Source organism: Aeromonas sp. 6P, assembly GCF_051919525.1.
Classification (GTDB): domain Bacteria; phylum Pseudomonadota; class Gammaproteobacteria; order Enterobacterales; family Aeromonadaceae; genus Aeromonas; species Aeromonas veronii.
The window spans coordinates 2,487,277-2,543,766 of record NZ_JBQBEO010000002.1 but is presented as its reverse complement, the minus strand read 5'-3'; the positions used below and the strand labels follow the sequence as shown (position 1 = coordinate 2,543,766).

At 57.3% G+C, this 56,490-nt stretch carries 53 protein-coding genes, 1 tRNA gene and 1 pseudogene (2 of these 55 cut by a window edge); 32 read left to right on the top strand and 23 right to left on the bottom strand.

Annotated features, from left to right (window positions below; all coding sequences use genetic code 11):
* The 4 genes from ACTG2J_RS11880 to ACTG2J_RS11865 all read left to right on the top strand — a co-directional run.
* Positions 1-922, top strand: the 3' portion of a protein-coding gene (locus ACTG2J_RS11880; RefSeq protein WP_021230256.1) for a GumC family protein. 494 nt of this gene lie to the left of the window's left edge; only the last 922 of its 1,416 coding nucleotides appear in the window; its start codon lies beyond the left edge, outside the window; its stop codon occupies positions 920-922.
* A 357-nt stretch (positions 923-1,279) separates the two neighbouring features.
* The gene (locus ACTG2J_RS11875; RefSeq protein WP_113739422.1) at positions 1,280-1,846 is read left to right on the top strand and encodes a hypothetical protein; all 567 of its coding nucleotides are present in this window, start codon (positions 1,280-1,282) and stop codon (positions 1,844-1,846) included.
* 244 nt (positions 1,847-2,090) lie between these two features.
* Positions 2,091-2,465, top strand: coding sequence for a hypothetical protein (locus ACTG2J_RS11870; protein WP_113739423.1), 375 nt, complete (start codon positions 2,091-2,093; stop codon positions 2,463-2,465).
* A gap of 71 nt (positions 2,466-2,536) precedes the next feature.
* Positions 2,537-3,616 (top strand): hypothetical protein, encoded by a 1,080-nt coding sequence (locus ACTG2J_RS11865; protein WP_113739424.1) that lies wholly within the window; start codon positions 2,537-2,539, stop codon positions 3,614-3,616.
* Positions 3,617-3,710: 94 nt separating this feature from the next.
* On the opposite strand, the gene ACTG2J_RS11860 is transcribed toward ACTG2J_RS11865, so the two are convergent.
* On the bottom strand, positions 3,711-4,556 hold the full coding sequence (locus ACTG2J_RS11860) for a DUF1194 domain-containing protein (protein ID WP_113739425.1): 846 nt from the start codon (positions 4,554-4,556) through the stop codon (positions 3,711-3,713).
* 157 nt (positions 4,557-4,713) lie between these two features.
* On the opposite strand from ACTG2J_RS11860, the gene ACTG2J_RS11855 reads away from it, so the two are divergent.
* Positions 4,714-5,481, top strand: coding sequence for a hypothetical protein (locus ACTG2J_RS11855; RefSeq protein ID WP_439997519.1), 768 nt, complete (start codon positions 4,714-4,716; stop codon positions 5,479-5,481).
* Positions 5,468-5,914 carry a hypothetical protein gene (locus ACTG2J_RS11850; protein ID WP_113739427.1) on the top strand — a complete coding sequence of 149 codons (447 nt, stop codon included), beginning with the start codon at positions 5,468-5,470 and terminating at the stop codon, positions 5,912-5,914. The genes ACTG2J_RS11855 and ACTG2J_RS11850 overlap by 14 nt, the downstream gene beginning before the upstream one ends.
* Here ACTG2J_RS11850 and ACTG2J_RS11845 read toward each other — a convergent pair.
* Genes ACTG2J_RS11845 through ACTG2J_RS11830 form a run of 4 tightly spaced genes read right to left on the bottom strand, consistent with a single transcriptional unit; the run spans position 5,892 to position 10,862 of the window.
* On the bottom strand, positions 5,892-6,368 hold the full coding sequence (locus ACTG2J_RS11845) for a hypothetical protein (protein ID WP_113739428.1): 477 nt from the start codon (positions 6,366-6,368) through the stop codon (positions 5,892-5,894). The two genes, ACTG2J_RS11850 and ACTG2J_RS11845, sit on opposite strands and share 23 nt — an antisense overlap.
* An 11-nt stretch (positions 6,369-6,379) precedes the next feature.
* A complete protein-coding gene (locus ACTG2J_RS11840; RefSeq protein ID WP_439997518.1) occupies positions 6,380-8,914 on the bottom strand; it encodes a hypothetical protein in 2,535 nt (844 codons plus the stop codon).
* Positions 8,911-10,110, bottom strand: coding sequence for a glycosyltransferase (locus tag ACTG2J_RS11835; protein WP_439997517.1), 1,200 nt, complete (start codon positions 10,108-10,110; stop codon positions 8,911-8,913). The genes ACTG2J_RS11840 and ACTG2J_RS11835 overlap by 4 nt, the downstream gene beginning before the upstream one ends.
* Positions 10,107-10,862: an acyltransferase gene (locus ACTG2J_RS11830; RefSeq protein WP_108588154.1), complete on the bottom strand. Its 756-nt coding sequence runs from the start codon at positions 10,860-10,862 to the stop codon at positions 10,107-10,109. The genes ACTG2J_RS11835 and ACTG2J_RS11830 overlap by 4 nt, the downstream gene beginning before the upstream one ends.
* Before the next feature lie 299 nt (positions 10,863-11,161).
* Here ACTG2J_RS11830 and ACTG2J_RS11825 point away from each other — a divergent pair, with 299 nt between their 5' ends.
* Genes ACTG2J_RS11825 through ACTG2J_RS11810 form a run of 4 tightly spaced genes read left to right on the top strand, consistent with a single transcriptional unit; the run spans position 11,162 to position 16,295 of the window.
* Positions 11,162-12,484, top strand: coding sequence for a lipopolysaccharide biosynthesis protein (locus tag ACTG2J_RS11825; protein WP_439997516.1), 1,323 nt, complete (start codon positions 11,162-11,164; stop codon positions 12,482-12,484).
* A complete protein-coding gene (locus ACTG2J_RS11820) occupies positions 12,472-13,878 on the top strand; it encodes an O-antigen ligase family protein (RefSeq protein ID WP_421332456.1) in 1,407 nt (468 codons plus the stop codon). The genes ACTG2J_RS11825 and ACTG2J_RS11820 overlap by 13 nt, the downstream gene beginning before the upstream one ends.
* On the top strand, positions 13,875-15,146 hold the full coding sequence (locus tag ACTG2J_RS11815; RefSeq protein ID WP_421332454.1) for a glycosyltransferase family 4 protein: 1,272 nt from the start codon (positions 13,875-13,877) through the stop codon (positions 15,144-15,146). The genes ACTG2J_RS11820 and ACTG2J_RS11815 overlap by 4 nt, the downstream gene beginning before the upstream one ends.
* Positions 15,147-15,158: 12 nt before the next feature.
* Positions 15,159-16,295 (top strand): glycosyltransferase family 4 protein, encoded by a 1,137-nt coding sequence (locus ACTG2J_RS11810; RefSeq protein WP_439988587.1) that lies wholly within the window; start codon positions 15,159-15,161, stop codon positions 16,293-16,295.
* 44 nt (positions 16,296-16,339) lie between these two features.
* On the opposite strand, the gene ACTG2J_RS11805 is transcribed toward ACTG2J_RS11810, so the two are convergent.
* Positions 16,340-17,386, bottom strand: a complete 1,047-nt coding sequence (locus ACTG2J_RS11805) for a diguanylate cyclase domain-containing protein (RefSeq protein ID WP_213389574.1) — start codon at positions 17,384-17,386, stop codon at positions 16,340-16,342.
* Between the two features lie 1,249 nt (positions 17,387-18,635).
* Between ACTG2J_RS11805 and hybO the strand changes: the two genes are divergently transcribed.
* From hybO to ACTG2J_RS11750, 11 genes and pseudogenes are all read left to right on the top strand, one after another.
* Positions 18,636-19,769: a hydrogenase 2 small subunit gene (hybO, locus tag ACTG2J_RS11800; protein WP_439988588.1), complete on the top strand. Its 1,134-nt coding sequence runs from the start codon at positions 18,636-18,638 to the stop codon at positions 19,767-19,769.
* A gap of 2 nt (positions 19,770-19,771) precedes the next feature.
* Complete coding sequence (gene hybA / locus ACTG2J_RS11795) at positions 19,772-20,818, top strand: hydrogenase 2 operon protein HybA (protein WP_113739437.1); 1,047 nt, start codon at positions 19,772-19,774, stop codon at positions 20,816-20,818.
* Complete coding sequence (gene hybB / locus ACTG2J_RS11790) at positions 20,811-21,998, top strand: Ni/Fe-hydrogenase cytochrome b subunit (protein WP_005351459.1); 1,188 nt, start codon at positions 20,811-20,813, stop codon at positions 21,996-21,998. The genes hybA and hybB overlap by 8 nt, the downstream gene beginning before the upstream one ends.
* The gene (hybC, locus tag ACTG2J_RS11785) at positions 21,995-23,698 is read left to right on the top strand and encodes a hydrogenase 2 large subunit (protein ID WP_113739438.1); all 1,704 of its coding nucleotides are present in this window, start codon (positions 21,995-21,997) and stop codon (positions 23,696-23,698) included. Before hybB ends, hybC begins: the two co-directional genes overlap by 4 nt.
* Positions 23,698-24,228: a HyaD/HybD family hydrogenase maturation endopeptidase gene (locus ACTG2J_RS11780; protein WP_113739439.1), complete on the top strand. Its 531-nt coding sequence runs from the start codon at positions 23,698-23,700 to the stop codon at positions 24,226-24,228. Before hybC ends, ACTG2J_RS11780 begins: the two co-directional genes overlap by 1 nt.
* Positions 24,210-24,725: a hydrogenase-2 assembly chaperone gene (hybE, locus tag ACTG2J_RS11775; RefSeq protein WP_113739440.1), complete on the top strand. Its 516-nt coding sequence runs from the start codon at positions 24,210-24,212 to the stop codon at positions 24,723-24,725. Before ACTG2J_RS11780 ends, hybE begins: the two co-directional genes overlap by 19 nt.
* Before the next feature lie 131 nt (positions 24,726-24,856).
* Positions 24,857-26,467, top strand: a complete 1,611-nt coding sequence (locus tag ACTG2J_RS11770; RefSeq protein ID WP_439988589.1) for an ABC transporter substrate-binding protein — start codon at positions 24,857-24,859, stop codon at positions 26,465-26,467.
* Complete coding sequence (locus ACTG2J_RS11765) at positions 26,452-27,462, top strand: ABC transporter permease (protein ID WP_439988590.1); 1,011 nt, start codon at positions 26,452-26,454, stop codon at positions 27,460-27,462. Before ACTG2J_RS11770 ends, ACTG2J_RS11765 begins: the two co-directional genes overlap by 16 nt.
* Positions 27,452-28,267, top strand: a complete 816-nt coding sequence (locus ACTG2J_RS11760) for an ABC transporter permease (protein ID WP_439988591.1) — start codon at positions 27,452-27,454, stop codon at positions 28,265-28,267. The genes ACTG2J_RS11765 and ACTG2J_RS11760 overlap by 11 nt, the downstream gene beginning before the upstream one ends.
* Positions 28,261-29,048, top strand: a pseudogene (locus tag ACTG2J_RS11755) (ATP-binding cassette domain-containing protein). The gene ACTG2J_RS11760 and the pseudogene ACTG2J_RS11755 overlap by 7 nt, the downstream one beginning before the upstream one ends.
* Entirely contained in the window at positions 29,048-29,689 is a 642-nt protein-coding gene (locus ACTG2J_RS11750; protein ID WP_439988592.1) for an ATP-binding cassette domain-containing protein, read from the top strand. The pseudogene ACTG2J_RS11755 and the gene ACTG2J_RS11750 overlap by 1 nt, the downstream one beginning before the upstream one ends.
* A 221-nt stretch (positions 29,690-29,910) precedes the next feature.
* On the opposite strand, the gene hypB is transcribed toward ACTG2J_RS11750, so the two are convergent.
* Positions 29,911-30,753, bottom strand: a complete 843-nt coding sequence (gene hypB / locus ACTG2J_RS11745; RefSeq protein ID WP_439997911.1) for a hydrogenase nickel incorporation protein HypB — start codon at positions 30,751-30,753, stop codon at positions 29,911-29,913.
* Here hypB and ACTG2J_RS11740 point away from each other — a divergent pair.
* Positions 30,634-31,014: a hypothetical protein gene (locus ACTG2J_RS11740; RefSeq protein ID WP_439988593.1), complete on the top strand. Its 381-nt coding sequence runs from the start codon at positions 30,634-30,636 to the stop codon at positions 31,012-31,014. The two genes, hypB and ACTG2J_RS11740, sit on opposite strands and share 120 nt — an antisense overlap.
* On the opposite strand, the gene hypA is transcribed toward ACTG2J_RS11740, so the two are convergent.
* From hypA to ACTG2J_RS11660, 16 genes are all read right to left on the bottom strand, one after another.
* Positions 30,992-31,333, bottom strand: a complete 342-nt coding sequence (gene hypA, locus ACTG2J_RS11735) for a hydrogenase maturation nickel metallochaperone HypA (protein WP_439988594.1) — start codon at positions 31,331-31,333, stop codon at positions 30,992-30,994. The genes ACTG2J_RS11740 and hypA overlap by 23 nt on opposite strands.
* 69 nt (positions 31,334-31,402) lie before the next feature.
* Positions 31,403-32,407: a hydrogenase expression/formation protein HypE gene (hypE, locus tag ACTG2J_RS11730; protein WP_439988595.1), complete on the bottom strand. Its 1,005-nt coding sequence runs from the start codon at positions 32,405-32,407 to the stop codon at positions 31,403-31,405.
* Positions 32,404-33,516 (bottom strand): hydrogenase formation protein HypD, encoded by a 1,113-nt coding sequence (gene hypD / locus ACTG2J_RS11725; protein ID WP_439997515.1) that lies wholly within the window; start codon positions 33,514-33,516, stop codon positions 32,404-32,406. The genes hypE and hypD overlap by 4 nt, the downstream gene beginning before the upstream one ends.
* A complete protein-coding gene (locus tag ACTG2J_RS11720; protein WP_040065728.1) occupies positions 33,510-33,761 on the bottom strand; it encodes a HypC/HybG/HupF family hydrogenase formation chaperone in 252 nt (83 codons plus the stop codon). Before ACTG2J_RS11720 ends, hypD begins: the two co-directional genes overlap by 7 nt.
* Positions 33,762-33,766: 5 nt before the next feature.
* Positions 33,767-36,193 (bottom strand): carbamoyltransferase HypF, encoded by a 2,427-nt coding sequence (gene hypF, locus ACTG2J_RS11715; RefSeq protein ID WP_439988597.1) that lies wholly within the window; start codon positions 36,191-36,193, stop codon positions 33,767-33,769.
* The gene (selB, locus tag ACTG2J_RS11710) at positions 36,190-38,085 is read right to left on the bottom strand and encodes a selenocysteine-specific translation elongation factor (protein ID WP_439997514.1); all 1,896 of its coding nucleotides are present in this window, start codon (positions 38,083-38,085) and stop codon (positions 36,190-36,192) included. Before selB ends, hypF begins: the two co-directional genes overlap by 4 nt.
* Before the next feature lie 4 nt (positions 38,086-38,089).
* Positions 38,090-39,556, bottom strand: a complete 1,467-nt coding sequence (gene selA / locus ACTG2J_RS11705; RefSeq protein WP_439997513.1) for an L-seryl-tRNA(Sec) selenium transferase — start codon at positions 39,554-39,556, stop codon at positions 38,090-38,092.
* A gap of 314 nt (positions 39,557-39,870) precedes the next feature.
* A tRNA-Sec gene (locus ACTG2J_RS11700) sits at positions 39,871-39,962 on the bottom strand.
* Between the two features lie 213 nt (positions 39,963-40,175).
* Complete coding sequence (hycI, locus tag ACTG2J_RS11695; protein WP_439997512.1) at positions 40,176-40,667, bottom strand: hydrogenase maturation peptidase HycI; 492 nt, start codon at positions 40,665-40,667, stop codon at positions 40,176-40,178.
* Positions 40,667-41,080 carry a formate hydrogenlyase maturation HycH family protein gene (locus ACTG2J_RS11690; RefSeq protein ID WP_338774820.1) on the bottom strand — a complete coding sequence of 138 codons (414 nt, stop codon included), beginning with the start codon at positions 41,078-41,080 and terminating at the stop codon, positions 40,667-40,669. Before ACTG2J_RS11690 ends, hycI begins: the two co-directional genes overlap by 1 nt.
* Complete coding sequence (locus ACTG2J_RS11685; RefSeq protein ID WP_005333324.1) at positions 41,073-41,888, bottom strand: NADH-quinone oxidoreductase subunit B family protein; 816 nt, start codon at positions 41,886-41,888, stop codon at positions 41,073-41,075. Before ACTG2J_RS11685 ends, ACTG2J_RS11690 begins: the two co-directional genes overlap by 8 nt.
* Positions 41,888-42,445 (bottom strand): formate hydrogenlyase complex iron-sulfur subunit, encoded by a 558-nt coding sequence (locus tag ACTG2J_RS11680; protein ID WP_202002669.1) that lies wholly within the window; start codon positions 42,443-42,445, stop codon positions 41,888-41,890. Before ACTG2J_RS11680 ends, ACTG2J_RS11685 begins: the two co-directional genes overlap by 1 nt.
* A 9-nt stretch (positions 42,446-42,454) precedes the next feature.
* Positions 42,455-44,173 carry a hydrogenase large subunit gene (locus ACTG2J_RS11675; RefSeq protein WP_439997511.1) on the bottom strand — a complete coding sequence of 573 codons (1,719 nt, stop codon included), beginning with the start codon at positions 44,171-44,173 and terminating at the stop codon, positions 42,455-42,457.
* Between the two features lie 80 nt (positions 44,174-44,253).
* Positions 44,254-45,207: a respiratory chain complex I subunit 1 family protein gene (locus tag ACTG2J_RS11670; RefSeq protein WP_064337846.1), complete on the bottom strand. Its 954-nt coding sequence runs from the start codon at positions 45,205-45,207 to the stop codon at positions 44,254-44,256.
* 1 nt (position 45,208) lies between these two features.
* The gene (hyfB, locus tag ACTG2J_RS11665) at positions 45,209-47,080 is read right to left on the bottom strand and encodes a hydrogenase 4 subunit B (RefSeq protein ID WP_439988602.1); all 1,872 of its coding nucleotides are present in this window, start codon (positions 47,078-47,080) and stop codon (positions 45,209-45,211) included.
* A complete protein-coding gene (locus tag ACTG2J_RS11660) occupies positions 47,080-47,745 on the bottom strand; it encodes a 4Fe-4S dicluster domain-containing protein (RefSeq protein ID WP_439988603.1) in 666 nt (221 codons plus the stop codon). The genes hyfB and ACTG2J_RS11660 overlap by 1 nt, the downstream gene beginning before the upstream one ends.
* 579 nt (positions 47,746-48,324) lie before the next feature.
* Here ACTG2J_RS11660 and ACTG2J_RS11655 point away from each other — a divergent pair.
* The 10 genes from ACTG2J_RS11655 to kduI all read left to right on the top strand — a co-directional run.
* On the top strand, positions 48,325-49,071 hold the full coding sequence (locus ACTG2J_RS11655) for a GntR family transcriptional regulator (protein ID WP_439988604.1): 747 nt from the start codon (positions 48,325-48,327) through the stop codon (positions 49,069-49,071).
* On the top strand, positions 49,046-49,480 hold the full coding sequence (locus tag ACTG2J_RS11650) for a PTS sugar transporter subunit IIA (protein ID WP_074045201.1): 435 nt from the start codon (positions 49,046-49,048) through the stop codon (positions 49,478-49,480). Before ACTG2J_RS11655 ends, ACTG2J_RS11650 begins: the two co-directional genes overlap by 26 nt.
* A gap of 1 nt (position 49,481) precedes the next feature.
* A complete protein-coding gene (locus ACTG2J_RS11645) occupies positions 49,482-50,267 on the top strand; it encodes a PTS mannose/fructose/sorbose/N-acetylgalactosamine transporter subunit IIC (RefSeq protein ID WP_005351531.1) in 786 nt (261 codons plus the stop codon).
* Positions 50,260-51,036 carry a PTS system mannose/fructose/sorbose family transporter subunit IID gene (locus ACTG2J_RS11640; RefSeq protein WP_224970192.1) on the top strand — a complete coding sequence of 259 codons (777 nt, stop codon included), beginning with the start codon at positions 50,260-50,262 and terminating at the stop codon, positions 51,034-51,036. Before ACTG2J_RS11645 ends, ACTG2J_RS11640 begins: the two co-directional genes overlap by 8 nt.
* Before the next feature lie 18 nt (positions 51,037-51,054).
* Positions 51,055-51,552 carry a PTS sugar transporter subunit IIB gene (locus ACTG2J_RS11635; RefSeq protein ID WP_224969990.1) on the top strand — a complete coding sequence of 166 codons (498 nt, stop codon included), beginning with the start codon at positions 51,055-51,057 and terminating at the stop codon, positions 51,550-51,552.
* Entirely contained in the window at positions 51,549-52,265 is a 717-nt protein-coding gene (locus ACTG2J_RS11630; protein ID WP_005345238.1) for a sugar isomerase domain-containing protein, read from the top strand. The genes ACTG2J_RS11635 and ACTG2J_RS11630 overlap by 4 nt, the downstream gene beginning before the upstream one ends.
* 11 nt (positions 52,266-52,276) lie before the next feature.
* Positions 52,277-53,434 (top strand): glycoside hydrolase family 88 protein, encoded by a 1,158-nt coding sequence (locus ACTG2J_RS11625; protein WP_439997510.1) that lies wholly within the window; start codon positions 52,277-52,279, stop codon positions 53,432-53,434.
* Positions 53,434-54,180 (top strand): SIS domain-containing protein, encoded by a 747-nt coding sequence (locus ACTG2J_RS11620; RefSeq protein ID WP_421276791.1) that lies wholly within the window; start codon positions 53,434-53,436, stop codon positions 54,178-54,180. Before ACTG2J_RS11625 ends, ACTG2J_RS11620 begins: the two co-directional genes overlap by 1 nt.
* A 24-nt stretch (positions 54,181-54,204) precedes the next feature.
* Entirely contained in the window at positions 54,205-55,599 is a 1,395-nt protein-coding gene (locus tag ACTG2J_RS11615; protein WP_439997509.1) for an OprD family outer membrane porin, read from the top strand.
* Between the two features lie 120 nt (positions 55,600-55,719).
* A protein-coding gene (gene kduI / locus ACTG2J_RS11610; RefSeq protein ID WP_224969994.1) for a 5-dehydro-4-deoxy-D-glucuronate isomerase crosses the window boundary here: on the top strand, positions 55,720-56,490 show its 5' portion. It continues 66 nt past the right edge of the window; 771 of the gene's 837 nt are visible here — the first part of the coding sequence; it begins with the start codon at positions 55,720-55,722; its stop codon lies beyond the right edge, outside the window.

Here is a 56,490-nt window from a genome sequence, read left to right as displayed (position 1 = left end):
ATCGTCCGAACGTTTCCTGCAAAGCCAGCTCGACAGCCGCCGCAGCGAACTGCAAGCGGCTGAGCAGCTGCTCGCCGATTTTAAACGGGAGCATGCCAGCGCCTTGCCCCAGCAGCAGAGTACCAACGTCGCCCGTCTCTATGGTTTGCAGGAGCGTTACGCCGAGAGCCTGATCACCTTGCAGCAGGCTAAGGCCCGGGTCGATCAGCTATCACTGGGGCAGGAGAGCCAGCTGGCCCGCCAACTGGATGAGAAGCTCCAGCTGATGCGCACCGAGCTGGTGTTGCTGCGGGCCCGCTACAGCGACGAGCACAGCAAGGTGCAGAGTTTGCGCTATCAGATTGACCAGTTGCAGCAGGAGTTCGAGCAGCTCAAATCCCAACCGGATATGGCCCGTGGGCCCGAGTGGCAGCTGGCCCAGACGCAGCTGACGGAGGCGGAGCAAAACGCCGCCGGCTTGAAGAGTCAGCTGGATGGGCTGGACAAGGTGGTCGACTCCCAGGGAGATACCGAGCGCCAGCTCGCCGAGCTGGAGCGGGATCTGGCGGTCAAGCGCACCCTCTATCAGGATTTGCTGCTGCGCTATGAGAAGGCCAAGGTGACCGGCGATCTGGGCAACTTCGAGCAGGGGGAGCGGATCAAGGTGATCGACAAACCCTTTGCCCCCAGCAAGCCGAGCAACTACCCGCTCTGGCTGTTTTTGCTGGCGGGCATTGTTGGCGGGTTGGGGCTGGGCTGCGGTCTGGCGCTGGTGGCCGAACTGGCGGATGCCAGCCTGCGCCGCTCCGATCAGCTGGCCGCCCTGGTCAAGGCGCCGGTGCTAAGCCGCATTCCCTACTGCGAGCCGGTGCCGGACTATCCATCCAATAGTGATCATGCGCTGGATGGGCAGGTGTTGCCCTTGTCACCAGAACCGGGGTGATTGCCGTAAAAGCGGGCTGCCAGCAGGAACCGGAATATGTCTGATTAGGCCTCGTAATGAGGCCTTTTTTATATCATGCAAATAGCGGAGTAAACATCGCGGCATGTCCATAAAAGAGGAGATAGACTTCATTTTCAAATTCCGTTTGTTGACTGTGGTTTTATCCAGTGGTACAAGTGGAGCTGACTTAAGAAGTTGATAATACACTGATAAATCATAAGTTGGTTGGTAATTCAGAAATTTTTAAATGATTAAATTGGTTGTGATGACGAGTGGTAGGGCGGAGTTATATAGAAGGCGATATTAAAGTGTTAGTTACGTTTTTCAACTAATTAATGTTGGCTTTCAAGGAGAGGTATGGAGAATTATAAATATTTCGTAGATGCATTATCTTCTACAGCAGCATTAATTGCAATTATTACTGTCTTGTGGAGTTGGTTTAAAAATTCTCAAAAGCCTTTAACAATTGAACGATTAGTTGTCCACAATAAAACAGCTGAGAGCACATATATTCTTGTTATAAAGAATAGGAAGTCATACCCTGTAATCATAAAGTCGACATTTTGTCATGTTAAGGCTTTATACATAGTTGAGAAAAAGAACAATCAGAAGCCAGAATATATGGAGACATTATCCCTTTCGGATAGTTTATTTATGAACAATGATACCTTTGAAATAGGAGCAAATGGTCATACCGACATTCGTATTTCCGGGAAGAATTTACCAAAGGGCATAAGAAAACTGTTTTTTTCTATCCAAACTTCGCACGGCTATCATCAAGCTTGGTGTAAAAATATTAAAACAGTGGATATGACTGGTAAAACACAAGTTTTTGGTATGGAGGAAATGTATGATTTCGACTCAAAATTTAAGGCTAAAAGAAAGTTCTATTGGTTAATAGTTGTTAACTTATTTCAGCAGTGAGAGATTATAAGTTCGATTAGCCGATAGGTGTAATCGGACACTCACAATGAAATCAATAACTAATGTGGTAACTATGCTCTGTTTAGTTATTTTGGTTGCATGTTAGAGGAAAGATTTCGGGGGCGAAGTAGGTGGATTATGGTTAGTTAGATGTATGTTTTATACAAATATCGAAAATGTTCATTCAAGCTTCGCCAATCGAAGCTGCTACCCTAATTTTCACGCATAAAACTAAAGGAAAGTCATGAGAAAAAGTCTCAGGAAGGGATATTTTCACTTAGAGCTAAACCATGAATACGGTGCTGATACGATCGGTGCCGAAGCGGCAGAAGTAGAACTTAAAGAGGGGGTGGCTATTTTTAGAGCTAAGCTAAAGCCTGCAAGTGAAAATCAGATTTTGGATGCTGTTCATTGTAAGGAGCAAAGTTTTAAGAATGTAGAATCCTTTTCCTTTATAGATGAACACATTCGGAAAGGCATGTCATCTTTCGTAAAGATTAATAAGGCAAAAATTAAAAGCTGGCGCATAGAAATTGACTATGAACAAAAGTATGATTTCTGTTGTGAGATTCAGTCTATGAATCCTGACGGGCTATTATTCCGTGTTGTAAGTTCGTAGGTTAGATTACGGCTTCGCTAGTCAGTCGATCTGTGGCCTTTGGGATTATTTGACTAAATGGATAGTTTGGAATGGAAGTTTTATATACTTTTCCTGAATATTTAGAAAGCATTATCAAGAAATTGATTGGTAGAGACTGGATTGTTCATAATTTCAACTTGGTTGATGATTTAGAGGTATATAATGTCTCTAACTATATATATAATAAACAAATAAATGCCGTTACTTACACTATACATCTTGATTTAAATGTCTATCAGTTCATTTTGAATGCATTTAAGAAAAATAAACCTAAGCAAGAGTTTCGTGACGCAATTGCACTTGTTGCTTTTTGTCAATTTGCAGAGATTGAGTTAGACCCAACTTATGCAGTATATGAAAAAATAAACTATAGAAATGATGCTGAAGTTCTTGATGAAGTTTTGTCTGACTTGGAATTATTTCATCGTATTAACAATATAAATAACTCGTCAATAATAGATTTTGCATTGGGTGAGATAGACACGATTACTCCTGCAGATTCTTATGTTATGGATATACCTTTTATCAGGAGCAATCTCACTAAATATAGGCGCCTACGTGAGTGGGATTCACTATATTTAATTGTTTTGTATATTATCTATGTGTCTCACATTCCAAATATTAGCCGACTGGATAAGCTGAAAAAAGTGGTTGAGTGGATGATTACTGAGTTTATGTTATCTCTAGTGGGTATTACTTTTGCCTCTATTTATTTCAGTGAAACGCCCATGAAGAGAATGATGAAATATAAAGTGTCAGATGATCCATGTTCAAAACAACGTAGTGCATTTAATATGACATGGGACTTATATAACTTGAATCGTTACTTCAGAATGTGGACTGAACGTGAGTCCGAGCAAGAGAGTATGTTCGCTAGTGGAGACAAAGTATTCAATTTGGTGCTGAGAAAGTCAATTCAGGTACAACAAACGGGTTGCTTAGATAGCTTTAGAGATTTCCTCCCACAAGATATAGTTCTCTATTTAGAGGAAATCACTGCTCAGCCAGATAAATATTTTGAAAGAGCGTATAATTCAGGAGGATGGTCCCCTTCATATAGAGATGAATTAATCAGGAAATATGAATCACTAACTGGCATAAAACACAGTGGAGAAATACAAGTCAATTAAACGATAAAATCTGATGTTGTATGCAAAATATACGTACATACAGATAGAAATCAGGGAGCCATAGCTCCCTAATCGCGACACACGGGGTGATAAATCAGCCAATGGCGGGTGCCAGTTGCCCGTTGGCGGGCTGCAGGCGTCCTTGGTTACGGCGCTGATAGCGCCAGGCCAGCAGTAGCGGCATACCGAGCAGCAGCTGGGCGGCCAGCGGGATCTCCTCGATGGGGGCGGCCAGTGCACCTTCCGGAATAATGCCTCCCTCAATTTCGGCCGCCAGTTTGAGCTCCAGCGCATTGCCAAAGTCGGCGAAGGTGGTGGCATTGATAACAAACGCATCCTGACCGCCCGCCACGTTCTCCACATACCACTCTTGTAGCACCCCATCGGCATAGTCCTGACCTATGGTGATGCCGTTGATGGTATCAATGCCGGAGGCGAGCAGTTGATCCCGCACGGTAGAGGTATCCAGCCCGTTGTTCTGGATACCGTCACCCGACACATCCATCACCTGGCGGGCGGCGGTGTAGTTGTTGGTATCAAACTGCTGGGCACCAAAGGCCATGGCCGAACCGGGGGCCGTCATCCCCGCATAGGGGCGTACCAGGGCATCCAGGGTGGCGGCGAAGTTGTTGATGGAGGTCATGTCGTAGAGGTGGAACCAGTCAGTCATCACGCTCTGCTGGTTGCTACTGCTCCACATGATCATCTGTACGGCGATGGACCCGAGTTTGCCGCCACTGGTGTCGAGGATGGCGCTTTGTACATCCTGACTGTAAAAGGCGTCCACATAGCCCTGTAATTGCAGATTGAATTCCGATGAACTGACACTGCCCGACACATCCATCAGCAGCTGCAGTTCGGTATCGACTTCGGTCAAGGCGTATGCGGGGGAGGTTACCAACAACATCCCCAGCAGCCCTGCCAACGGTTTGAGTTTCATTGCTCACTCCTTCTCCCTGGCGCTAGTGCCAGCAGGGGGAATGAATAAAGCGTGCCAGCTTTGTTGCATCCTCTGACTTGGCTTGGTCCGGGTGAGAGCGGGCAGGCATGGAACTTGCGACAGCGGTCAAAAGCGCTGATAACCGGCAGGAGTTGCGATGGAGATCCGTCCCTGGCAGTGGGCACCTAACTGGCTGCTACTTGGTTTGGCCAATCAGTGGGGCATGGTGTGGCTCAATATGGGTCACTTCAACCTGCTGGTGGTGTTGCTGATTGCTATCTGGTGGCAAATTGCATCGCGGGTTGCACCGAGCTGGCGCCCGCATCCACTGGCGCTCTCCCTCTTTATCCTGCTGATCCTGATCCCCAGCGCCAGCTGCAAGGCGCTGGCCTGTCTGTTGCTGGTGGCCTCGCTATGGCGCCGTCATCAGAGTGGCGATGAGCGGGCGGTATTGCAGATTGTGCTCGCCTTTACCGTGGCGGTGTTGTGGGGGCAGCAGGTGTTTGCGTTGCTCTCCGGCCCTGTGCTGGCGCTTGACGCCTGGGGTGTGGGCCAGTGGTTGCAGCTGCTGGGCTGGGAGACTCGCCTTGATGGCAATCGCATCGAGCGGCTGGGAGGCCATGCCCTGATTGTGCTCAAGGGGTGCTCCTCGTTTTCTCAGCTCTATCTGGTGATGCTCTCCTGGCTGGTCTCCTGCTCCTGGCTGGCGCCGGATCGGCCCCTCTACCGGCAGTGGCCCATGTTGCTGCTGGTTTGTCTGCTCTATATCGGGGCCAATCAGCTGCGGTTGGTGCTGATAAGTCTGGATCTGCGCTGGTACGGCTGGCTGCATACCGGCTCGCTGGCCCAGCTCTACCAGTGGGCCATCATGTTGTTGGTGATGACCATCCTCTTTATCCGGGGACGCCGTGATGCATCTATCTAGGGGATATCTGTTGCTGTTGCTGGTGGCGCTGCTCAGTGCTGCCGCCATGGGCTGGCGTTATCAGAACCGGGCAGTTAACGAGGGAGCCAAGCCCATGCTGCTGGAGCTGGTCCAGATGGGCTGGCGCTTGAGGGTGGCTACGCCGGTATTGGGCGGCACCTATGTCAGCTATCAGCTGGCCCATCCCCGCTGTGACGGCCTGCTGCAGGCCATGCTGGTGACGCCTGATCGGGAGGCGATGTCAGTGACGCTGGCGAGTGAAGGGATGAGTCAGGGGGTGATGTTTTTAGGCGAGCTGCACCAGAGCCCGCCGCTGCTCTCTTACCGTCTGACCCAGGGTTGGCGCAAATTGTGGGGGCTGGCCCCTTATCCCCTCTATCGGGTGGCCTTTCCGACTTCTTGCATTGACCTTATTGCGCCGCCGATGGGGTGACAGCCCCCGGTTCACCGTTTGGCAGGATGCGGATCAGCAAGGTATTGGGGGCCAGCATGGGGTCATAGCGGGGCTCCAGCTCAATGGCGCGAGAGCCCAGCAAGCGGGTGAGTGCGGTCAGCCGCACGCTCGCCATCCGCGCACTCTCCAGCATGTCGGTTTGCAGCCCGGGGCCGCTTACCAGCGCAATCCGGGCCGGATTCTTGCGTCCCAAAAACTGATGCAACTGCTGCTCCTGATCCGCTGGCAGTTGCGTCTCCGCTTGCTGGTACTGCAGTTGCAGTTGGGGCTGTTCGGCCAGCTGTTGTTCCCGCAACTGGTTGAGGATCGGCAGGGTCTCATTGACCGGCTCCTGACGGGCGCAACCGGTGAGGAACAGCAGCGGCAGCATCAGAGGCAACAGGCGGCGCAGGGCGCTGTCTTTGGCTGTGGAGCGGGGAGTCTGGTTGGCCATACGCAGTCACTTCAGGAGGATGAGTTGGCACCAGTTTGCAATGTTTTCAATCCCTTGGCCAGTTGTTCAATCTCGCGGCGCCACTGGATCCAGGCGGCAGAGGGCTGTTGCTCTGCCACCTGCCAGCGGGTCGGCAGCTGATCCCGCAGACGCTCCAGCAGCAGGGCGGCTTCCACCTGATAGCGGGCCTCCTGCTCCAGCCAGGCGAGCCAGCGCAGATCTTCGATGGCTTGCTGCAACAGCAACAGATCGTGAGAGAGGCGGTGCGCCTCGCAGGCTTGCGGGCCGAGCAGCATAAAGTCGCTCTCCCGCCCATCGGTGGGGTCATAGGGCAGGGCGGTGGGCATGCGGCCATGCCACTGCAAATAGCCCTCGGCGCCGCTTTGCCACAGATAGAACCCGGCGGCTCTCGGGGTGCCCAGATTGTAAAACCAGGTGGTGACCTTGTGTTGGCGCACCCGGGCCACATCGGCCTTGTCGGCGCCAAAACCTGCGTTGATCAGGGCAATCTCCACCTCTGCCAGCAGACCAACTTGACCCGGATGATTGAAGTGGCCTGCGCGGATCACCGCCGGATCCCGCCGTTTCATCTCCCGCGCCAGGCTGGTGATGGCGGGCAGGGTGGCGAGATCCGGCTGATCAAACAGGCTCCATGCCAGCGGGGGCAAGCCGCTGGCGGTCAGCCCCTGTTGCCGCGTCTGCCACTGATCAAGCTGGCTGGCAGGGTCGTTCCCCCAGCGTTTGAGCGGGGTATAGGCCAGCAGGGGGGGAACAAAACCGAGCCCCACCGCCTCTCCCATGATCTCCCGCATCCCCGCTTCATCCTGTGGCAGGGCGGGCGAGAGGCCGCTGATCCCGAGTTTGGCGAGCCGCTGCAGGTCGCAGCGACTGGCCGCGGCGATCTGCTCTTTTAACGCCTTGGGATTGGGGTTCAGCCAGTTCAGATAGGGGGGCGCTTCGACATAGATGCCGACCGGCTTGCTGGCCGCGGGCAGGGTCAGCGGCAGCACCTCGATAGTCAGTGGCAGCTGCACCAGTTGCTGTTGGCTGAGCAGCTGAATATTGCCCAGATAGTGACCCGCCGGCGCATCGCGGGGGACGGTGATCTGCAGCACCAGACGCCGAGGTACGCCTGCCAGCAGGGTGAGCCCGGCGACCCCCTCGACCAGCTCCTGATCCGAGGGGGCCAGCAGGGTGCCACTCGCCTGCGGGCGAACCAGATGCCACTTGCCGTAATAGGGGGTCAGCGCCAGCGGGGATCCTGCCTGCTCGGGGGGCTGGATCACCAGCAAGGGGGCCGGATCGTCGGTGGCGGCGTGGATGGCAAACTCCAGCAACAGCTGGCTGCCACGGGCGGCCAGCACCGGTTGTGAAGCCTGCTGCAACGCATCGGCCGCAGATAGCGGGGCGATCTGCAGGGTTGGGGCGGCATCCGTAATCGGCGTGAGGCTCAGTTGCTGTGAAGCTGGGGCTGGGGAATAGGGGGCCAGAGTCCACTTTTCCAAAAACAGCTGGCGCTGCTTGGTCAACACGCTTGCGGTAGCGTCAGCCAATACGGTGCGATCTTTTCCACTATTCGGGAGAGCCTCTTTGCTGGTGGGGGCCGGATAGGGGGCAAGCAGTAGCCCTGCCAGGTATTTGGCATCCGGTGAGTGGCCCACCAATGTGATAGTGAGCGGGCCGCCGGGGTGGTTCAGGGTGGCATGAACGGGGCCGCCCTGTCGTGCCCCGAACAGCTGCCAGGGATCCGGATTTGGCAGTGCCTCGCGAGATTGTCCCGCCAGATAGCGCTGCGTTAGCCACTCCTGCGGTTGCCACTGCTCGGCCCAGATGGGTTCGCCATTGACCAGCACGCTGCGCTCGAAGGGGTGGGGGAGGTACTCCCATTCACCGGGGTCATCCAGCCAGAGGGTGAGCTGGTAGCGCCCTTTGGCTAGGTCCAGTCGCACTCCGTCGAGATTGCGCAGCCCATCGCGAACCAGGGCATCGCCGGAGGGACGCAAGATGGGGGTGGGATGGCCAATCAGCCGGGGATCCCCCGGGCTCAGGGGCTCAAAGCCGGTAAAGCGGGGCGCAGCCGCCGCCCCCAGATCCAGCGCAATGGTGCCCGCAGGCAGAGTCAGACCGGGCTCCCAGTACCAGCGGTGAATGGTCAGCGAGGGGGCGTTATCGGCCATAAAGAGATAGAGCTTGGTGAGTTTGTCCAACGCCAGCGCTCTGGGTTGGCTGGTGCGCCACTCACTCAAGGCCAAGCGCTGGGTGAAGGGGCCGGGAGCGACAATTCGCTCCAGATTGACCCGGCTACGGTAGTTGACCGAGGCGTTATCGTCGATACGCAGGATCAGGGTTTGCGGGCGGGCGCTGGGGTTATGGCCCTCGATCACCAGTTCATCATCGCTGCCCACCGGCCAACTGTGGGGGCTCAGATCGAGCCGCTGGGGTGTCTGGTTACCCGTCAGGGGCAGCGGGGTCAGCCCTTCCAGCCGGGTGGTGGCCATTGCTGCATTGGCGCAGAGCAGGATAACCAGCCAGAGCCCCCTGCTCATCCGGCCAGCCCCTTCAACCAGTTGTTCAGCTCGGCAGCCTTGTGATCCCAGCTTTGCAGGGCCACCTGCTGCTGGCGCGTGTGGCGCCCTTCGCTGCGGGTCAGCCCCTCCCAGCCACTCTCCTGAAACCAGCCCGGATTGGATTGATCAAAGGCGGCCCGGTTAATGGCCTGGGCCAGGCTCTCCCCATCGTGGGGCAGCTGGATCTGATCCCGATAGCCATCGAGGGCCGGAAAATCGGTGCTGACGATGGGTCGCCCTGCGGCCAGATACTCGCGCAATTTCAATGGATTGCAGGCACGGATCTGGGCGTTGTCGACAAAGGGCAGCAGACTCACCTGCCAGTGCTGGGCATAGGCCGCCAGCGTGTGGTGGGGACGGGGCCCCAGCAGATGGATATTGGGGAGCCCCTTGAGGGGGGAGATATCGGTCTGGACCGGGCCAATCAGCACCAGATCCCAGTGGGGCAGGGCGGCCGCCGTCTCTGCCAGCAGGGGGATATCAATCCAGTCGCTCAGGCTGCCGTAAAATCCGGCAATGGGACGGCCGGAAGGGAGATCCGCCGGGCGTTCTCTGGGGGGCATAAACAGCTCGAGATCCACCCCGTGGCTGAGCAGCCGGGTTTTATGGGGGGGAAAGCGGCTGGCCAGCGCGGGGCTGGCGGCCAGAATGAGATCCGCTTTTTCCACCAGTCGGGCTTCGCTGTGGGCAATGGCCTGATGATCCACCCCTGCCAGCGCCGAGAAGTCATCGCCGCAGTAGTAGATCACCGCCCGCTCTTCGAGCTTGCCAATCAGATCGACGGCGCTGGGCAGGGAGATCCAGAGCAGGGGGCGATCCAGCTCGGGCAGCTGACGCCGGATCTGCGCCGCCAGCCAGTGGCCATTGATCTTGCCCGCCAGACGACTGCCCGGCAGCGGCAAGGCGAGCGGCGGCAGTACCTGGGGGCTGCTGACCTCTGATGGCGCAACCGACTGGCCGCCAGCATGGCGCGCGCCGCGCAGCACCGCCCCCAGTTTGCGGACGATACGGGTGAGATCATGAAGGGTAAAGCGGGGACAGCGCATGCCGATGGAGTTGACCCAGAGCACTTGATAATCAGGCAACAGACGCTTGATCAAGTGCTGGGTGCTGGAGGGGTGCTGGCCCCAATCCTCTCCCAATACCACCAGCTGCGGCAGTGAGTGTGGTTTCATGCAAAGGTCTCCGAAGCGTGTGCGGGGTCGCTGTGATCCTGTGGTTGCAAGGGGCGCAGTACTGTGGCCGGTACCCCTGCCGCCAGCACACCTGCGGGCAGATCCCGGGTGACGACGCTGCCTGCGGCGACAATGGTGCCGGCACCTATGGTGACACCGGCCATCACCATCACCCCTGTGCCGAGCCAGACATCCTGCTCCAGCACGATGGCTCCCACCTGCTCATCGCGATCCGGTTTGCCAAGGGCGCGATCGCGGGCGTTGACCGGGTGCCCCGGGTAGCCCGCCAGAAAGGCGCGCCCTGCAATTCTGACGTTATCCCCCAGCACTATCTTGCTGCCCACCGCCAGGGTGGTTTGCCAGCCAATCCCGACATTGCGGCCAATCACCAGCCTTGGTGTCTGGCTCGATGCCCGGCCGCTGATGGTCATGGCGGCGCTGAGGCGGCAGTCGGCGCCGATCTCGATGGTGACCGGACCGCTGATATAGGGGATGCCGCCATAGAGGTAGAGGCGCGGGGCGGGGGCCGTCAGGCGAGATTGAAACAAGGGGGTCCACCAAAGGGTGCGGGTCAGGGTCGCCAGCGCGTTGCTGCCGAGCAGATAGAGCCGATAAAGCAGCCGATGCAGGGGAGGGATCACGGGGAATGACCAGTGGCGGGCACTTTTGGCCAGGCGCCATACCCGGCGGGCCAGTGGCGTCTCCCCCTGTTTGGCCCAGCTTTTCATCCGGTGCAGGTTGATGGTGTTCATGGCGACCTCTCCCTTTGGTGCAGTCCGTTGCTCGCTAAGCAGAAAGCAGGGATCGGGCCAACAGGACGACCCCAGTGTGATCGGGCCAAATGGGGCTAAGAGGAGGGGCAGATTGTGTCGGTCGGTGCAATTTGCAGCCCGCGTTGTGCAAAACGCAAATGCCAGTCTCATTCTGGGCTTGTTCAGGCCGGTTAAGCCGCGCAGAGGAGCTATCGTCTCTGGGCGGGAGTGAGTGGCGTGGGCTTTGCATTAGCGGTAGCTGACCCGAAGCGGGATGCTTCGGGAGGCTGGGAGGCCCTATGAAACTTGGTGTGAACCAGATTGCCATGCTCTATTACGCCGGCGGCTTGCTCCTGATGAAGGGGATCTCCCTGCTGATGCTGCCGGTGTTGACTTATCATCAGCTGCTGCCTCGTGAATACGGCCAGCTGGAGGTGCTGCTCACCCTCATCAATCTGGGCTCCCTCATTCTCGGCTTCGGGTTGGTGGATGCCCTCTACCGTTTTGCCGGATTGGCGAAAGATGAGCAGGAGCGCCAGCAGGTGGTGGCCCGCATGTTTGGGCTGGTCTGGCTGATCGCCCTGGCCAGTCTGGTGCTGCTCTGGCTGCTGGCACCTGTGGTACAAGCCTGGCTGCCGGTGGAAACCCGTCTTGCGGATGTGCGCTGGGTGCTTTGCGCCCTGCCGTTTGAAGGGGTGATCGGCGTGCCACTGGCATGGCTGCGGATGCGCAATCAGGCCCGGCTCTTTTTCGTGGCGACCGCAGGCAAGGCGGTGATCCAGTCGGTGCTGACCGGCTGGTGGCTTTGGCTCGGCTGGGGCGTGAGCGGGGTGCTGGCTTCCGGCACCCTGACCTGCGTTGCACTGGCGCTGCTGCTGAGCCTCTGGCAATGGCGAGATAGCGGGATCCGCTTTGACTGGCAGCACTATCGGCCGCTGCTGCGCTATGGATTGCCCCTGGTGGTGAGCGGGCTGGCAGGCTTTGCCCTGAGCGGACTGGATCGCTGGCTGCTGGCCGATGTGGTGGGTGAGGCGCTGCTCGCCTACTACGCGGTGGCGGGCAAGCTGGCGCTGGCGGTGGGACTTCTGCTGCAACCCTTTGCTCTCTGGTGGTATCCCCGCCGTTTCATGCTGCTGCGCGAGCCGGATGGACTGCGACTCAATGCTCACTACAGCGTGATGGGGTCGGTACTGGGGTTTGTTACCGCGGGGATTGTCGGGCTCACTGCCCCCTTGCTCATTCGCTGGCTGACCCCGGAGAGCTATCACGGGGCGATTGCCTATATTCCGCTGCTGGTGCTGGGTATGGCGGTGCGCAATGTTTCGGACTTGCTCAATGTCGGCTGCTTTAGCGGCGAGAAGAGCAATGCCCAGATGGTGATCAATCTGAGCTGCAGCGCCCTTGGGGTCGCAGGCTTTCTGCTTGCCATCCCCCCCTTCGGGGTTGCCGGGGTGATCTGGACTCTGCTGCTGGTCTATCTGGTACGGGCGCTGGCCTTTTATCTGGTGAGCCAGCGGTTGCTGCCGCTGCCGTATCGCCTCTCGACCCTCTGGGCCAGTTCCCTCGGGGCGCTGGCGATGGTCTGGCTCGGCCAATGGTGGGCAGGATCATGGCTCGTCTAGCGCCAGCCATCTGGGCAAGCGTCATCTGTCTGGTGCTGGCTCTACTCTGGTGGCGGCTGCCCCATCCCTTGCTGCTGCCGGTGCTCGGCCTTGCCATTCCCGCCATCTGGTTTGCCTTGCGCTGGCCCTTCTTGATGGTGCTGGGGTTTGTCACCTTCTCCTTCTTTCGGCTGCATGAGGTGTTCCCCCAGCTCTATCCCCTCAAGATCCCGCTGCTCTTCTCGCTGGCCGCCATCGGCGCACTGGTCTGGCACATTTTGCTGACCGGCCGGATCAAGCCCTACTGGAGTCCTGCCCTGAGCTGGCTGACGGCCTTCTTTGTGATGGTCTCCATCGGTGTGCTGTTTGCCAGCAACCGGGGCGAGGCGATCGCCACCTGGACCGGCAGCTACAGCAAGATCTATCTGATGACCCTGGCAACAGCCTGGCTGGTACGCACCCCGGGGGATTTTGCGCTGGCGGTGCGCACCTTTGTGGTGGCGGGTTGTCTGGTGGCAATGGTGGCCCTCTACAACAAGGCGAGCGGGATCGGGCTGGTGGAGGGGACCCGGGTGACCATAGGGCGCGAGCTGGGCTCTGTGCTGGGTGATCCCAACGATCTGGCGCTGGTGCTGCTCTTTCCTGCCGGTTTTTCGCTGAGCTTGCTGCTCAATCAGGGTAATGGGGTGGGGGGGCGTTTACTGGGTGGGCTCGGCTTTGCGCTGACTGCGGCTGCCATTATCGCCACCCAGAGCCGGGGTGGTTTGCTGGGTATCTGCGCCGTTGGTGGCCTGTTTGCCTGGCAGCGGGTGAAGTCGAAAACCCTGTTGATCTCGCTGGGGATGGTCGCGCTGGTGGTGCTGTTTGCCGCTGCCGGGATCAGCGACCGGGCATCTGGCGGCGCCGCCGAGAGCGGGGTCGATGCCTCGGCCATGGGGCGGATCTACGCCTGGCAAGCAGCCTGGGGGATGGCGCTGGGCCATCCGCTGGTGGGGGTGGGCTTGTCCAATTTCTATTACAACTATTTCTTCTACAGCCCCCATTGGGATGGACTGAATCATGCGGTGCACTCCACCTGGTTCGGGGTGTTGGCTGAAACCGGCTTTGTCGGGTTGGCGCTGTTTATCGGCATGGTGACGGTGACCCTGCGCAGTTGCTGGCGTTGCCAGCTCGCTGGCATGCCTCCTGCAGTGATCACGGCAATGCAGGGGGTGATGGCCAGCATGGTGGGGTTTGTGATTTCGGGATCCTTCCTGACCCAGGGCTTTACCTGGCCCATCTATCTGGAGTTGGCGCTGGCCGTCGCCGCCATCAAGTACGTGCAGCAGGCGGCCACAGAGGTGAAGGCCACCGCTGAGGAGCATCAGGAGGCAACCCGGTTGCCGGCAGTGCCACCAAAGGGAGCAAGAGGATGAACGCAACCCCTGTTTTGTTGGTTCACTACGGAGAGGACTGGATCCGCGGCAGCGAACGCTGCCTGCTGGATCTGCTGGCCCACCTCGATCGCAGCCGGTTTACGCCGTTGCTCTGGTGCAATAGCCCGACGCTGGCGGCAGAGGCGGCCACCCTCGGGGTCGAAACCATGGTCGAGCCGTTCAGCCTGCTGCTGGGATGGCAGGCGCCCCGCTTTGATCTTGCTGCCCATCGGCGCCTCTCCCGGCAAGCCAGAGAGCTCATCACCGAGCGGCAGATTGGGCTGGTGCACGCCAACAGCGCGGCTCCTTGTCAGTGGCTGGTGGGTGTCTGTCGGGCGTTGCAGGTACCGCTGGTGTGCCACCTCCATGCCCGTTATCAGCCCAGAGACAGGTTCAGCCTGCGGGTTCATCAGGCAAGCGTGCTGATCGGGGTGAGCGAGCCGGTGTTGACCGGTTGGCGCCAGGATGGCTGCGCGGCCGATCGATTGATCCGGGTACCCAACGGGGTCGATGCCGCTCGCCTGAATGGCGGTGCTCACTGGCCGGTCGTCGGCATGCTGGGCTTGCCACCGGGGGATATGATCATCGCAACCGTCGGCTCATTGATCAAACGCAAGGGGATTGATCTGCTGATCCGCTCGCTGGCTGCCCTGATGGCATCGGGGGAGGAGGCCCAGTTGCTGATTATTGGCAGCGGCCCGGAGCGGGAAGCATTGATGGCGTTGGCTGTCGAGCTCGGGGTGGCCGAGCGGGTCCACTTTCTCGGCGAGCGGCCGGACAGTGCCGCTATCTTGCGGGGCGGGGTGGATCTGCTGGTCTCCGGAGCCCGTGAGGAGGTGTTTGGTCTGACGTTGGCGGAGGCGGGCATGTTGGGGCTCCCGGTCAGTGCCTATCGGGTGGGCGGCATCCCCGAAGTGGTGGAGGAGGGGGTGACCGGCTTGCTGGCAACCCCGGGGGATTGGGCCGAGATGGCTGATCACTGGCGGCAATTGAGCAATCCGCAGCGCCGATGTGAAATGGGGCGGGCCGCTCAGCTGCGTGCCGCACAGCTGTTCACGGTGGCGCGCTATGTTGACGGGGTCACGGCGGTGTGGGACGCCGCGCTGGCTGGTCGTTGGCACTTAACGGCCCCCGCGCCCTATCGCACACTCATTCATTGGGCGGGGCAACGACTCCTTGCCAGAGGGCGCAATATGCTGGCGAGTGGGATGGCAAAAGTGGCGCAAAAAGTGCAGTTGGGGTTTGGCCGCCGCAAGGTGCCAGAGTAAGGGAGCAGCAAGATGAGCATGCAAACTGAGCCGGTGTTTGGAAAGATCATCGTCGTGGATCCCATCCCGTTTCGCGGTGGCTCCAAGGTTGCGACCGAAGTGCTGCTCGATGAGTTGGCCAAGCGGATGCCCGGGCTCACATGCCATGTGCTGACCCAGGATCCTGACTCCTGGCCCCGTTGCCAACATCATCCCCTTTGGCTGCCCCACATATTGAAGGGGCGGGAGTCCGGCATCGGCTATCTGCTCAAACAGGGGTGGCAGACCCTGCTGATCCTCTGGCTGGTGTTGCGTCTGGGGCAGGTGAAGTGCCTGGTGGCGGCGTCCGGGCCGGGGGTGGATCTCTGCTGTTACTGGGCGGCCCGCTGGTTGCGGTGCCGGGTGGTTCAGCTGATCCATGGCCCTGTGGGGGGGTCGGGGCTCTCTGCCAGAGCCCTGCAGCGGGCGAGTTTTGTATTTTATCTCGAATCGACGCGCAGCTCCCTGGCGGCATTGCTGGCCCGGCTTGGCGAGACCGAGTTCCCGTCACACTGGCAGCCATTTACCAATGGCTTGAGCGAGATTGATTGGCCCAAAGCGACCCTGGGGGGGCCTCGTATTTTGTGGGCGGCCTCGTTGCTGCGCTGGAAGGGACTGGAGACCATGCTGGCCGCCCATCAGATGATCCCTGATGCTCGCCCCGAGCTGATGGTGTGCTATCTGCAACCCAAGGGCACGCTGCAGCCCTGCAGCCAGCCTCAGCCACAGCTGCCAGACACGCACTGGTATGCCAACCCCGCCAATCTTGACGAGATCCGATCTCAATGCGGCATTTTTGTCTCCACCAGTCATCAGGAGCCCTTTGGCCTCTCCATTCTGGAGGCCATGGCGGCAGGATTATGCGTAGTGATCCCGGCCGATGGGGCCTGGTGGGATCGACACCTCACCGATGACGTGAATTGCCGCAAATATCAGCCAAACGATCCCGGCGATCTGGCGCGGGTGCTGGCCAGCCTCAATGCCATGCCCGACGTGGTCAAGCGACTTGGCCATCATGCCCGCCTGCATGCCATGGCCCATTACAACGCGGCGGATACCTATCAAAGCACACTGGATCAGTGGGAAGGCATGTTGCGATGGGATGTGTTGAGCCTTGCCGTGCATGGTTAGCGCGCAGTGATTCCCCACGGGGAGGATGGGGGTGTATGAGGGACTTATGGGCAGACTGGTTGCGGGAGGCTGGGTGACTCCGCCACTCTGATGCAGTTACGGCCGGATGATTTGGCGGTGTAGAGCGCAGCATCAGCCAGTTTTACCAGTTCAGATGGCTGCCAGTGACTCGATGGTCTGAGGCAGGCAACACCCATGCTAACTGTCACCAGACCGGTGGCATTTTGTGCGTGTGGCTGCGCGAGTGCAAAAATCAGCCGCTGGATATGTTGGGCAATTTCATAGGCGGATTGACGCTCGACATGTGGCAACAGGATGACAAATTCCTCTCCGCCGTAGCGAGCCACCAACTCCCCCGAGCGGCGCCCGGATTGCGCCAGGGTATGGGCCAGCAATCGAAGGCACTCGTCACCGGCAACGTGGCCATAGAGGTCGTTGAACTGCTTGAAATGATCGATGTCGAGCATGATGAGCGCAATCGGCATCTCTGTCTGAATACAGTGTTCCCAGGCCTGGTTCAATGAGTTGTCGAACAGACGACGGTTGCCGATGTTGGTGAGCCCGTCGGTATTGCTGAGCGCTTCCAGTTTCCGGTTCGCTTCCGCCAGCTCCTTGGTTCTGAGCTCGATAATGAGCTCCAGCTCATGTTGGCGCTCCTCCAGACTGGTCATCGGGTAAATTTCGCTTTCCCGAGCAGCACTGTAAGGGATGGAGATACTGCTGTGAGCAATTTTCCACGCCATGGCTTCGTGTCGAAAAATCAGCACCAACCTGGCGGTTCTGCGGGAGAGGATGGGTTCTGATTTCGGTAGATGGATATGGAAGAAGGCGGTGACCGCCACCACATCAGCGGCCAGATCTTGCAGGGTTACATCGAGTATTTCCAGGCGGATCCTGCCCGGGATCTGGGCAAAATCGCGGCGGGTTATCCGGATCCACTCATCTTTATCGGTAACCAGAACATCACTGCTGCCGGCAAAACCGCTGAAATTGTCGCTAAACCGCGTGGTGAGCCGATCATCCCGTGATGAATACAGCTCGATGTACTCATCAAACAGTGAGCGGATCAACTGTTCCCGTTCAGTGGTCATTGCGCTGGGCCCATATGAAGTGGTCACGTTTTTAAAACGTTCGATTGAACTATAGTCAATTATGTCATTTTAATTGGCTATCTATCTTGATTTTTATCGTTTTTTTGTTCAATTCTCGCACTTGGCAAGTGTCCGTAGGGCCAGCCAGAAACAAGGCTCCATGGCGTGGTTATCAGAGGCAGTCAGGGGGAGGTTTCTCTCTGAAACTGCGGCCGGCTGAATTTCACGAGCTGAGTAGGGCTGTCAATGAGTTCGATCAGGCAAGGTAGTGGCTGGCACCACTGCTTGGGTGATGGTTAACACCCTTATCGCTTGTCATGTTCATCGTCATCCCAACTCATTTTTTAGGGTTGCCATTGAACAAGAACAATTATCATCTATATCGATGGAGATGGATATTTACGCTCTGGTTAATTACGCAGGGTGACGTGAAGGTAAATAGTGTGAAGGTGGGCGGTAACATCTGTAACCGGATGAGCGAATGCATCGCGAGTTAAATATGATCACTATGTTGCAGGCAGCCTTCCACCTTGCCTTTTCTCTTACCATTAATTTGAATGCAGATTCACGATGATGCGTAAACATATCCGTGAGCGCGATATTTTTACTCACCAGCACCCAAGACAATAAAGAGTGGGGGGAGGCCATACTGATATGCATACCTCGGCGGCATCTTTTCATTAAGCTGTGTTAAACGGCAGGGAGGCCAAGCGGGGTTGTGCTGTGTGGGCTAGCAGGAGCAATCATCGCCCTGCAGCGCAGGCAAGATGCAAGCAGATATCAAGCGACAGCAGGTAAATCGTGCCGTGCAGGCCGTGCTTGCTACCGGTGACAGCTGGCCGTGAGGCAGTTCTGGTGTGGGGAGGCAAGTCAGGAGGTTGCCCGTAGATGACAGCATGAAATATGCAATGAGATGAGTAAAGATATATTCAATGGATCATTTATTGGTGGGCATCAGTATTGTTAAATGAGCGGTATAGCCAAGATTTCAGTCATGTTAATTTGGTTCACAGTGAAAGAGAGGACATGCGGTGATTAATTATTTAATATCCAATTAAGTTCATAAAATTTACGGAGGTGCTAAATATCTCTTTGGGGGTAATTAATTTCATTTGTGATGTGGCTCGCTATGAAAATAGGGGTAAGCCGGTCGAAATTGATAGAGATCAATACTGCAGGGTGGGTGAGTCCTTAGCATTTCCGCTATTAAGCATTTATCAAACAAGTGCTCACTACGGGAATAAGAAGAATGGTCGAGGATAATTTTTTATCGGCTCATGGGATTAATCGCCGTGATTTTATGAAATTGTGTGCCGGGATGGCCGCAACCCTGGGATTAAGTCAGCATGCCGTCGCCAAGATGGCCACTGCGCTCACCAGCCCCGAACGGCCGCCGGTGATCTGGATTGGGGCGCAGGAGTGCACCGGTTGTACCGAATCGCTGCTGCGGGCCACCCACCCCACCATCGAGAACCTGATCCTCAACACCATTTCGCTGGAGTACCACGAGGTGCTCTCGGCGGCCTTCGGTCATCAGGCCGAAGAGAACAAGCACAATGCCATCGAACGCTACAAGGGCAAGTATGTGCTGGTGGTGGATGGCTCCATTCCGCTCAAAGATGGTGGCGTCTACTGCATGGTGGCCGGTGAGCCCATCGTCGACCATATTCGCCGTGCTGCCAGTGACGCGGCTGCGGTCATCGCCATAGGCTCCTGCGCCGCCTGGGGCGGTGTGCCTGCCAGCGGCGGCAACCCGACCGGCGCCGTCAGTCTCGAAGAGGCCCTCGGCAATATCGGCACCCCGATCATCAATATCCCGGGCTGCCCGCCCAATCCCCACAACTTCCTCACCACGGTTGCCTACTACATCACCTACGGCAAGCTGCCGGCGCTGGATAGCAAGAAGCGCCCGCTGTTTGCCTATGAGCGGCTGATCCACGAGAACTGCGAGCGTCGTCCGCACTTCGACGCAGGGCGTTTTGCCAAGGAGTTTGGTGATGAGGGTCACCGGCAGGGTTGGTGTCTCTACCATCTTGGCTGCAAGGGGCCGGAGACCTACGGCAACTGCTCGACCCTGGAGTTCTGCGATGTGGGCGGCGGCATCTGGCCGGTCGGCATCGGTCACCCCTGTTATGGCTGCAACGAGCAGGGGGTCGGTTTTAGCAAGGGGATCTTCCAGCTTGCCAAGGTAGAGAACCCGACTCCGCGGGTGGATAAACCCGATGTGAAAATTCAGGAGGGGGGCTATACCTCGCCCACCGCGACCGGCCTTATCGGTGGCGCCCTCGGGGTGCTGGTGGGGGTGAGTCTGATGACGGTGCGTGAACTCGGTCGCCAGCAAAAACGCCACGAAGCCGGGCAGTCCCCATCACGGGAGGAGTAACCGTGAACAGACGCAACTTCCTCAAATTTGCCTCCGTCGGTGCGCTGGCGGCGGGCACAGCCGTACCCGGCACCGCACTGGCGGCGGCCAAGAACAAGCCGCCCATTCCCGGGTCACTCGGCATGCTCTACGACTCCACCCTCTGCGTTGGCTGTCAGGCCTGTGTAGCGGAGTGTCAGCGCCTCAACGGCAACCCGGCCAATCCAGCCGGGGCGCAAACCTGGTCCAACAACGACAAGCTGACCCCCTACACCAACAACATCATTCAGGTGTGGAAGAGCGGCACTGGCGAGCACAAGGATCAGCTGGTGGATGGCTACGCCTACATCAAGAAGCAGTGCATGCACTGTGTCGATCCCAACTGCGTCTCTGTTTGTCCGGTGCAGGCTCTTAAAAAAGATCCCAAGACCGGCATCGTTCACTACGACCCGAGCGTCTGCACCGGCTGTCGCTACTGCATGGTGGGTTGCCCGTTCGATGTGCCCAAATATGACTATGACAACCCGCTGGGGGCGATCCACAAGTGCGAGCTCTGCAACCAGAAAGGGCTGGAGCGGATTGATCAGGGCAAGTTGCCCGGCTGCGTTGAGGTGTGCCCCACCGGCGCCGTGATCTTCGGCACCCGCGAGGAGCTGATGGCCGAGGCCAAGCGTCGTCTGCTGGCGACTCCGGGCAGCGAATATGCCTATCCGCGCCAGACCCTCTCTGCCAACGACCCCTACCTGCACGAAGTGCCCAACTACCAGCCTTACGTCTATGGCGAGAAGGAGGGGGGCGGCACCCAGGTGCTGGTGCTGGCCGGGGTGCCCTATACCAAGCTCGACATGCCCGATCTGCCGGAGCTCTCCTCCGGTGCCCGCTCTGAGCATATCCAGCACACCCTCTACAAGGGGATGGTGCTGCCCATGGTGGTGCTGACCGGCCTCTCGGTGCTCATTCGCCGCAACACCAAGAATGGTCACGATCACCATCACGATGATGGCCATGATCAGGGGAGTGTGCAGATCAAGGATCAGGGCACTACAAAGGGAGGCAAGGATCATGAGTAACCACAAGGCACATCCCCTCGGCGGCAAGCTGGTCAGCTGGCCTGTGCTGGTGCTGGCCCCCTTTGCCGTGCTGTGCGGCATGTTGATTTTAAAACGCCTCGTCTTCGGGCTGGGTTCGGTCACCGATCTGAATGGCGGTTATCCCTGGGGACTCTGGATCTCGTTCGATCTGCTGATAGGCACCGGTTTCGCCTGCGGCGGCTGGGCACTGGCCTGGGCTGTCTATGTGTTCAACCGGGGCGAGTATCACCCGCTGGTGCGACCGGCCCTGTTGGCGAGCCTGTTTGGCTACTCGCTGGGCGGCCTCTCCATCACCATCGACGTGGGGCGTTACTGGAACCTGCCGTACTTCTACCTGCCCGGTCACTTCAACACCTCCTCGGTGCTGTTCGAAACTGCGGTCTGCATGACCATCTATATCGGGGTGATGGCGCTGGAGTTCGCTCCCGTGCTGCTGGAGAAGTTCGGCTGGAAGGCGTCACTTATTCGCCTCAACAAGATCATGTTCTTCGTGCTGGCGCTGGGGGCTCTGTTGCCCACCATGCACCAATCCTCGATGGGCTCGTTGATGATAGTGGCGGGGGAGAAGATCCATCCGCTCTGGCAAAGCTACGAGCTGCTGCCGGTCTTTTCGCTGCTGACCGCCTTCATCATGGGTTTTTCCATCGTGGTGTTTGAAGGATCCCTGGTGCAGGCGGGACTGGCGGGGCGGGGCCCCAACGAGAAGTCGCTCTTCTACAAACTGACTCAGGTGATCGACATCTTCCTGATCCTGTTTGTGGCGCTGCGCTTTGCCGAGATCGTCATCCACGACAAGTCGGAGTATCTCTCCGAGTTCAATCGCTTCTCCATCATGTTCTGGAGCGAGATTGCGCTGATGATCTTCCCGCTGCTGGTGTTCCACTGGGACAAGAGCCGCCGGGATTCGCGCATGTTGTTCCTGGGGGCCCTCAGCATGCTGCTGGGCGCCGCCCTCTGGCGACTGGATTACTCCCTGCTCGCCTTCAACCCCGGCAATGGCTACCACTACTTCCCCTCTGCGGAGGAGGTGCTGATCTCTCTGGGCTTTGTTGCCATCGAGGTGTGTGCCTATTTGCTGTTGATCCGGCTCTTGCCGGTACTGCCATCACTTGAACGTGTTCACCAAGATTATCAGGCCCGAGGGAAAGCCAACGTATGAGCCAACGTATCACCATAGACCCCATCACCCGCATTGAGGGGCACCTGCGTATCGACTGCGAAATCGAAGGCGGAAAAGTGACCAAAGCCTGGTCGTCCGGCACCATGTGGCGCGGCATGGAGGAGATTGTCAAGGGCAACGACCCGCGCGATGCCTGGATGATAGTGCAGCGCATCTGCGGGGTGTGCACTTCCATTCACGCCATCGCCTCGGTGCGGGCGGTGGAGAACGCCATCGGCGCCAAGGTGCCGGTCAATGCCCAGTTCATCCGCAACCTCATCATCGCGGCCCACAACATCCACGATCACATCGTCCACTTCTACCAGCTCTCCGCGCTGGACTGGGTGGATATCACCGCGGCCCTTGAGGCCAATCCGCAAAAAGCGGCGGACATGCTCAAGGGGGTATCGACCTGGTCCCTCAACAGTGCCGATGAACTGACCAAGGTGCAGGACAAGATCCGCGCGCTGGTGGCGAGCGGCCAGCTCGGCATCTTTGCCAACGGTTACTGGGGTCACAAGGAGATGAAGCTGAGCCCGGAGGTAAACCTCATCGCCGTGGCCCACTACCTGCAGGCGCTGGAGTGCCAGCGCGATGCCAACCGCATTGTCGCCATCCTCGGTGGCAAGAGCCCGCACATCCAGAATCTGGCGGTGGGCGGCGTGGCCAACCCCATCAATCTGGATGCACCAAGCGTGCTCAACCTCGAGCGGCTGCTCTATGTGAAGAGCTTTATCGACCGGCTCGGCGAGTTTATCGAGCAGGTCTACAAGGTAGATGCCGCCATCATCGCTGCCCACTATCCCGAGTGGCTGAGTCTGGGGCAGGGGGCCAAACACTACCTGAGCGTGCCGGAACTGCCCACCGATGCCAACGGCGGCAGCTTCCTGATGCCGGGCGGCTATATCGAGAATGGCAATCTGACGGGTTATCGCCCCATCGAGAGCCATCAGGATGGCTGGCTGATGGATGGCATCGCGGAGAGCAACAAGCACGCCTGGTACAAGGATGACGCTCCCCTCAAGCCTTGGGAGGGCAAGACTGAGCCTAATTACACCGGCTGGCAGGATGATGGCAAATACTCCTGGGTCAAGTCTCCCACCTTCTACGGCAAGGTGGTGGAGGTAGGGCCGCTCGCAGACTTGCTGGTGAAACTCGCCGCCAAGCACCCGGAGACGGTGGCGCATTTCGATCAGCTGAACGGCATCTACAAGGCGCTCACCGGCTCTGCCATCAAGACTGAACAGCTGCACTCCACCATGGGCCGCATCATCGGTCGCGCGGTGCGCTGCTGCGTGCTGAAAGATACCCTGGCGCACCAGTGGAAGGCGCTGGTGGACAACATCGGCAAGGGGGACACCACCGCCTACATCAAGGCGGAGATCCCGGCGGATAAAGAGTTTCGCGGGGTGGGCTTTGAAGAGGCGCCGCGCGGCATGCTCTCCCACTGGATCGTCATCAAGGGCGGCAAGATCGAGAACTATCAGGCGGTGGTGCCATCGACCTGGAACTCGGGCCCGCGCAACTTCAACGACGAACCCGGCCCCTACGAGCAATCTCTGGTAGGCACCCCGGTGGCGGATCCCGCCAAACCGCTGGAAGTGGTGCGCACCGTCCACTCGTTCGACCCCTGCATGTCCTGTGCGGTGCATGTGGTGGATACCCAAAATGGCGAAACGACTCAGGTGAAGGTGCTGTGATGAACACCCTGATCCTGGGCGTCGGCAACCTGCTCTTGAGTGACGAGGCCGTCGGCGTGCGCATCGTTGAGGGGCTGGGGCGCGAATACCGTTTCGCCCCCGGCATCGAGCTGCTCGACGGCGGTACCGCCGGCATGGAGTTGCTCGACGCGATGGCCAGTCGCGATCACATCATTCTGGTGGATGCGGTGCGCAGCGGTAATCCGCCGGGCACAGTGGTGACTCTGAAGGATGAGGAGATCCCGACCCTGTTTGGCCGCAAGATCTCCCCGCACCAACTGGGACTGGCGGACGTGCTCTCGGCGCTGCACATGACGGGGGAGTCGCCCAAGCGGCTCACCCTGATCGGGGTCGAGCCCGAATCCCTTGAGCCCCGTATCGGCCTCACCCCTGTGGTGGCGGCTGCCATGGGGGAGGCGACGGATCGGATTTTGACCCTGCTGGCCGCCGTTGGTGCGCCCGCCATTGCGCTCTCTGAGCAGGAGAAAGCTGAACAAGCACGGGAGGGCCTATGGCGCAGTCCCATTTAAGCGAGCTTGATGCTGTGCAGGAGTTTGCCGGTTTTGCCCGCGACCCCGCACCTCTGCTGGTAGCCCAGTACGAGCGGATCGCTCGCGAAGAGATGCAGGCGTTGCCCTTCTATCACGCCTCCATGCCCATTGTGGCGGAGTGCACGTTGTTTGAAGGTCAGTGGCTCGGCTGCGTGCTCACCCCCTGGATGCTGAGCGTGGTGGTGCTGCCGGGGCCGGATCAGCTTTGGCCGATTCGCAGCAGCAGCGATCGACTCGCCCTGCAGCTCCCCTGCGGCAACATGACCTTTATGGTGGGTGAATTGCCCGAGACGGGACAGCTGCTGGCCTGCTCTCTGATGTCGCCGCTCGATCCCCATCTCGGTGCCGGGGAGGGGCGCTCACTGGTGAGCAGCACCCTCAAGATGCTGCTCTCCTTGCCGGTGCAGCAAGGGGCTGGCGGTGTGGATCTGGGTCGCAGACGGCTATTCGGTGCCCGGCGCGGTCAACCGGCATAGTCGCTAGGTTTCACGCGAAATCAAGTTTAGAATAGGGGGCCATTTTGGCCCCTCACTCCCATGTTAAGACACGCATTCCACCTCTTTTTTGAGTGATGATCCGTGAGTGGTACAAAACAAGAAGGATCCCCATGACTGTTTCTCGCAATTCCCTTCGCCATTACTGTGGCACCAGTGCTGCCGCCCTGTTGACTCTGCTGCTGGGCACTGCCTCTCACGCGGCGCTGGCCGCAGCCCAACCTGTGCCTGCCGAGCTCAAGCTCGCCATCGGCGCCGAACCCACCGAAGGGTTTGACCCTTTGCTTGGCTGGAGCCACGGCAGCTACCTGCTGTTGCATAGCCCGCTGCTCAAGCAGAACGCCGATCTCAGCTGGCAGAATGTGCTCACCCAGTCGGTGACCCCGAGCAAGGATGGCAAGGGGTGGCTCATTACCCTCAAGCCTGAACTGAAATTCTCCAACGGTGCGCCGCTCACCGCCGAAGATGTGGCCTTCACTTACAACAGCGCGGCCAAGGGTGGCGGCAAGATCGACATGGGCAACTTTGTCTCGGCCAAGGTGCTCTCGCCTACCGAAGTTGCCATTACCCTGAGTGCTCCCCAGAGCACCTTCGTCAACGTGCTGGGATCTTTGGGGATAGTGTCGAAGCGGGATTACGACGCAAAAGCATATGCCCAAAAGCCGGTCGGTGCCGGCCCTTACCGGTTGGTGAGCTTCCTGCCCGGTCAACAGCTGGTGGTAGAGGCGAACCCCTATTACGCCGGTGGCAACAATGACTTCAAACGGCTGGTGTTTGTCTTTATCGATGAAGAGAGCGCCTATGCTGCCGCCCAGAGTAGCCAGCTCGATGTGGTGCGCATCGCCCCCTCGCTGGCGCCCACCGTGCCTGCTTCCCTCAAGCTGTGGGTGCGGCCGAGTGTGGAGAACCGCGGCATCGTCTTCCCTATTCCGCCGGCGGGTGGCAAGGATGCCAAGGGTTATCCCATCGGCAACGACGTGACCTCGGACGTGGCGGTGCGCCGCGCCATCAACTACGCCATCGACCGCAAGCTGCTGGCCGACCAGCTGCTGGAGGGGCACGCCATCCCCGCTTACAGCGCGGTGGAAGGCCTGCCCTGGCTAAACAAGGCCACCGCCTTCAAGGATGGCGATGCGGCCCACGCCAACGCCCTGCTCGACGAAGCGGGTTGGAAGATGGGCAGTGACGGCATTCGCCACAAGGGCGACCTGCGCGCCGCCTTTACCCTCTGGTACACCAGCGGTGACAGCACTCGCCGGGATCTGGCGGAAGCGGTGCGCGCCATGCTCAAGCCCATTGGCCTTGAGGTGAGCCTCAAGTCCGGCAGCTGGGAGCAGGTGGAGCGGGAGATGCACGCCAACCCGGTGCTGATGGGGTGGGGGAGTCTGGATCCCATGGAGCTCTATCACCACTACCAGAGCGGCTCCGGTGGCGTGGAGTTCTACAATCCGGGCTACTACAGCAACCCTGTGGTGGATGGCCACCTCAAGCAGGCGCTGGATGCCCCGAACTGGCAGGCGGCCGTGCCGTTCTGGCAGCAGGTGGAGTGGGATGGCAAAACGGGCGCCGGAGTGCAGGGAGATGCCGCCTGGGCCTGGCTGCTCAACGTGCAGCACACCTATCTCGCCAACAGTTGCATCGACCTTGGCAAGGGGGCGCCGGAAATCCACGGTAGCTGGTCACTCCTCAACAACCTGCAGGATTGGCGGTGGACGTGCCGGTAAGTTCGCCCTTGAGTCATTCAGGTTATCTGTTGCTAAAAGCCCTGCTGCGTCTGGCAGGGCTGTTATGTCTGGTCTCGGTCGCCACCTTTGTGCTGCTGAGTTACTCCCCCATCGACCCCATCAAGGCCTATATCGGCAACGATCTGCTCCATGTGCCGCCGGAGCAGTACGCCCGCATTGCCGCTCGCTGGGGGCTGGATCAGCCGCTCTGGCTGCGCTACTGGCACTGGTTTACCCAGGTGCTGCGGGGGGATCTCGGTTACTCCATGCTCTATAACGCACCGGTGGGTGAGGTAATAGGCCAGCGCTTTGCTGCCTCCTTCCTGTTGCTGGCGGGCGCCTGGCTGCTCTCCGGCTTGTTCGGCATCCTGCTTGGGCTCTGCGCCGGTCGCTATCTCAATCGCTGGCCCGATCGACTTATCTGCCGCTTTGCCTACCTGCTCGCCTCCCTGCCCACCTTCTGGGTCGGCCTGTTGCTGCTCGCCCTGTTTGCGGTGTACTGGCCGCTACTGCCGGTCTGCTGCGCCTGGACGCCGGGGCTCGCTGCCGATGAGGCGGATTGGGCCATGCGGTTGCGTCATCTGCTGCTGCCGGTCACCACGCTCGCCCTGCTGGGGCTGGGCAATATTGCCCTGCATACCCGGGGGCGGGTGGCCGAGGTGCTGGAGAGCGACTTTATCCGCTACGCCCGCGCTCAGGGGGATGGCGGCTGGCCCATGCTGCGTTTTCATGTGCTGCGCCACGCCCTGACCCCGGCGCTCTGCCTGCAGTTTGCCTCCCTTGGCGAGCTGATTGGCGGCTCGCTCTTGGCCGAGAAGGTCTTCTCCTATCCGGGGCTCGGCCAGGCCACCGTGGATGCAGGGCTGCGGGGCGATATTCCCTTGCTGATGGGCATAGTGCTCTTTTGCACTCTGCTGGTCTTTATTGGCAATACGGTGGCCAGTTTGCTGCTGGCGCGCATCAATCGTGGCTGGGAGGGTGAGCATGCTGTTTAATCCGTTACCCTCCATCCTGCGGCTGGGTTTTGCCCTGCTCGGATTGACGCTGCTGGCTGCTTACGGCTGGAGCCTCTCTCATCAGGATGTGCTGATGGATCTGCTGGCGCGCCAGCAACCCCCCTCGCTGGCCCACTGGTTCGGCACCGATCAGATGGGGCGGGATCTCTGGTTGCGCGCCTTTCAGGGTACCCTCACCAGTCTGGAGCTCGGCATCAGCACGGCGCTCTGCAGTGGCCTGCTGGCCATGGTGGCGGCAAGCGTGTCGCTCATTCACCCCAGATGTGATGCGGCGGTACGAATGGTGATCGACGCCATGCTGGCGCTGCCCCATATGCTGCTGTTGATCCTTATCTGCTTCACCGTGGGGGGCGGCATGCGCGGGGTGATCCTGGCGGTGGCGCTCACCCACTGGCCCAAGTTGGCGCTCATTCTCTGCGCAGAAGCGCGGCGGATCGCCTGCAGCGACTATGTGGTGCTGGCCCGTTGTCAGGGGATGGGGGCGCTGCGTCGCTGGCGCATTCACCTGTTGCCGGGGCTGTTGCCCCAGTGGTTTATCGGCACCCTGCTGATGTTTCCCCATGCGGTGCTGCACAGCGCGGCCTTGAGCTTTCTCGGCTTTGGTCTGTCGGCCCACGAGGCCTCGCTGGGCCTGCTGCTGGCCGATGCCCTGCGTTATCTGGCCGGTGGCGGTTGGTGGTTGGCCCTCTTCCCGGGGCTGATGTTGCTGCTGCTGGTGTTGCTGTTTGATCAGGCTACCCGCGCCTTGCAACAGCTGCTGTGGCACAGGAGTGAACCATGCTGAGTTTTGATCAGGTGACCATAGAGGCGGCCCACTACTCCTGGCTGGGGCGGCGCAGCTGGCAGCCTTTGCTGACCGATATCAGCCTGCAACTGGCGCCAGGGGAGATAGTGGCGCTGGTGGGGGGAGCGGCGAGGGCAAGAGCCTGTTGCTGCAAAGCGCCCTGACCCTGCTACCGGACAACCTGAGGATGCGCGGCAGCATCTCCCTCGATGGCACACCTCTGTGCGATGCCAGCCGCGCCCGTCTGCGCGGTCACACTCTCTGCTATGTGCCACAGGGAGTAAGCGCCCTCAATCCATTGCTGACGGTGGAACGCCAGTTGGGCCGCGCAGCGCGCCTCTGCGGTCAGAGCGGTTCTCGCGAACGGCTCGGCGAGCAGCTGCTGCGCTACCAGTTGCCCGCGACCACCTTGGATAGCTATCCGCGCCAGCTCTCCGGCGGCATGGCCAAGCGCATTCTGGCCTGCACCGCGGCCCTTGGCGGTGCCCGCTACATTCTGGCAGACGAGATCACCGCCTGGCTCGACGAGGGGCTGGCTTGTCTGCTGCTCGGCCAGTTGCGTGAATTGGCCAATCAGGGCAGCGGTATCCTTTGGGTGACCCACGATCTGGCGCTGGCGGCCCGCTTCGCCGATCGCATCGTGGCGCTGCATCAAGGGCTGGTGAGCGATACCTTGAGCTGCCACCATCTGCGTCAGGGGCTGGGGAGCGAGATGCTCAGAGCCCACTGGCAGGCGCTGCCGGAGTTCAACGCGCTCTTCTCTGTGCCGGAGGTTTCCTGATGTTGGAAGTACGAAATCTCACCATCGCCCAGGGGGAACGTCCCCTCTGGCAGGGGTTATCGCTGACGGTGAAAGCGGGCGAGCGGCTCGGTATCTCTGCCCCGAGCGGTTATGGCAAGACCACGCTGGGGCGGGTATTGGCCGGTTGGCAACCGGTTAGGGCTGGCGGGCAGCTCCTGCTGGATGGGCAGCCGGTGCCTGAAGAGGTCAAAGGCTATAACCCCATCCAGCTGGTGCCCCAGCATCCGGAACTGACCTTCAATCCCTATCGTACCACTGGGCAGGCGCTGTGGGATGTATGGCGCCCCGATGAGGCCATGCTGGCCCGCTTTATGGTCAAGCCTGAATGGCTCGGTCGTAAACCCGGTCAACTCTCCGGTGGCGAGCTGGCCCGCATCGCGCTGCTGCGCGCCCTTGATCCTCGCACTCGTCTGCTGATTGCCGACGAGGTGACCGCCCAGCTGGACCCGCAAATCCAGCGCCATATTTGGCAGGAGTTAATGCGTGAGTGCGAGCAGCGCGGGCTTGGCATCCTGATTTTTAGTCACCAACAGGCGCTGCTGCGCCAGATCTGCCATCGGGTGCTGCGCTTTGGGGAGGTGCAGCCCGTGACTGGTGTATTGGCTGAAAATGCGGCCTGAGGGTTAGTTCCCCCTCATCCCCAGCCCTTCTCCCGCAAGGGGAGAAGGGAGCAGACGGTGACTCTCCCTGGGGAGAGGGCCAGGGTTCGGGGGGCGAGTATGAAACGCTGGCCATTCTTTACAGAGAAAATCGTTGGCAAAGTGCGCAGATAAAGAGAGGGAGGCATCAGCCTCCCTCTCTTGCTATCCGCCGTTGGTAACGGCATTTAACCGGTTCTGGTTCAGGCCGTTGCCAGCCAGTTAAGCCAGGCATCCATCCCTTCGCCGGTGGTGGCGCTGACCTGGATCACCTGAATATAGGGGTTGACCCGTTTGGCGTTCTCGATGCAGCGGGCCACGTCAAAGCTGACGTAGGGCAGCAGATCGATCTTGTTGATCACCATCAGCTGGGCAGCTGCGAACATGTCCGGGTATTTCAGCGGCTTCTCTTCCCCCTCGGTGACGGAGAGGATCGCCACCTTGTACTTCTCGCCAAGATCGAAGCTGGCAGGGCAGACCAGATTGCCCACGTTCTCGATAAAGAGGATGCCCCCTTCATTGGCGGGCAGCTGGTGGCAGGCGTCGTGGACCATTTTGGCATCCAGATGGCAGCCCTTGCCGGTGTTGATCTGCACGGCAGGGACGCCGGTGGCGCGAATGCGATCCGCATCGGCACTGGTCTGCTGATCCCCTTCAATCACGGCGCAGGGGCGTTTGTCGGCCAGCTGGCGCAGGGTTTCGCACAGCAGGGTGGTCTTGCCTGAACCCGGGCTCGACACCAGATTGAGCACCAGCTGGGCCGCTTCGTCGAAGTGCTCGCGGTTGTGGGCCGCCAAGGCATTGTTCTTGGCCAGCACATCCATCTCGATGGCGATCAGCTGGCGCTGCCCCATGCCGGGCACCGACAATCCCGCTTCCCCTTTGCCATAGTGCAGATCACCCTGCTGGTGGTCATGGTCATGGTCATGGTCATGGTCATGGTCATGGTCATGGTCATGGGAATGCGCGTGGGAATGGCCGTGGTCATGAGAGTGGACATGATCATGATGATGGTCGTGGGGGTGATCATAGTGGTGCTCATGCAGCTGATCATGACCCTCATGGCTTATGGGAGCCCGCACCCCGTGGTAGTGGTGATGGACATCTCCCTGATGGTGATAGTGGTGGTGAATGATCAGGGTGCGCGGCGCACTCTGCTCGTGATCATGGTGGTGATGGGCGTCATGAGCATGATGATGGTCGTGCTTATGATCGTGCTTATGATCATGTTCGTGCTCATGGCCGGCAATCCGCGCCTGGCCGCATCCGCATACGCTACACATATCAACTTACCTCGATGTCGGTGATGCGCAGGCTATCACCCTGCGCGACTCGTAATTTGTATCCGCCACACCCGGGGCAGGCCTGCCCGCGCTCGGTGAGGGAGACCGTCTGGTTGCAGTCGTAACACCAGGCCTCTGCCGCCTGGTGCTGAAAGTGAAGCTGGGCCCCTTCGACGACAGTGCCCTTGGCGGCGGCCTCGAAACAGAAGGCAATGGTGTCCGGGTCAACGCAGGAGAAGCTGCCAACCTCGAGCCAGAGGGCGGTCACCCTAGTAAAACCCCGCTGGGTGGCCTGCTCGGCTGCCAGATCGATGGCGGCCATGGCCAGAGACATTTCGTGCATGGTGGCTCCTTAACCGATATGGGGAGGAGCAGTGACTCCTCCCTGTAATTGACGGAACGGCATGGCTGCTCAACAGATCCGCGGCAGCAGTTCCCCTTGCGGCAGCTCCAGATAGCGGCGGCTGCCCCAGGGATTGTTGAGGATCACCTTGTGGCGATCGCTTGTCTGCACCACGCCGATCTGGCTTGCTGCGGGGTTGAATTGCCGCAAGATGCCCAGTGCGTCCTGCGCCTGTTCGGCAGGCAGGGCCAGCACCATGGTCCCCTCGTTGGCGAGATCATGGGGCTCGAAACCGTAGAGCTCGCACAGGCCGCGCACCGGATCGCACACCGGAATGGCGGACTCCTCCAGCTCGATGGCCACTTGGGAGGCGCTGCTCCACTCGTTGAGCACGGCGGCAAGGCCACCGCGGGTGGCGTCGCGCAGGGCGTGAGGGGTAATCCCCGCTTTTAGCAGCGCTTCTACCTGCGGCCAGAGGGTGGTGCAGTCGCTCTTGAGATCAGATCCCAGTTGCAGGGCGTCGCGGGCCATCAGGATGCAGGCGCCGTGGCTGCCGATATCCCGCGACACCAGAATGGCGTCACCGGCCTTGAGGTTGCGTACCGAGATGCCCCGGCTCTGCTCAGGCAACGGGAAGGTGCCTACCCCACTGGTGTTGATAAAGATCTTGTCGGCCGCTCCCTTGGGCACCACCTTGGTGTCGCCGCAGACGATGCGGGCGCCGCTCTTGGCAAGCTCCGCGGCCATCGACTCGACGATGCGGGCTAGATCGGCGTAGGGGAACCCCTCCTCGATGATAAAGCTGCAGCTCAGATACTCGGGCTTGGCCCCCATCATGGCGAGATCGTTGACCGTACCGGCGATGGCCAGCTTGCCGATATCGCCCCCCTCGAAGAAGAGCGGCGAGACGGTAAAGCTGTCGGTGGTGAAGGCAACGGGGCCGCTCACCGGCAGCAGGGCGGCATCTTCACCGCGCAGCAGGATCTCGTTGCCAAAGTGGCGAAAGAATAGCTGGTTGATCAGCTGATTCATCTCGACGCCGCCGCCGCCGTGGCTTAACTGAATTTCTCTCATTGGATCCCCATATATCGGTAGTAGGCATTGCAGGCCCCTTCGGAGCTGACCATGCAGCTGCCCATGGGCTGGGTCGGGGTGCAGCCCCGGCCAAAGACTTTGCACTGGTTCGGTTTGGCCAGGCCGCGCAGGATATCGGCGCACTGGCACGCCTTGTGGTCATCGATGGGGGTCTGATCAAGCTGGAAGTGACGCTCCGCATCGCGCTTGGCGAAGGCATCGCGCAGGCGCAGGGCGGAGGCGTTGATATCCCCCAGACCTCGCCAGCGAAAGTGCTCGCGGGTCTCTAAAAAGCGCTCGACCAGCCGCTGGGCGGCTTTATTGCCGCTGGCGGTGACGGCGCGGCTGTACTGCACCTCCAGCGCATATCGACCCTCCACCTTCTGGCGCACCATCATCAAGAGCGCCTCCATCACATCCACCGGTTCGAAGCCACTCACCACCACAGGCACCTGATAGCGATCGACGATAGGCAGGTAGATATCGGCGCCGGTGATGACGCTGACGTGAGAGGGGCCGATAAAGGCGTTCACCTTGGCCACCCCGTCGGCCATCACCGCATGAATGGCGGGCGGCACCAGCACATGGTTGATATGAAACAGGAGGTTATCGACCCCTTGCTCTTCAGCGGCAGCCAGCAAGGCGGCGGTCATCGGGGTAGAGGTCTCGAAACCGATGGCGAAGAAGACCACGGTTTTTTCCGGGTTCTCTTTGGCGATACTCAGGGCATCGAGGGGGTCATAGACCGGACGGATATCGCTCCCCTTGGCCCGCTGCTGGGCCAGCGTGCCTTTGGAGCCCGGCACCCGGATCATGTCCCCCAGGGTGACCAGAATGACATTCGGTTGACTCGCCAGCTCGATGGCCTGATCGATGCGCTCTTTGGGCATGATGCAGACCGGGCAGCCGGGGCCGTGGACAAACTCGATGCTGGCGGGCAGCAGCTGGTGCAGGCCGTACTTCATGATGGTGTGGGTATGGCCGCCGCACACCTCCATCACCCGCAGCGGCTCGGGCAGATCCTTGGCCAGTTCTGTAATTTGGGCGGCGAGGGCGCGGATCACCTCGGGCTGGCGAAAGCCCTGGAACAGGTCATTCAAGGTCAGCATGGCAAGATATCCTGTTTGGGCATCAGGGCCACCATCTGGCGGAAGCTCTCGAGGCTGGCCTGCGCCTCCTCTTCGTCAATCTTGCTCATCACAAAGCCGATATGGAGCAGCACATAGTCGCCCACCTGGAGGGGCTCTTCGAGCAGCATGCAGCTGACGCGCCGCTGCACCCCCAGGGTATCGACGGTGACGCAGTTATCTTCGGGGTGCAGCTGCACCACCTGAGAGGGGATGGATAGACACATGAATTTCAGGACTCCGACAAGGTGGCACAACCGGTTGTAACAGGCTGATGCGTGGCAAGATGGTGGATGGCAAACCAGAGCTGACCGGCGGCGATGCCACCGTCATTGAGCGGCAGGGTTTCGCTGGTCAATACCTGCCGACCGGCCGCTTCGAGAGCGGGCACCAGCTCGTCCATCAGCACCCGGTTTTGAAAGACGCCGCCCCCCAGCACCACCGGATAGCCGGGGAAATGCTCGGCCAGGGCAACCACCAGATTGCTGATGGCGCGGATAAAACCGGCGGCCAGGCTGGCAGTGGCGGTGCCTTTGCACCGCTCGCTGACAAGGGTATGGATCAGCTCGGCCCACAGGATCTGCAGTGGTCCCTCCGCTGATTGGCTGAGATCAAAGGCGAGGGGGAAGGGTTGTTCGTCGGGGGTGAGCTGCAAGGCGGCAGACTCCAGCAAGAGTCCGGCCTCGCCTTCGTAATCGTGGGTATCGATCACCCCCAAGAGCGCCGCCACCGCATCAAACAGACGGCCGATGGAACTGGTATAGGGGGCGTTGCGACCAAGGTGCCAGAGTTGGTGCAGGTTGCTGCTCCGCTCGATAGGCAACTTGTTGATCAACGGAATATCGAGGGCGCTGATCTGCTCCATGCCATATGACTCAAACAGCAGCCCCAGCAGCTGGCGCACCGGCTCGCGAATGGCCGCCTCGCCACCGATCAGCTTGAAGGGCTGGAGATGGGCAACGCGCTCAAATCCGTGAACGTCTGCGATCAGCAGCTCGCCGCCCCAGAGGGTGCCGTCATCGCCAAGGCCGGTACCATCGAAGGCAACACCCAGCACCGGGCCCGTGATGCCGTGCTCGGCCATCACCCCCAGCAGGTGGGCGTGATGGTGCTGCACCTCGAGGTGGGTCGCACCCTGATCCTGGCAATAGCGTTTGGCCCACTGGTGGCTGAGGTAGCCAGGGTGGCGATCCGACACCAGCAGTTCGGGTTTGAGATCGTAGAGATCGCGAAAGGTCGTCAGGGTCTGCTCGAAGTGCTCCTGCATCGGCAGGCTGTGCAGATCGCCGATATAGGGGCTGTAGATGCGCTGGCGGCTGAAGGCGAGCGCCAGCTGGTTCTTCTGTTGAGCCCCGACAGCCAAGAGCGGCGCCTTGACCGCCTCTTTCAGGCTGGGGGTGCAGGGGGCATAGCCCCGGGCCAGCCGCAACGTCTGGCGTCGCCCGCCTGCCCACTGCACCAGACTGTCGTCACACGGGTGCAGGATGGGGCGGTTGTGATCCAGGATGCCATCAATCTCGCTGCCGAGCTCCCTGACCACCGCCTCACAGTCGATCAGGATCGGGCTGCCGCGACCATTGGCGCTGGTGGCCACCAGCGGCATGGCGCAGGCGTCCAGCAGCAGCTGATGGAGCGGGGTGTAGGGGAGCATGATGCCAAGGTAGGGGATGCCGGGGGCGATCCCCTCGGCCAGCGGCGCGGTTGCAAGTAGGGATTCTGAGAGCCGATCATCATTTTTGCGCTTGCGCAGCAAGGTGATGGGTCTGGCCTGAGAGGTGAGCAGTTGCCACTCGTCTTCGCTGCCGGTGACATGCAATTTGGCCTCGGCAAGGGAGCCCATCATCACCGCCAGCGGTTTGCGCGCGCGCCGCTTGAGTGTTCGTAATCTGGCCACACTCTGTTCATTGCGGGCATCACACATCAGGTGATAACCCCCCATCCCCTTGACCGCAATCAGCGCCCCCGCTTGCAGGGCGCTGGCAGCTGCTTGCAGGGCATCCTCGCGCTCGGCCAGCGCATCGCCGTTGCCGCTGCGCCAGGTCAGATGCGGCCCGCACTCGGGGCAGCTCACCGGCTGGGCGTGGTAGCGTCGATCCAGCGGGTTTTCATAGGCCGCCGCACAGCGCGGGCACTTGGCAAAGCCTGCCATGGCGGTGTGGGGGCGGTCGTAGGGGAGGCGGCGGATGATGGTGTAGCGCGGGCCGCAGTGGGTGCAGTTGGTAAAGGGGTAGCGATGGTGGCGATCCGCGGGGTTGGCCACGTCCCGGGCGCACGCCTCGCACATCCCCTGATCCGGCGAGATGGCGACCGTGGCGGCGCTCTGCTGCTGGCTCGCTTTAATTCGAAACTGGCTATCAAAGTCGGGATCATGAGCAAGGGGCAGCTCCCGCTCGCTGAAATGATCAATACGGCTCAGTGGCGGCGCCAGCTCCCGTAGTTCGCGGGCAAAGGCTGTGAGCTGCTCAGGCGATCCTTCGGCGCCAATGGTGACGCCGTTGGCATCGTTCAAGACATAACCGGCAAGGCCGTGGCGCAGTGCCAGCCCATAGACGAAGGGGCGAAAGCCGACCCCCTGAACGATGCCGTCGATATGAAATTCGCGGCGCAGCCGGTTGGCCACAGGATTGGCAGAGCCAGAGGGGGCGATGGTGGTGCTCATGCTGGTTCCATCTCATCTTGAGTGGTTGGCAAACGCAGCACCCGGCGCTCGTTCTCCTCGCGCCGCACCCAGCCATCCATCTCCATGCGCAGGCAGAACGGAATGGCGTATTTGCGCGACAAACCGGTGATCTCCTTGAGGGATGCCATGTCGATCAGATCTCCCACCTGCTGGCCCGCCAGCACGGCGGCGACCATCTGGTTGTAAAGCTCGGCGTCGTAGTAGATGGGGCCATCGAGCTGCACCAGATACTTGAGTCGCGCCAGGTTGCGCAGCTGCTTTTGCAGCGCGCCTTTTTGCTGCAAGCCCTGCTGCAGAACCGCGGGCAGCTTGCGGGTGATAAAGGGATCCAGCTCCACGCCGCCGGGGCCCAGTTTACCGGGCTCGTAACCCTCCTTGCCTTGATCTCGCACCACCTTGAGCACCAGCTGCGCCTCTTCCCCCAGATCATCTTCCGACTCGCCGCTGCCCGGTTGCCACTTGTCATGGTGCAGGCGGATCAGCTGCTCGCTCTTGAGCTGCTGGAGCAGGGCCTGAGTGACCGGCAGGGCGATGCCAAAGCGGGTTGCAAGCTCTGCGGCGCTAAGCGGTTCGCTGGCCAATGTAGCGAGCAGCTGGTCGCGGCTCTGGGCCAGCCAGTGGTTGTCCAGCAGCCAGTCACCGAGGGGGGTGACCTGCTCTGGCTGCTGGTCAAAGCGGCTGGCTAGCACATAGCCGTTGAGCCCCAGTTGCAGGGTGGCCGGGTTGTAGTGCTCGAGCTCATCTGGCAGCTCGCCCAGCAGGGTGTGCAGTGCCTTGCGTCTGGCGGGATGGATGTCGCCGCACCAGACGATGCGGGCGCCGTGCAGCAGTTCGCTGCTGCCGTGGCGAATGATGGCGAGCGGCTGGCCGAAGAAGCAGGGGATGGGGCTGGTAAAGATCAGCCGCGCCAGCCGGGTATCCTTGATGGGCACGAAACGGGCCCGGCCATGCCAGCTGCCAAGGGCCACTTCGATCTCCTTGTTGTGCAGAGAGGGGCGTAGCGTCTTGGTGCTCAGGCTCTCGGCGTTGAGTCGCACGATAAGGTGGGTCGCCGCCTTGCACTGGCCAGCGGCGCTGGTAAGGCAGTGACCGCGGGCCACCTCCTTGTGGGGCACTTTTTTAAGGCCCACCGCCACCCGACAGACGGCGCCGATCTCGTCGACGCTCTGGTGATAGGCCTGCAGCGAGCGCACCTGCACCTCCCGATCGGCGGGGTAGAGGCGCAGTTTGTCTCCCACCTTGAGGCGGCCCTGTTGCAAGGTTCCGGTGAGCACGGTGCCGGTGCCGTTGGCGGTAAAGACCCTGTCCACATACAGTCGCGGGGCGCTCTGCTCGCGGGCAGCGTGTGAGGCTGGCAGTTCGGCAAGCTGGCGCACGATAGCGGCGTGCAGGGCAGCCATATTCTCGCCGGTTTTGGCGCTGACGCTGACGATATCGGGCACCATGCCGCTCTCGTCCATCACCCGCTCCAGCAGGCTCTCTTCCAACAGCAAAAGCTCGTCAGGGGAGACTAGATCGCACTTGTTGATGCAGACCAAGAGGCGCGGCACCCCCATCGCCTTGAGCAGGCGCAGGTGATCGCCGGTCATCGGCATCCACCCCTCGTCGGCGGCAATCACCAGCAGCACCAGATCCAGACTCCAGAGCCCCGCCACCATATTGCGGATATAGCGCTCGTGACCGGGTACATCGATGACGCCTATGGTGTTGCCCTGATCGTCGTCGAAGTGGGCAAAGCCGAGATCCTGGGTCATGCCGATGGCCTGCTCATGGGCACGGGCGGTGGTGATGCCGGTGAGGGCCTTGATCAGCAGGGTCTTGCCGTGATCCACGTGGCCTGCAAGGCCGATAACGGCGCGATAGGGGGTCATGGGATCAGGGCTCCTCGGTCGCATTTGTTGCATTGAACGGGGCGGGCAGCAGCAACTCCCTGAGTTGGGCGATCAGCAGTTCCATCTCGGTCGGCAGCAGGGTGGCCATATTGAGCAGCACCTTCTGCTGGCGCACGGTGGCGATGACCGGCACCGGCAGTTCGCGCAAATCATCGAGCAGCTGCTGGGCCGGGCGCGGGTCGGTGCACTCCAGCGCAGGGGCCGGATAGAACTCGTCCGGCAAGGTGCCACCGCCCACCACCAGCTGGGCGGGGACCGGCACAAAACAACCGGGCAGGGCGGCCATCAGTTGGTCGGATCTCTCCTGCATGGCGGCCGGATTGCTCAGGGTGCGATGGGCGATACCCTCGCCGATGGGAGATTTGTTGAGCTTGTGGATGAGCAGGCGTTCCAGCAGGGAGTAGACGATGCGGCTCGGGCGGAAGGTGCGCATCATGGGGTGTTTTTCCAGCCGCTTGATAAGGTCGCTGCGGCCGCTGATGATGCCCGATTGCGGGCCCCCCAAGAGCTTGTCACCGGAGTAGCAGACCAGATCCGCCCCCGCCTTGATGTACTGGCGCACTGAGGTTTCATCCGGTGCAAACTCTTCGGTGGTCAAGCCCGACCCCTGATCCACCGCCAGCACCACGTGCTCGGGCAGGGCGCGGGCCACCTCGCCGATATCGGGGGATTCGGTAAAGCCGCGAATGGCGAAATTGGATCTGTGCACCATCAGTACCAGCGCGGTCTGATCGGTGATGGCATCGAGGTAATCTTTGGCGGTAGTGATATTGGTAGTGCCCACCTCCACCAGTTTGGCACCGGAGAGCGCCAGAATATCGGGAATGCGAAAGCCGCCGCCAATCTGGATCTGCTCGCCGCGCGAGACGATCACCTCGCGCCCCTTGGCCACCTCCTGCAGCAGCAAAAAGAGCGAAGCGGCGTTGTTGTTGACCACCAGCGAATCCTCGGCCTGGGTGAGGCAACGGAGCAGGGGGGCGATCAGCCCCTTGCGCCCGCCGCGCTTGCCGGTGGCGAGATCCAGCTCCAGATTGTTGTAGCCGGTGTTGAGGTCACGCACCTCGTCCCACAGCTCGTGACTTAATGGCGAGCGCCCCAGATTGGTATGCACCAGGGTGCCGGTGGCGTTGATCACCCGGGTCTGGCGCTGGCGCAACTGCTGCCGGCAGCGCTTGGCAATCAGCGCCTCGATCTGCTCGGGGGCAACGCCATACTGGCGAAAATCTTCGCTCTGGCGCAGCTCGCTCAGGGTGTCGCGCACCGCCTGAGTCACCAGCGGGCGGCTCAGCGCCTCGATAAACCCGGCGAGAAAGGGTTGCTGCAGCAGCTGTTCCACTTGCGGCAGACGGCGCGTTTGTTGCTGGCTGGGCTGTTGCTGTGAATCGTCGGCAGCCGTACCTGATGCGGGCTGGCGATGGGGGATGGCTGGCGCGTGAGACGAGTTCGGCATGGGATTACCAGTGCAGTGCGTGGGTTCGGGATGCGCACCGGTTTGCCGATAGAGAGGCCGAGCTGACGGGTTATGGCACTACTGGCGATTTGCGGATGAGTGCAAACTGGATGCATCAATGAGCGGGTATAAATTAATGCTGCATCGATGCTGATAAATTAATTTTTGGCCAGCGAGATAACCTGAGTTCGGATTATATTGGCAAGCGGCAAGCACCTTTTTTAAGGTATTACTTCAAACATATTGAACAAACAATGGAAATAACATCCAGGCCGAAAAATTCAGCGAGAGAGTATTTGTTCAATAGATGAATTTGGCGGAAGAGGCAGGAATCGAACCTGCCAAAGCCTTCTCGGCTCACATCGGTTTTGAAGACCGAGGAGGCCACCAGACCCCATCAACTTCCGTAACGGCCGCCATTTTGTGGCAAATTTCTGTGACTGGCAACGCTTTTTTTGTCATAAAAAAGCGAGAGTTAGCGATTTTTTGAAAAAATCAAAGAACCTTGTTTTATATCAAGTTCAGCACAATTAGCCCGATGTTTTTAATTTAACATCGGGCCTCGATCACATTGCCGGAATCGTCGGTCAATAACGGTCGTTAACAACTCGATAAATAATCACCGGTTGGCGTTGGCAATATTCCACTGATCCAGTTTATCTATTAACTGACCGGTATCCCTGGCGGCATCAAGATGCTGATAAAGATAATCCATCGCCTCGCTCACCATCTCGGTCATCGGGAAAGAGAACGCCACGATGGCCGGTTGTACCCCGACAAAGATCACCTCGGGGACAAAGGTCTTGAGCTCGTCGATCAGGAAATTGAGCGGCATATTGTGGGTCGAGAAGATAAACATCTCGGCGATGGTCTCGGGGGGGATCACCTGCAGGGTGCCCGCCTTCTCGCCGATCTCGGCGGCATCCACCAGCACCACCCGCTCCGGTTGCAGCTCCCGCACCTTGTAGACCACATTTTCCGGCGCGATGCCGCCGTCGATATGGATCCAGCCGGGCAGGGGGGTGGCTTGCAGCTTGTCGGCGAGATAGGGGCCGGCACCGTCGTCCCCCATCATGGCATTGCCCACGGTCAACACGAGATTGCAGCCCATCAGCGGCTCCTTACCATCAGGTACATATGGGGGTCGTTAAAGAGGGCGGTCAGCTGATCCATAAAGGTGTTGGTCCAGCCCAGCTCCTGCTCATCGAGTAGATTGTCGGCTTTGCGCAGTCGGTCGAAGGCGCAGGCCAGCATATGGCAGTGCTCGCGATAGATGGTGATCTCGCCAAAGGTGAGAAATCCCTCCATCTTGCGGCGCGCTTCACTTCCCTCTGGCATCTTGGCCACCCAGTCGCGATAACCGATCAGCGAGCAGACCAGGTCTGCTCGCAGGCAATCGACGATGCCGAGGTGGTGGCCGATGGCGAGGCTGTAGTACATCACCTCTTTCGCTTCTTCCGGCACGTCGAACTGCTCGTCGACGAACTTGCGCGAGAGGCGATAGAAGAAAACCTCGTCAGCCATGTACCGCTTCTCCCTTGCCGGCCGCCCGGTTGAGGCAGGCGTTTGCGAGGTTGTTGACGATCTCCGAGAGGCGCGGATCGTCGTGCTGATCGAGGTAGCTCTGGATGCGCAGATCCACATCCTGCTGGGTCGCCCCTTCAAGCAGGGCCATAAATTCGTCGGCGATGATCCGCCCCTGCCGGTAACCGGCCATGCGGCGCGCTTCGCGCTCGATCATCACCCGGATTTCATTGGGGATGCCGGTGTGGCGCAGTTCGACCCGTTCACCCGGTTGCACCTCGTGGCTGGTGGCTTTGAGTTTCTGCTCAAGCAGACCGAGCGCCACGGCAAAGCCGTAGATGGTGGCCGCCGGTGTGGGGGGGCAGCCGGGGATATAGACATCCACCGGCACGATTTTGTCGGTGCCGCCCCAGACGCAGTAGAGGTCGTGGAAGATGCCGCCATCACAGCCGCAGGCGCCGTAGGCGATGCAGATCTTGGGATCGGGTGCCGCCTCGTAGGCGCGCAGGGCCGGCACCCGCATCGCCCGGGTCACCGCGCCGGTAAAGAGCAGGATGTCGGCGTGACGGGGGGAGGCGACCACCTTGATGCCGAAACGCTCGGCATCGAACAGCGGGGTGATGGTGGCGAAGATCTCGATCTCGCAGGCGTTGCAGCCGCCGCAATCGACCCGGTAGACATACGCCGAGCGGCGAATGTCCTTGAGCAGGGTCTTCTTGAGTTTGGTGATCTCGGGATCCTGTGCCAGCGGCACGGCGCGGGTATGGGCATGGCCGACAACCGGTTCTATGCCTTTGATCTTGCTCATCACATCCACTCCTTTTGTACGGCCATCGGTGTGGCTATCGGTGTGATCAGGGCCGAGTCAGGCTGGCTCAGCATGCTCTGTTTTCGTTTGCAGTCGGGGCAGTGATGCAGCCGCTCCGGGGTCGCCAGCGGTGTGCCCGCCTGCTTGAGGGTGTCCTCCACCAGCGCCACCAGCTTGCTCGGGGCAAAGTAGGTGCCGCAAAGGGTGCAGGGGGCCAGCGCGAAGCGGGCCTCCTCATAGAGGTCCGCCTTGTTGGTCACCGCCAGTTCGAACTCGGGGGAGAGGGCGATGGCGCGGGTCGGGCAGACCTCCTCGCAGCGGCCGCAGAAGATGCAGCGCGCCATGGAGATCTCCCAGCGCCGTTCGCCGGTCTCCATGTCCACTTCCATCACCAGCGCATTGGCCGGGCAGGCCTTGGTGCAGGCGGCGCAGGCGATGCACTGATCCGCCTGATATTTCGGTTTGCCGCGAAAATCCCGGTTCACCTCATAAGGGGCGAAGGGGTACTTGGCGGTCGGGGTGCCAGCCTTGAGGATGGTCTTGAACAGCTTGATCATGATGACCCCTTATTTCAGCGGAGAGTTTTTGCGATCGATGCCGTAGCGCTCGATCTCCTTGTAGGAGACCACGGTGGATTTGCCCTTCTTGGGGTCGACCAGGGTGACCCGGTCGGTACAGGAGTAGCAGGGATCCAGACTGCCGATGATGAGCGGTGCATCCGCCACGGTATTGCCGCGCAGCATGTAGCGCAGAGCAGGCCAGTTGGCGTAGGTGGCGGCGCGGCAGCGCCAGCGGAACAGCTTCTGGTTGTCCCCGGTCATGCTCCAGTGGACGTTCTCGCCACGGGGCGCTTCGGTAAAGCCCAGCGCAAACTTGCCCGGCTGGTAGGTGAAGCCTTCGGTGAGCAGTGGCCCTTCCGGCAGGTGCTCAAGACCAAACTCAATCATGTCGAGGGAGTCGTAGAGCTCGTGGATGCGCACCAGCACCCGGGATTGCACATCGCAACCCGCCTTGGTCTGGATCTCCATCGGCAACTCGCGGTAGCCGGCAAAGTCGTGGACCCGGCGCACGTCGCGCTTGAAGCCGCTCGCCCGCACCATGGGGCCGACGCAGCTGAAATCGCGGGCAATCTGCGGGTCGAGCTTGCCGATACCGATGAGGCGGGAGGAGATGTTGGCGGTATCCAGCAGCATGGCCACCAGGGGTTTGAGCTGATCACGCAGCTCCCGCACCAGCTGGGCACCCTTGATGCGATCTTCCTTAAAGATGTCGCGGCGCACCCCGCCAATCAGGTTGAGGCCGTAGGTCTTGCGGGCGCCGGTCAGCAGCTCGGCCAGGGTCATGGATTTCTCCCGTACCCGGAAGAACTGCATGAAGCCGGTGTCGAAACCGGTGAAGTGGCTCGACAGGCCGATGTTGAGGATATGGCTGTGCAGACGCTCCACCTCCAGCAGTACGGCGCGGATCATCTTGGCCCGCTCGGGTACCGCAATGCCCATGGCGTTCTCCACCGAGGTGGTGTAGGCGACGCTGTGGGTAAAGCCGCAGATGCCGCAGACCCGGTCGGTCAGAAACGCCACTTCGTTGTAGCCCATCCGGGTTTCCGCCAGCTTCTCCATGCCGCGATGGACATAGAAGAGGCGGTAGTCGGCATCGATGATGTCTTCGCCATCGACGAACAGACGAAAGTGGCCCGGTTCATCCGAGGTGATGTGCAGTGGGCCGACTGGCACGATGCGGTTGGCATCACTGCCGAGCTCGTTGACGAAGGGGTAGGTCTCGGTGTCGGTGGTGGGCATAGGGCGCTGGCGATAATCCATGGCGTCCTTGCGCAGGGGATGGATATCCTCCGGCCAGTCGTCCGGCAGCACCAGACGGCGTTCGTCCGGCAGGCCGATGGCGCGCAGGCCGTACATGTCGCGGATCTCCCGCTCGCCCCACACCGCCGCCGGAATGGTCGGGGTGATGGAGGGGTACTCCTGGGTATCGGCATCCACCAGCACCTTGACGGTGATCCAGCACTTGGTGTCGCCCTCCATGGAGAAGACGTGGTAGACGGCGAAGTGGCCGTTGAGGCTGCGCTCGTCATTGGCAAAGGAGAGCGGAAGCCAGCCCCCCAGCTGATGGAAGATCAGGCTGGCGGTCTCGACCAGACTGGTGGGCTTGACGGTAATGGTGGCCTGATCGGCGGTTTGCCACTCCTCGTCGACGATGGCGTGGGGCAGTTGTGCTCGCACCTGCTGGATGTAGTCGCAGCCGATGCGATCCGAAATGGCGATGGTCATGCAGTTCTCACTTTAATGTTCGGGAATGAGCATTCACAAATGATGAAATCGAAAAAAGGTGCTGTGCTGGCGGGCATGGTTCAGACCCCGACCAGATAGGCGAGCAGCGCCAGCAGGGCCAGCCCCAACCCGTAGCGGGTGAGCTTGTGGGTGCGCACGAACTGGGTACGGGCCATGGCGTTTTCGATGATGCCGGCTAGTAAAAATGCCACCAGCAGCTTGCAGGCGAGGATCAGCGCCGCGCCGATCAGTGCAGGCAGACTCCAGTTGGCCGCCTTGCCGAAGGGGAGGAAAATCACCAGAAAGAGCTGCACCACCACCAGTTGCTTGAGGCCGATGGAGAGCTTGAGCAGGGCCAGGCCCGCACCGGAATACTCGGTAAGCGGCCCCTCCTGCAGCTCCTGCTCGGCTTCGGCGCAGTCAAAGGGCAGCTTGCCCATCTCGACAAACACCGCGAAGGCGCAGGCAGCGCCAGCCAGCAGGGTGGCGATGGGCGCGGCCAGCGGCTGGGTCGCCACATAGCTGCTGATATTGCCCAGATCCGAGCTGCCCACCATCATCGCCATGATGAAGCAGGCGAGTACCAGAATGGGCTCCACCAGAATGCCCAGCGTCAACTCGCGGCGGGCACCGATCCCTGCAAACATGCTGCCGCTGTCGAGCCCCGCCAGCGAAAAGAAGAAGCGGAAGATGGCGAACAGGTAGATGTCGGTGATGAGATCCCCGGCGATGGGGAAGGGGGACTCGTGAGTCAGGGTTGGCAGCGCCATCCCTACCAGCAAGAGGGCGGCGATGAGCAGCGCAGGCATCAGGTTGAAGATGATGCCGGCAGGCTCTGGGGTCACCTCCTGACGGCGCAGGAGCTTGGCGATATCCCGGTAATCCTGCAGCAGGCCCGGCCCCTGACGGGAGTGCATCTTGGCCCGCAGCACCCGGTTGAAACCGGTGGCGAGCGGCGCCAGCGCCAGCATGGCGATGGCCTGGGTCAGGGCGAGGGCAACCATGCCCCAGCTCGGCATTTCAAGAACAGGCATATCAGACTCCTACAGCCATCAGGATAAAGAGCGCCAGCACAAGGCCGTGCAGCAGCCAGCCGGTCGTTCCGCTGGTATCGCTCACCCCGTGCAGGGCGCTGGCCAGATCGAGCTGCGGCTGCTTGCGATAGAGCGGCGCGCAGAGTTGGCGCAAGGTGTGGGTGACACCGCCCGAGGTGAGGCTCATGCGCTCCTCATAGGCGTAACCACAAGCCCACGGGGTGCCGGCGTGACGACGACCCAGCTTGGGCCCCTTGAAGATGGCCAGTACCAGCAGCGGGATGAGGAACAGCCCCAGCAAGGTGATGGCGATAACGGGTGGGGAGAGGATCGCTTGTGAGCTGTCGAGTGGCAGCAGGGTGGCGCCAGTGGCGACACTCATCTGGCTGGCAACCAAGGCTTGGCCATAGCTGGCGATATGGGGGGCAATCCAGGGGGCGCCCAGACCCAGCACCAGACAGACAGCGGCCAGCAGCAGGGTGCCTGCCACCATGGCACCCGGCACTTCGCGGGCGTGGCTCGCTTTCTCGCTGCGCGGGGCGCCGCAGAAGCAGATGCCGTACACCTTGACGAAACACATCACCGCCATGGCGCCGGTCACCGCCAGCATCACTACCGCGAGCGGCGCAACGACCGAGGTGCCGAGCTTGGTCATGGAAAGGAGGGATTGATAGATAAACCACTCGCTGACAAAGCCGTTCAGTGGCGGCAGGGCCGAGATGGCCATGGCACCGATGAGGAACGCCAATGCAGTCCACGGCATCAGTTTGGCCAGCCCCCCCATCTTGTCCATGTCGCGGGTGTGCAGGCGGAACATCACCGAGCCGGTGCCCATAAAGAGCAGGCTCTTGAAGATGGCGTGGTTGAGCAGGTGATAGAGGGCGCCGAGCAGCCCCAGCACCACCAGTGCCGGTTGCTGGTTGGCGATACCGATCATGCCGATGCCCATCCCCATCAGGATGATGCCGATGTTCTCCACCGTGTGGTAGGCGAGCAGCCGCTTGAGATCGTGCTCGGCCAGCGCAAACAGTACCCCGAGTACTGCCGAGCAGGCACCGAAGATCAGCACCACATAGCCCCACCAGAGCTGGCTGGCGCCGAGAAAATCGATGCTGACCCGCAAAATGCCAAACAGACCCAGCTTCACCATCACGCCGGACATCAGCGCCGAGATATGGGAAGGGGCGACGGGCTCGGCCACCGGCAGCCAGCCGTGCAGCGGCACGAAACCGGCGCGCAGGCCAAAGCCGCAGAAGCTGAGCAGGAACACCAGGGATGCCAGGGCGCCCGCCAGATGGTGCTCGCGCAGGGCGGCGAACTCCAGCGAGCCGCTTTCGCGGCAGAGCAGCCAGAAGGCGATCAGCACCAGCGCCATGCCGATATGGTTCATCACCAGATAGAGGCGGCTCTGTTTGGCGGCCTCGGGGTTGGTCTTGACCAGCCAGTAGGTGGTGAGGGTCACCAGCTCGTAGCAGAGCAAGAAACCGAGCGCGTTGTCGGCCAGCACCATGCCCACCATGGCAAAGAGGAAGAGGTTCATCAGCGCGCCGATGGCCACATCCCCCTTGCCCTGATATTCGCGGATATAGGCAAAGGAGTAGAGGGCGACGGCGACGCCGACGGTACTAATCACCAGCAGCATCAGCGCGGCCAGCATGTCAAGGTGCACCGAGCCCAGCAGCCAGAGCTGGCCGTCGACGGGGGTGCCTTGGGCAAAGATCTGGATGGCGGCGACCAGACCCGCGAGCGATCCCAACAGGGCAAAGCCACTATTGAGACGGTTGGCCAGTGCGGGCAGCTTTTGCAGGAGCAAACCGGCGGCAGCGCCCAGCAAAAAGAGCAGGAGCGTAGCCATTACAAGGGGGGACAACATCAGCGAACTCCCTCTGTGGTGGATAAATCGGAGGCAGGGAGCGCCGTGGCGGGCGCCGAGAAGGCAGAGGCCCCTTGCGGGTTGGTGTCGGCCGCTTGCTGACGACGGATACGGGCGGCGCGTTCGGTGTCGCTGTCATTGACCAGCTTCAGTGCCTGGGAGGGGCAGGCACCGACACAGGCCGGGCCGTCGGCGCGAAACTCGCACAGGTCGCACTTGACGGCGATGCTGCGCACCCCCGGCTCCCAGCTCAGCAGATCCTCGCCAAAGCAGCGCAGGCCGGCGGAGGTGGAGGGGTTGCTGGAGCGGATGGAGCAGGGGATATAGGTGTCGTAACTGGTGGCCACGGCCACCGGACGGCTGCCGCTGCTCTGGATAGCGCCAAAGGGGCAGGCCACAGCGCAGAGATTGCAGCCGATGCAGAGCGACTCGTTGAGTTGCACGCAATCGCCGGTTTGGCGAATTGCCTCGACCGGGCACACCTTGATGCAGGGGGCATCGTCACAGTGACGGCACTGAACCGGCATGGTCGCCTGCTCGTGTCGCATAACGGTTAAACGGGGGGCTTGCTGCAAACCTTGCGCCTTGTGTACCTCGCTGCAGGCCGCCATACAGGTGCCACAGCCGATACAAAGCTTGGGGTCAGCGATAACGAAGCGGTTCATAGCCTACCTTGTCGTGTCGCGAACGGAGAAAGTAGGAGCTGGTTGGCAAAATACGGGCCAGATTGTTCGCTGGCGTGAAATTGATTTTAACTTGCTGTTTTTAAATGATTTTAAATTCTTTGTCGCGAGGTGGTACCGAGATTGTGCGGTGTCGAAGTGTGACGTTCGTCACTTGTGACGAACCATGACACTGATGCCACGAATAGTGATGTGCAATGAGAGGCGGGATTGGCAGCATTCTCAGACCATTAGTGATTTTTATATTAACTTTTTGTTTTATAGGGGATTTTTAGAAAAATGCAGAGCTTCATCACAAACTGAGTCGATTAGATATTAACTTAACCGGTTAACCTGTTAAACTGTGTTCATAGTGAAGAGACAGACTGACAGCATGACGATATGGCACCGATAGTTTTACCCAATTTAGCGCTGAGGTTGTGAGCTAAATAGCATTTATGGTGTTTTACGTATCCAGCGGATGTTTTGAGCGCAGCACGTAGGGTATCGAGACTTTTCTTTGCCTAACCAGATAGTTTAATATTATTAAATATGAGAAGTCACTTTGTATGAGGTCAGTAAATGTCTAGCAGTTTAAAGTATTTGACTATCAAGAACGACTTGATACAAGAAATAAATGAAGGGAAATATACTCCCGGACAAAAATTTTATAGCGAAGCAGAATTAAAATTAAAATATGGTGTCAGTTCAGCAACAGTGATAAAAGCCATCCATGAACTGGTCAATGAGGGTTTTTTATTTAGACAGCAAGGAAAAGGTACTTTTATTTCCAAGTCTAAAAGAAACAAGCATGTGTTGGTTTCAGAGAGTGATCTGAGTGTCAAGTTGAACAAATCACAAGTAACATTGATTGATGTTGAGAAAGAGGCGTCTGAGTCGATTAACAAAATATTGAATAGAGCATTCGATTCTTATTTTTATAAGATTGTAAGATTGAAGTCAGATAATGATATTCCCTATGCAGTGCAGACCTCGTACATACCAGAAAACTATTTAGACACAAAGAAACTGGCTGAAAAAAGTGGGTATTTATCATTGTACGAGCATCTGGCAGAGTTTAATAAAATTGACATGTACTCGATGCCATTCACTGAAGAGGTAACGGTAGTTAGTAACGTTGATGTTCATATAGCTAAAGCTCTGTCCATCCCAGAGGGAAGTGCCGTAGTTAAAATATTAAGAACTACCTATAAAACATCTGGTGAAATTATCGAGTATATCGAGACATTTAAAAGAGTTGAGTCATTCTATTTAAAATTTGAATCGGTAAGAGGAGCAGGAAGTGGAAATACTGTTGATATCTCATGATGGTATCGCGAGTGGAGCAAAAAAGTCAGCTGAACTCATTTTAGGTCCGCAAGAAAATCTACATGTTATTGAGTTAACCGCAGTTGGTGGTGTTGGTGGATTTGCTACTGAACTAATTCAATACCTCTCTAGCAAAACAAAAGAAAGTCAGAACGTAATTATCATTTCAGATTTGAAAAATGGGTCGCCATACAATACTGCTGTATCATATATCATTAATAATGATCTGGCTGATAAAGTCTCATTGCTCACAGGCATGAATCTAAATATGGTATTGGAAACCATTATGCTGGATGGTGATAGCGTGACTGGTATTGAACTGAATACCGTTATTGGTACGGCCATAGATGGAATTTCTATGATGCAACCAAGCGATTATAATACAGCAATCTCTACAGGTGATGAATAACATGCTTGAACATATAGAAATGTGGCAAATATTGCTATTGACTGCATATTCTGCCCTGGCTATTTATGATGGTAATAACACAACCTTTGGTCTTGTTAAACCGACCATGGCTGGATTTTTTGCCGGCGTCATTATGGGCGATATTCAAACAGGTTTGATGGTAGGTGGTACATTGAACCTGCTGGTACTGGGTGTCGGTAACTTTGGTGGAGCATCAATACCTGATTATATGACTGGCGCACTGCTTGGCACCGCATTCGCTGTGATGAGCGGTAAAGGCGCTGAGTTTGGTGCCACTATTGCAATCCCGATCGGCCTGCTAATGGTGCAATTAGATGTTTTGGCTCGCTTTACCAATACCTTTATTCAGAATAAAGCCGAGCGACTTATTGCAAATGGCGAGCCATGTAAAGCGGCGAAAATGAACTTGCTAGGGATCATTCCCACCTCGCTGTCCCGTATGATTCCTGTTTTCTTGGCTTTGTCGTTAGGATCTGTGTTTGTTAATGATATCGTCTCCTACATCCCTGAGGCGATTATGAATGGCCTGAAAGTAGCCGGTGGAATGTTGCCTGCGTTGGGTATTGCCATTCTGTTAAGATATTTGCCAATTAAAAAGAACATGTCTTTTTTGATCATTGGTTTCTTTTTGTCTGCCTATTTGTCTGTACCTGTGTTAGGGGTTGCATTAGTTGGTGTGGCTATCGCCATAGCATATTTCAACAGCAATGATGATGTTATTCAAGCAACCACTAATGTACAAAATGAGGTTATGGGTGATGAATAAAATAATAAATAAAGTATTTTGGCGCTGGTTCTTTTTTGGTCAGGCTGGTTGGAACTATAAAACAATGCAAGGCTTGGGGTACCTCTATAGCATTATCCCATTTCTAAAACATAAGTATAAATCCAAAAAAGAACTGGTTTCTGCTGCTGATAATCATGTCCAGTTTTTTAATTGTAATAACACGATGGCAGCATCAATTTTGGGTGTTAATATCGCGCTGGAAAATGATATTGGCACTGAAGGAAAAGATGCAATTACATCGACCAAGATGGGTTTGATGGGACCGTTGGCCGGGATTGGAGATACCCTCTTTTTTGTTATCCCGACGACAATTTGTGGTTCCATTGCATCATATCTGGCACTACAAGGTAATCCTCTGGGATTGTTGCTGTGGCCAGCCTTTGGTTTGATTCGTTTAATGTTCATGCGCTATAGCCTCAAAGTCGGTTATAACGAAGGGGTTAAACTGGTAGGGCAACTTAGCACCAAACTAAATAAAATCACAAAATCAGCAAATATATTGGGATTAACTGTCGTTGGTGCTCTTATTCCGACGGTGGTGAAAGCCAAGTTGAGCTTTGAGTTTAGTTATGGCGATGTTTCACTGAAACTGCAAAATATTGCTGATCAACTGATGCCCGGCTTGATGCCCTTGTTTGTGGTACTGCTGACCTATTGGCTATTAGGCCTGAAAGGCATGAACTCAACCAAAGTGATTTTCATTCTGATGTTCTTTGGTATCGTTACTTATAATCTTGGCATTTTTTAATCTCAAACAGGTAATAATATGAAAGGCATCGCACATATCCGCATTGATGATAGATTGATTCATGGTCAAGTCGCTACACGCTGGGTCAGCTATTATTCTGCCAACAGAATCATGGTGATCGATGATCAAGTAGCAAGCAATGATGTTGAAAAGAACATATTAAGAATGGCCGCACCTGCTGGGGTTCATACATCCATCATCTCTACCCAGACAGCCATAGAGAATATATCTGCAGGTAAATATGCTGGTCAGCAAGTGTTGGTATTGGTAAAGCATCCAGGCGTAATAAAAAAACTAGTAGATGCAGGCCTTGACATTAAAGAGTTCAATATCGGGAACATGTCCAACCGTCCCGAGACCACGCAAGTGAAGCGTTCCATTAGTGTCACCCATGCTGAAAAACTCGACATACTGGATTTGATTAATCGAGGTATCAAGATCACTGCCAGAATGGTTCCTGATGATGGTGAAGAACTTATTACATCATTTACTAGTAATTTCTGGACTGCATCATGAGCCATCTTGTTGAGTTTAAGAATAATATTTTTAGCATCATTGACAAGATTAGTGAGACCCAAACTGAGCAAATTGAATGTGCTGCTGAAATTTTCAAAAACACGGTCAAGAATAAAGGCATTATTTATGCTATCGGTAGCGGCCACTCATTTGCAGGTGCTATAGAGTTTGCTGGTCGAGCTGGGGGATTTGTAAATACCAGGGCATTGGATAACTTTTATGGCCATAGTGGCTGGTTTGAAAATGTTGAGGGGGTTGGAGATGTTTTTGCCTCTCTCCTTGATCTTCAACAACACGATGCCTTTGTCATAATTTCTAACTCTGGCAATAAAGCATTGCAGGTTGAATTGGCACAAAAACTAAAAAGCGCAGGCATCAAGATAATTGCCATTGTTAACAGGAAAGATGCTGATAAGTCCATTGCAAAGCACTCAAGTGGTCTAAAGCTTGCTGATCTTGCTGATGTAGTTATCGACAACTGCTGTTTTAAAGGTGATTGCTCAATTGAAATTCCGGAATCTGAATTAAAAATTGGGCCTACTTCATCGCTCGCTGTCGCATATATAGCAAACTGTATATCAATTCGAGCTACAGAATTGGTTTGTGCAGCTGGTATTTCTGTTCCAATTTTACGGTCTATTAATCAACCTGGTGGCAATGAGTATAATTTAGAACTATTGAGTGAATACAGAAGTCGAGTGTTTACTATCTAGAGACTTTCAAAATGAAAAAGCTAAATAGTGCTCAGTTTGATGCCTTGACTCCAATTACTGATGTGGAAGTCAAAGATGAGTTGAGATGGGCTTGTCATAAGATTAAAACCCTTGCAATAAAGATGGGTGACAAGTTTCCTTCAGCTTGTGCTGTTAATAACAGGTATTTGCTAAAAGAGAACAACGATTGGACCAATGGATTTTGGACCGGCATGTTGCTCATCGCATATGAGTTTACTGGCGATGTGTTTTTTAAAAACAAGTTGCAAGAAATAATCGATAGCTTTGTGTCCAGATTGACGAATCATGTTGTATTGGATCACCATGATATCGGCTTTCTTTACAGCCTGTCATTGCTTGCTGCCAAGCAGGTCTTTAAAACTGAAGAGTTCGACTCCGCCATTGTATTGGCAGCCGACAAGTTGCTTGCCAGATATCACTCTGATGCTAAATTTATTCAAGCTTGGGGGGGGATGGATAATGATCAAGAATATCGACTCATCATCGATTCATTGATTAACTTACCACTGTTATATCGGGCTCACGAAATATCAGGTGATGATAATTACGCTAGCGTAGCAGTGAATCACTTCAAGCGAGTGACTGAAAATATCTTCAGAGAAGATAATTCAAGTTATCATACCTATTTTTTTGACCGAGTCAGTAAGTTGCCGCTGAAAGGTGAAACATTTCAGGGCTATAGTGACTTATCATGCTGGGCCCGTGGTCAGGCATGGGCTCTGCTAGGGTTGCCATTAACTTATAAGTATCATCCAGAACTGGTTAATAGTGAAAAATATACGGCAGTATGTGAGTACTTTTTCTCACATTTGCCTGCAGATGGCATTCCATATTGGGATCTCCATTTTAAGGCTGAGAATAATCAACCCAGAGACAGCTCAGCATTGTCAATTGCCATCTGTGGGCTGCTTGAAGCGAGCAAGTTATTTGAGCATGCAGATTACCAGCATATCTCTCGAAAATTACTGAAATGCCTCAGTGACCACATGACATCGAGAGATGATGAGGATTGTGACGGGTTATTGAAACATGGTGTCTATGCCTTTGCGCTAGGCAAAGGCATAGATGAATGTAACGTATGGGGGGACTACTATTATATGGAAGCCCTGTATCGAGTTTATTCAAATCAATGGCGAACTTATTGGTAATGAAAATGCAAGATACATTTTTTAATTGCGTAATGAAGAGCTTGTCAACCATTCATGAATCACAGCGTCAGATTATTGCTGATATTGCTAGAAAACTGTCAGATAAAGTTTGTGATAATGGCATAATTTATATCTTTGGCTGTGGCCATTCACATATCTTTGCTGAGGATGTTTTTTATCGGGCTGGCGGGATTGCCTGTGTGCGGCCAATTTTTATTGAGCCGTTGATGTTGCATGAAGGTGCCGCAAGATCGTCATACTTGGAGAAGCAAGAAGGGTATATCACAGAGCAATTATCGGCATATAATATTACTGATAAAGATGCGCTGATTGTTATATCTACTTCTGGTATTAATCCTGCTCCAGTGGAAGCAATTAGCTGGGCAAAATCGTATGGTGCATTGACGATAGGAATTACCAGCTATCAGTATTGTGATACGCAATCATCTCGACACTCTTCCGGGAAAAACCTAAGAGATGTGGCTTGCATCACGATTGATAATAATGTTCCTATTGGTGATGCAATTTTGAATCACGGTGATTGTACATCGTTCACACCAATATCATCGATTAATGGTATATATATCATTCAGTCATTGTTTTCTGAATTAATAAAAGAGATGGCTGATGCTGGTATAAATCCTCCAGTATTTAAAAGTGGCAACATTTCAGGTTCGTCCGAGCATAATAAATTACTTCTGAAACGGTATAAAGACAAAGTTCCAGAGTTAACCGCTAATAATTAAAATATCCTCTAAAGGTGACAAGCTATGAAAGGAAAGGTTTTTACTCCAACCTTGATTATGTTGGGGCTGATGTCCGTATATGGAAATGCTAACGCCAGTGCTGTCAGCGATGATTTTCAAAAGGCATTTATTAATGACTCAAGGCTAAGTCTCAATAGTGCTTTGTATTTTAGACATCGTGATGTTAAGGATGCTAATACAGGTTCATATTCAGCTGATGGCTCTCAGGGCGGCATTAAGAACCAGACTGCCAATATCGCGCTTGACTTTAATGGTGGCTATTATAAAGACATTATTGGTTTGGACTTTATGGCTGCCAGCAATATCAAGCTGGGATCGTCGGTAGGTCAATCTGAAATCCTGCTTTATGATTACGATTGCAAAGGTGATGGTACATTAAATCCTTGTGAGAGCAGTTATGCTGCTATCCCCATTGCTGCGTTAAAGGCAAAGTATGGTGATGACAATGTTTTGTTTAAAATGTCAGGTGGATATACAACGATAAACTCAGGTACTATCAAGAATAGCTGGGGCCTAAACCCTCATGCCTATCGTGGTATTGATAGCGCACTGGCATTGTATAACTGGAAGTTGACATATGCGTGGGCAGATCAATTCAGAAATGATTGGACAGATTCTTTCCATGATATGACGAATACCTGGCACCAGAATGAAGCATCAAATCTTAGTGGTGTTAAACCAGGACAGATTATTGACTATATTCATTCGGCGGGCATTTCATATAATACCGGTGACACCTTGTATGACCTGGCATATGGTGAAGGTGAAGGTTATCGGAAGAACTGGCATCTGTTTGTGACAGATAATCATAAGTTTGATAATGGTGCGGTTCTGACTTCCACTGGCTATTACCAGGGCGGTAAATATCTTGAGGAAAAATCCAACGTTAAAGATCCATCACTGGAGTACTATGTTGGTGCTGGCCTCTCACTTGCCAAAGATAACGTGACATATTTTACTGGATATAGCCAAAATAAATCAGAATCAACTAAGGATTACAATTTTAGATTGACACCATGGGCTAACTCTGACAAACGAGATTTCCAGCAAACATTATCCTCATTAGAAGATTATAATGTGGCAGGAGCGAAAGCTGTTAAGGTTGGCATCAAATATAACATGCTCGATTTTGGCCTCCCGAATCTAACACTTGGTACGTCCGCAAACTATGCATGGCACGTGGTATCTGATGTGTCGAAAGTAAAAGAGCAGAGAACTTATGATGGCACCATGCAGTCATTGGATTTTTTGATCACCTATAAATTTAATGCGGGTGCAGTGAAGGATATCAATATGACGGTACTGCCGGCACTGTTCAGGTCTAAAGACACCAACGCCAAGCAAGACAGAAATGATATCAGAGTTATTTTTACTCACTCTTTGAGCCTGTTGAACTAATGCATTCTATATGAGAGTTGATAGCTGATGGCGCTACATGATGAATGTACACCTACATGACTGATAGCCCATCGGCTATATCATCACTCTTTACTATCTACCTGATACAAGAGATAAATCATGGATATTCGTGAAAGTATTCATAGCGAACATGCAAAGCAACTTAATACCGACGGCTTGCGTAACGAATTTTTAGTTGAGGATATTTTTGCGGCCGATCGAGTCAGTATGACCTATAGCCATATTGATCGTATCGTTTTTGGCGGAATAATGCCTGTTACATCAGAGTTGGGTTTTGCCAATGATCTTGGCAAGGCATTTGGTGTGACCTATTTTTTGGAGCGTCGTGAGCTGGGACTTATTAATATCGGTGGCCCGGGGATTGTTATGGTTGATGGTGCTACCTACGAAATTGGTAGTGCCGAGGCATTATATGTTGGCAAGGGTGCCCGTGAACTGAGTTTTGCCAGTGTTAGCAGCGATAAACCTGCAAAATTCTATTACAATAGCGCCCCGGCACATACTGCTTTCCCGACTCGAAAGATCACTCAGGATGAAGCTGCACCGACAACCTTGGGTGATGCTGCTACCAGCAACCGCCGTACTATTTACAAGTATCTGGTTCCTGATGTATTGCCAACCTGTCAGCTGCTGATGGGGATGACCCAACTTGAGGATGGTAGTTTGTGGAACACTATGCCGTGCCATACTCATGAGCGCCGCATGGAAGTCTATTTTTATTTCAATATGCAGGACGATGCTGCCGTATTCCATATGATGGGTAAGCCAGCTGAAACTCGCCATATTGTTGTGCAAAATGAGCAAGCAGTCATTTCTCCCAGTTGGTCTATCCATTCTGGTGTGGGTACACAGGCGTATACGTTCATCTGG

What these genes read in the sequence shown, in the direction of transcription:
- ACTG2J_RS11875 (WP_113739422.1), top strand. Translation starts at nt 1,280, where the DNA reads ATGGAGAATTATAAATATTTCGTAGATGCATTATCTTCTACAGCAGCA.
- ACTG2J_RS11870 (WP_113739423.1), top strand. Translation starts at nt 2,091, where the DNA reads ATGAGAAAAAGTCTCAGGAAGGGATATTTTCACTTAGAGCTAAACCAT.
- ACTG2J_RS11865 (WP_113739424.1), top strand. Translation starts at nt 2,537, where the DNA reads ATGGAAGTTTTATATACTTTTCCTGAATATTTAGAAAGCATTATCAAG.
- ACTG2J_RS11860 (WP_113739425.1), bottom strand. Translation starts at nt 4,556, where the DNA reads ATGAAACTCAAACCGTTGGCAGGGCTGCTGGGGATGTTGTTGGTAACC.
- ACTG2J_RS11855 (WP_439997519.1), top strand. Translation starts at nt 4,714, where the DNA reads ATGGAGATCCGTCCCTGGCAGTGGGCACCTAACTGGCTGCTACTTGGT.
- ACTG2J_RS11850 (WP_113739427.1), top strand. Translation starts at nt 5,468, where the DNA reads ATGCATCTATCTAGGGGATATCTGTTGCTGTTGCTGGTGGCGCTGCTC.
- ACTG2J_RS11845 (WP_113739428.1), bottom strand. Translation starts at nt 6,368, where the DNA reads ATGGCCAACCAGACTCCCCGCTCCACAGCCAAAGACAGCGCCCTGCGC.
- ACTG2J_RS11840 (WP_439997518.1), bottom strand. Translation starts at nt 8,914, where the DNA reads ATGAGCAGGGGGCTCTGGCTGGTTATCCTGCTCTGCGCCAATGCAGCA.
- ACTG2J_RS11835 (WP_439997517.1), bottom strand. Translation starts at nt 10,110, where the DNA reads ATGAAACCACACTCACTGCCGCAGCTGGTGGTATTGGGAGAGGATTGG.
- ACTG2J_RS11830 (WP_108588154.1), bottom strand. Translation starts at nt 10,862, where the DNA reads ATGAACACCATCAACCTGCACCGGATGAAAAGCTGGGCCAAACAGGGG.
- ACTG2J_RS11825 (WP_439997516.1), top strand. Translation starts at nt 11,162, where the DNA reads ATGAAACTTGGTGTGAACCAGATTGCCATGCTCTATTACGCCGGCGGC.
- ACTG2J_RS11820 (WP_421332456.1), top strand. Translation starts at nt 12,472, where the DNA reads ATGGCTCGTCTAGCGCCAGCCATCTGGGCAAGCGTCATCTGTCTGGTG.
- ACTG2J_RS11815 (WP_421332454.1), top strand. Translation starts at nt 13,875, where the DNA reads ATGAACGCAACCCCTGTTTTGTTGGTTCACTACGGAGAGGACTGGATC.
- ACTG2J_RS11810 (WP_439988587.1), top strand. Translation starts at nt 15,159, where the DNA reads ATGAGCATGCAAACTGAGCCGGTGTTTGGAAAGATCATCGTCGTGGAT.
- ACTG2J_RS11805 (WP_213389574.1), bottom strand. Translation starts at nt 17,386, where the DNA reads ATGACCACTGAACGGGAACAGTTGATCCGCTCACTGTTTGATGAGTAC.
- hybO (WP_439988588.1), top strand. Translation starts at nt 18,636, where the DNA reads ATGGTCGAGGATAATTTTTTATCGGCTCATGGGATTAATCGCCGTGAT.
- hybB (WP_005351459.1), top strand. Translation starts at nt 20,811, where the DNA reads ATGAGTAACCACAAGGCACATCCCCTCGGCGGCAAGCTGGTCAGCTGG.
- hybC (WP_113739438.1), top strand. Translation starts at nt 21,995, where the DNA reads ATGAGCCAACGTATCACCATAGACCCCATCACCCGCATTGAGGGGCAC.
- ACTG2J_RS11780 (WP_113739439.1), top strand. Translation starts at nt 23,698, where the DNA reads ATGAACACCCTGATCCTGGGCGTCGGCAACCTGCTCTTGAGTGACGAG.
- hybE (WP_113739440.1), top strand. Translation starts at nt 24,210, where the DNA reads ATGGCGCAGTCCCATTTAAGCGAGCTTGATGCTGTGCAGGAGTTTGCC.
- ACTG2J_RS11770 (WP_439988589.1), top strand. Translation starts at nt 24,857, where the DNA reads ATGACTGTTTCTCGCAATTCCCTTCGCCATTACTGTGGCACCAGTGCT.
- ACTG2J_RS11760 (WP_439988591.1), top strand. Translation starts at nt 27,452, where the DNA reads ATGCTGTTTAATCCGTTACCCTCCATCCTGCGGCTGGGTTTTGCCCTG.
- ACTG2J_RS11750 (WP_439988592.1), top strand. Translation starts at nt 29,048, where the DNA reads ATGTTGGAAGTACGAAATCTCACCATCGCCCAGGGGGAACGTCCCCTC.
- ACTG2J_RS11740 (WP_439988593.1), top strand. Translation starts at nt 30,634, where the DNA reads ATGGTCATGGTCATGGTCATGGTCATGGTCATGGGAATGCGCGTGGGA.
- hypA (WP_439988594.1), bottom strand. Translation starts at nt 31,333, where the DNA reads ATGCACGAAATGTCTCTGGCCATGGCCGCCATCGATCTGGCAGCCGAG.
- hypE (WP_439988595.1), bottom strand. Translation starts at nt 32,407, where the DNA reads ATGAGAGAAATTCAGTTAAGCCACGGCGGCGGCGGCGTCGAGATGAAT.
- hypD (WP_439997515.1), bottom strand. Translation starts at nt 33,516, where the DNA reads ATGCTGACCTTGAATGACCTGTTCCAGGGCTTTCGCCAGCCCGAGGTG.
- ACTG2J_RS11720 (WP_040065728.1), bottom strand. Translation starts at nt 33,761, where the DNA reads ATGTGTCTATCCATCCCCTCTCAGGTGGTGCAGCTGCACCCCGAAGAT.
- hypF (WP_439988597.1), bottom strand. Translation starts at nt 36,193, where the DNA reads ATGAGCACCACCATCGCCCCCTCTGGCTCTGCCAATCCTGTGGCCAAC.
- selB (WP_439997514.1), bottom strand. Translation starts at nt 38,085, where the DNA reads ATGACCCCCTATCGCGCCGTTATCGGCCTTGCAGGCCACGTGGATCAC.
- selA (WP_439997513.1), bottom strand. Translation starts at nt 39,556, where the DNA reads ATGCCGAACTCGTCTCACGCGCCAGCCATCCCCCATCGCCAGCCCGCA.
- hycI (WP_439997512.1), bottom strand. Translation starts at nt 40,667, where the DNA reads ATGGGCTGCAATCTCGTGTTGACCGTGGGCAATGCCATGATGGGGGAC.
- ACTG2J_RS11690 (WP_338774820.1), bottom strand. Translation starts at nt 41,080, where the DNA reads ATGGCTGACGAGGTTTTCTTCTATCGCCTCTCGCGCAAGTTCGTCGAC.
- ACTG2J_RS11685 (WP_005333324.1), bottom strand. Translation starts at nt 41,888, where the DNA reads ATGAGCAAGATCAAAGGCATAGAACCGGTTGTCGGCCATGCCCATACC.
- ACTG2J_RS11680 (WP_202002669.1), bottom strand. Translation starts at nt 42,445, where the DNA reads ATGATCAAGCTGTTCAAGACCATCCTCAAGGCTGGCACCCCGACCGCC.
- ACTG2J_RS11675 (WP_439997511.1), bottom strand. Translation starts at nt 44,173, where the DNA reads ATGACCATCGCCATTTCGGATCGCATCGGCTGCGACTACATCCAGCAG.
- ACTG2J_RS11670 (WP_064337846.1), bottom strand. Translation starts at nt 45,207, where the DNA reads ATGCCTGTTCTTGAAATGCCGAGCTGGGGCATGGTTGCCCTCGCCCTG.
- hyfB (WP_439988602.1), bottom strand. Translation starts at nt 47,080, where the DNA reads ATGTTGTCCCCCCTTGTAATGGCTACGCTCCTGCTCTTTTTGCTGGGC.
- ACTG2J_RS11660 (WP_439988603.1), bottom strand. Translation starts at nt 47,745, where the DNA reads ATGAACCGCTTCGTTATCGCTGACCCCAAGCTTTGTATCGGCTGTGGC.
- ACTG2J_RS11655 (WP_439988604.1), top strand. Translation starts at nt 48,325, where the DNA reads ATGTCTAGCAGTTTAAAGTATTTGACTATCAAGAACGACTTGATACAA.
- ACTG2J_RS11645 (WP_005351531.1), top strand. Translation starts at nt 49,482, where the DNA reads ATGCTTGAACATATAGAAATGTGGCAAATATTGCTATTGACTGCATAT.
- ACTG2J_RS11640 (WP_224970192.1), top strand. Translation starts at nt 50,260, where the DNA reads ATGAATAAAATAATAAATAAAGTATTTTGGCGCTGGTTCTTTTTTGGT.
- ACTG2J_RS11635 (WP_224969990.1), top strand. Translation starts at nt 51,055, where the DNA reads ATGAAAGGCATCGCACATATCCGCATTGATGATAGATTGATTCATGGT.
- ACTG2J_RS11630 (WP_005345238.1), top strand. Translation starts at nt 51,549, where the DNA reads ATGAGCCATCTTGTTGAGTTTAAGAATAATATTTTTAGCATCATTGAC.
- ACTG2J_RS11625 (WP_439997510.1), top strand. Translation starts at nt 52,277, where the DNA reads ATGAAAAAGCTAAATAGTGCTCAGTTTGATGCCTTGACTCCAATTACT.
- ACTG2J_RS11620 (WP_421276791.1), top strand. Translation starts at nt 53,434, where the DNA reads ATGAAAATGCAAGATACATTTTTTAATTGCGTAATGAAGAGCTTGTCA.
- ACTG2J_RS11615 (WP_439997509.1), top strand. Translation starts at nt 54,205, where the DNA reads ATGAAAGGAAAGGTTTTTACTCCAACCTTGATTATGTTGGGGCTGATG.